The following is a 44,275-nucleotide window of genomic DNA, read 5'->3' on the forward strand; positions in this document are numbered from 1 at the left end:
TACTATTGAAAACTTGAAACGCTTTAGCTTTATGATGGCAAGTATATCCTGAACAAGAAATACCAATGAATTTTTGGATTTCATTTAACAAGAATTAACGTTATTCCATATATCAGCACGAATGCCTCTCTTTTATGAAACCCCTTAGCTACATTGTGGCAAGTACTATTGAAGACTTGAAACGCTTTAGCTTTATGATGGCAAGTATATTCTGAACAAGAAATACCAATGAATTTTTGGATTTCATTTAACAAGAATTAACGTTATTCTATATATCCGCACGAATACCTCTACTTTTATGAAACCCCTTAGCTACATTGTGGCAAGTACTATTAAAGACTTGAAACGCTTTAGCTTTATGATGGCAAGTATATTCTGAACAAGAAATACCAATGAATTTTTGGATTTCATTTAACAAGAATTAACGTTATTCCATATATCGGCACGAATACCTTTACTTTTATGAAACATCATAGCTACATTGTGGCAGTTACTATTAAAAACTTGAAACGTTATAGCTATATGGTGGCAACAACTCTTTAAATCTGAAACATAAACGCACTAAAATCTGTTCATATAAAAAAAAAAATTTTTTATTTAAATTAGTGCTAAACATTGATATAAAGCCATTCTTTAAAAAAACTAAAAAATCCCAATGAAATGCTATAGCTATATGATGGCAACAACATTTTTTTTAAAAAAACCTATGAATCCATATGTAACAAGGGTTTAGGTACATTTCAAGCGCAATGAAACATTGATTTCAAACATGAAACGCCATAGCTTTATGATGGCAACAATCTAAAAAAAACATGAAACGTATATAGCTATATGATGGCAATAGTCCCTTGACGTAAATTAACATGAAAACGCTATACCACAACATTTATGAATGAATTCTACACATTATTTAGTCATTTCAAAATATGAAACGTTATAGCTATATGATGGCAACAACTTTTAGACAAAAGTACTAAAAAACCTATCATATCAAGGTTTATGTGCTGTTTCATTCATTTCAGATACGTTTCATATTCAAAATACCTTATAGCTTTATGGTGGCCAAAAGATTTTTTTTGTGAAACGTTGAATCCCTTGTGCCTCTAAGGCTGAGGCTGCGTTTCACATTTTTGATTTTCCTCTTAAAGAGACACATTTCACCAAGATTCGATTTGATATAATCAAAATTGAATTTTTATATCCTATTTAGGTAAAAACTGAAACTCATAATAAGAGGAGGTGAAAAAGATGGCTAAACCTTTCGTTATAAAGAACAAACGTAGTTTAAATGGTGAAACAACAACTCCAGTATTAGTAACAATTAAAGCATGGCAAAAATTAGTGGAAGCTTTAGAAGGCAAATACTATAGCTTTAAAGATACATATCTAGAAGATATCGTAAATTCAATGTCTTACGAGGAACGAATTGCAGATGAAGAAGGGTTTGTTGAAAAAGCCAAACCATCTTTTTCACTTCAAATGAAAAATCTCTTCACTAAAGCAAATGGTAGAAAGCATAAGCTATATGGTATTACTAATGCAGATCTAGAAGTATTTCTATTTCTACATAAAAAATGTAATACCTATGGTGAACTTTCTCATGTTTCCATTCACATGCTTTGGGAGGACTACAAAAACTATAAAGAAGTATTTGCACATATTCATCATTCGCAATTCTATGTTGCGTTGAAAAAGCTTAGCTTACACAACATCATTGAAATTGAGAATGAATACAGTGGTAAATATAAAATTACATTAACTGATTTTATGAACAAGGAAACGAATAAAGCGAATCCTTACACGTTTATCAGCCCAATTGTATTTACAAAAGAGTTCTTCGATTTATCCATTGCTGCTAAAAAGCTATTTATTGATATCGCAATGCAGCAAAAACGAGAAACTACTTTGAAACGTTCACTATACAAATTTGATGAACAAGGACAACAGACTCATTTTGGCGGTATGTATCGCTTCTTACATAAGAAATACCCACATCAGATACGTTCTGTAATGGCTGAATTAACAACTAAATCAACTGCTACTGGATCTTCTTTGTTTAAAATTTGCAAATTAGAAAAAGGGAAAAAGAATAAAAAGCAGTATACAACACTGCATTTATCTGTACACCCTGATTTCCTGTGTAATAAGGAAATAGGGGAAGAGTATCGCGATCCATTTACACCAAGACTTACATATAAACGTAAAGCTAAGTTCATTGAAGAATCATTAGTTGAAATGAATATTGCAGAATTTACAAAAGATATAAACCAATTTGTAAATGTCTTAAAACATTCCTGTCATCGTCAAATCCGCCAAGTGATTCGTGGATTACGCGAAATGATTGATAGACAAGAGGGTTTCCCTAAAAATCTTGTTTATACACTAAGCAAATTATTAAAGCAGTCTTCTCAATATCGCGTATTAGATACAGCTGCTAAAACAGGTATTTATTCTCTGATTACACATAATGTGCCGAGAGAGAAACAAGAAGATGCGGTATTTAAATTTGGTACTCACTTCGCTATATATTCATTACAAAATGTTAAGAAGTTATTCTGTAAAGCGCATGACCTTCTTCATGCTACATATGCGGTTCCTGTGACTGAAGAAGCATACCATCGTAATTATATGCAGTATCAAGAAGAAACACTATTTAGGAAGTATGCTTTTGAGCAAGGCGTAAATGTTAACGCATATATTGCATTAGAAATTAAAATTCGTGAATTATTAAAATCTCATGGCCATAAAGAACATCATATTCCAAGTGATATTCGCGAACTGTTCATTGAAAAAATAGATAGATTGCCTAAGGAAAAAATCCGCGTAATTGAAGTTCCTAAAGACTTTAATTTAATCGATTTTCTTCATTCCTTAGAAGCTTATTACCGTAAAAATAGTGAAACACCATGCACGGTAGATCAGCTGCTTCCTGCAATGTAAAATTACATGCTCTCCTTTTTTGAAAAATCAAAGACGGAGGGCTATTCGTGTTGAAATTAGAAATTATATTCGTACTATCCAAACATAAAAGAGAGAGATTCTTAAATTTGAGTTAGAATACCTCTCTTTTTTTATACACTTCTATACAAAATTCCTAAAATATAATCAGTAATTCACAATTTCACTTTACTTTTTTCTGAACATTCGTTCTCTTTCTGGCATTTAATCTACTAAAAATCGTAAATATATATATTAATTCAGTGGATATCTTAATAATATTGTCCGAATGTGTACAATAAAATAGCTCAAAGCTTTATTTATAAACGTTTTATATATAAATCTACTTAAAATCAGAATGTTTTTTGTTAATAATGTTGATTTACTGAATTATATCTATAACTTACTTCTAAATGTTAATAAAATGTGGGTTATTTTATAGCGTATGTGGAAATCATGTTATTAACTTAAGCTAGACTACCATTAATCTTATATACACTTTTACGCATCAAAATGATGCTGATTATATGTAGGGTAAGTAATTCAACTTTATGATATTTTGTATATTTAGAGCGACGTAAAACGCAATAAATACATTTCCAATAAGTGTTTTTTTCGATTTTTTATGGTTCTATAACTTTGCAGACACTGTTATTACTGAGTTTGTAAGCCATTTTTCATAAGTATAATAGTTTTATCTTTATATTCTTTTTATATAAAAGATATATATTATATTAGGTTTTAACGTACTATCCGAAAAATGCGCATCTCTTGATTATCTAAAAGGTAATAGTCTTTCACTAAGTAAAAATAAATTTAAATACTTGAAGTTACTGATAGGATTATTTTATAAAAGATGTGTAATCAGTATGAAAAGGAAAATTAGTTCAAATAGAAGCATTATCAGTATGAACTAAAGGGAAGAGATGTATTAATTGCTCAGACAACAATTATACGCTGAGTTTATCCATATAGGTCTTAATTAGAAGAGACAATACAATATCATCTTAAATGAACAAACAACTCATGAGGAGTCGATAAAACCTATATTAGAGTAAAAAGAAAACTTATTTTGTCGAACAAGTCTGTCTAAGATCAAAAACACTTTATTTATACAGTGTTTGGTTTAGCTTCATAAGCTAGAAATGTAGAAAAAATTTCTACTCTATGTTTTTATAATTTAATTTTGTATCAGAAGCATCCAAAATTAAATTATAAAAATTATGGAAACCATTTGAAGTTTACAAGATTCCCTTTGTATATTGAAAATATGCCAATCTTTCTAAAGAAATGACAAAAAATATAGAATACTATATTTAATAAATCCTGTTTTAGAAATTAAAATAAGTAAAAACATTAGAATTAATTTTTGATCTTTCATACTTACTGCAGCAAGCTATTGAAGATTTAAGCTTAGTAAATTTCAAAGTTAATCCATTGGTAAATAAATGAATATTCAGTATCTATTAAGTGTAATTTCTATAGTAGAGTTACCTGGAAACTGATAACAGTTCACAGAAAACGAGTACGGCTATTGAAGATTTTTGTGTTGAAAAATACTAAGATTCTAGAAAACTATAAGAGGACATGACAAATAACCTTGCTGTATATGATTATTTTGAGCAAGGCTATTTGTCATTGGATTTTTTTAAAAATTTAGCTGTTCTCTTCTAAAAAGTTAAAGAAAATAAACTTACGATTATTATTTGCACCCAAAAGCGAGCTTGTCCTTTGGGTATTACGTTTTCTACGTTCTTGATTCTGTTTAGATTTTTGATTAAACATCTTTATGAAATGCGCAGGATTGCTGATTTCAGCTTTATTAAATTGAAACCATTGCACGCATTCTTCAATATCCCATCTTGTGTAGCGATCGATATCAGGTGGCAGTCTTAAAGCAATAATATACGCATCATTTTCGGAAAGATATGTTAGTTCTTGACTCAAAATGTAATAATATGCTTTTTTCTGATCATCACTTAAGTAATCGTTTAAGTCATGTAATCTGTTATTATCTTCTTTTGATTCAATACTTGAATTTGGTTTGACTTGCTTTTCTATGCTGAAAAGGTCTATAGAATAGGAAGTAACATTAAGTTTATAATATATTGAAAAGACAAATTTTCATTACTTTGGATATGTTGTTTTATCAAAGTGTTGATTGCCCAATAGCAAAAAATTACTTAGCCTCCAAGAATTTAACAAAATAGTGCACTATAAATTAGAATGTTTCTCTGAACTTATATTGGGTAATGTGTCTTGTGTTTGGAAGGAGGCATCACATGGAGAATTTAATGAAAAAGTTGTCGAAAATTAAAGAAGATAAAAAGATTAGCAGTAGACAACTTGCAAGGGATATTGGAACAAGTAAAACAACCATTGATAATGGACTTCAATGCAAAACTGAAGAGTTTAAATTTGAAGTATTTTTAAATTTAGTTCAGTACATTTGTAATAGTCCTGGAGAACAAAGGGAAATAATTAATGAATATATTCTTCTATGCAAAAGTCCATTAAATGTGAGAAAAGCATTATGCTATTGTCAGGCTATGGGAGAATACGATCTAATAAAGCAGATTATAGAAAAATATGCTGATACAAAAGGACTAAAGAAATATATAACGGTGTATAAGATTCAAAATAAAAGGAATCAAAACGTGGCAAGGGGGCAACAACTTCTTGATGAAATGTATGAAAAAGACTTTTCATCGGATGCTGAATGCCAAGCAGCACTAAATATTTTATATATGGAAGCTATGTATGATAAGCAAAATTACAATGCTGTTATCCCATATGCAGACAGAACAAAAGCAAACTTAAAGGAAGTCAAACAAGATTATATAAAACAGTGTTTACAAATGAAATATAAAGAAAGACTCGCATATATATATTTAATGAGAAACGATCTAGATAGATGCCGAAATACATGTTATGAAATTCTAGATTCTGAAATGGATATTTCTATAATTAAAGCAACAGCCTGGTGCTGTTTAGGTGAGAGTTTTATCTTTGAATGTCCTGATACAGCTGAAAAATATATAAAAAAAGCCATCTCTGTATGTGAGAAGGTTCAAGTTCCACAAAAGGCACAAAAGTATCTTGCATTCCATACCACTTTAGCACATTTGTATATAGAAAACGGGATTAATTTAGATAAAATAGAGTTTAATCTTATCCATAAATCTGAATTAGCATTTTATGAATGTATGTATGGAGATAGAGAAAAGGGTATTAAATTATACGAGGGATTGAGGAAAGACGGGAAAAAATTCACTTCTTTTCAGCGGTATTCATTTTCTAAAGTGAATAATGACATAATAGGATTAAAGAAATCTTTAGAATCTTTCGAATTGACAGGTAACATTTTTTACTCGCAATATGTCAAAAAGGAGCTATTAAAAGAAGAGGTGAAGTCAAGTGAATAAATTTTTTATCGTTACATTATATACTGTAATGATATTGACATCGTTTTTTCAACCAGAAATAACAGAGTCACAACAGACAAGTAAATATATTATGCATATGATGGTCGATCCCGGTGGGGGTTGAGCCAATAAAGTGAAAGAGACGCTACTTATTAGTAGCGTCTTTCGTACTTTTTAATAGTGGTTTATTATTTAATGACAAAAAAATTTCGTGCCATATTTACAAAAATACATATATATTCATATAAAATACGGGAGGGTTACCAAATGAGTCTTAATCAAGATTGGTTTAATGAAATGATTGATAAGGATAATCAAATTTTAGAAACTTACCGTGAATTATTGCTTTTAATTGGGAACTTTCAAGAAGAATAATACATTCTAGCTGTTTTTCAGTTTATTTTTAGTTTCAATTCTATGAGTTAAATATTTTGCATACTCAATTAACTCATTTTCTAATAATGGTTTATCTTTGTCTGGAATACCTTTATAGCTTTCGTATAAATCTTGGGCTAAACGTTCCACTACAATTTTTCGTTCTTCTGTTGTAAGCACTTCGCTATCACCAATTTTATGATTTAGGAGCCGGTCAGTACTTACATTAAAGTAAATGGAGATTTTTTGAAGTGTTTCGAAGTTGGGTTCTTTTCTATTGTTTTCCCAGTTAGAAATAGTACTACTTGCGACTCCTAATACTTCTCCAAGTTCCTTCATACTTAATCCTTTTAGTGTTCTTAGGATTCTGACGTTTTCTCCGAAATAATTCTGTATCATTTACTTCACTCCAATTTGTTTTTTTGTTTACTTAATGGATAACTTGAGACCTCTTTGATGGAAAAATTCACCATAGGGATAAAAAAGTTTCCTTAAGGGATTGACGTTCTCCTTTAAGGAGAATAGAATGTATGTAAGGGGGTGAAAAATTGTCTGTATTACGTAATGTCAGAGAAGCAAGAGGGCTCACAATTCAAGAAGTTTCGCAGGCTTCTAACATTCCAGTTAAAACGCTATATAACATTGAAACCGGAAAGAAAGGATTAATCGAAAAACGAGCCAGAGTTCTTGCTGATCTATTCAATGAACCAATCGAAAAATTCTTTTTTGCTACGTATTATCGAGCAAAATTAGAATGATACATCTTTTATGATAAACAATTATACTCTTATATTGTAAATGAACAATGAAGAAAAGCTATAATTTTATTGTTATTTTTAAGTTATTAAATCAGAAAATTCTGATTTAATTCGTTCTTTGAAAACTGCATATCATTTGAGGGAGCTGTTAGTATGTTGAAACGATCGTATCAAACGTTACTCATTGTCATGAGTATGCTTCTAATTGTCTTAAGTTTTGTATTTCCACTTACTAAGGCAAGTGCTGAAGTTATCAATCGTGAGAAGTACGAAATGGATTGGAGTTTTAGTCCCATGTATGGGAAAAACCTACGGACAGAGTTGCTGAAGAATACGAATGGGCAAATTGCGTATTGCTTAACGTATGGAAAATTAAGTCCTAACGGTAATGATCTTCCGGAAATGGGGCGTACAGTTGATGTTGTGTATCGGGTTCTTCTAAATGGATATCCACAAAAGAGTCCAGAAGAATTAGGTGTTTCTAACTGGAAAGAAGCGCATTATGCGACACAGCTTAGTGTTTGGGCAGCGTTGGGTCAAATTGACATTAATGAAGTTCAGCATCGTAATGGAAATGTTGCGAAAGCTGTAAAAGCTATTATTGGTGGTGCGAATGCAAGCCAGGAAACACAAGACCTGTACATGAATGTAACACCAACAGACAATCAAGAAGCAAAGTTAAACGGTGAGTACTTTGAAACGACAGTGTATCAAATTGAAAGTAACGCTAAGAACGGTGTATTTACAGTTCAACTAGCTAATGCACCGAATGGAACGAAAGTTGTTTCTACAAAAGGTGAAGCGAAACAACAATTCAATTTAGGAGAACAATTCCGTATTCTAATACCGAAATCCTCTCAAACAGGTAACTTTTCCTTAAAAGTAACATCTAATCTTTCTAATTTGCAGGCAGTCGCTTATCAAGGAACTGATAAAGTCCAAGATGCAACAGTCCTTTTAGAAAAAAATGAGGAAAAAGTGAGTGCCGATTTACAAGTAAACTGGAAATCTCTTGGTGGATTGAAAGCTGTAAAAGTGGGAGAACAAAAAGAATTGCTACAAGGTGCAGTATTTGAAGTCATGAACAGTGCTAATCAAAAAGTAGGCACAATGACTACAAATGAGCAAGGTTCAGCAAGCCTTTCTGGTTTAGAAATCGGAACTTATACTCTTAAAGAGGTAAAATCACCTACTGGCTATGTAATGAATGGGCAGCCACAACAGATTGAAGTGAAAACAGGTGAGGTTGCAACAATTACAGTACAAAATACGAAGGTAAAAGGAAACATGGAGATTAAGAAATTAAGTGACAGCGGAAAAATACTTCCAAAAGTAGAGTTCACAGTGTATACAGCAGAGGGAAAAGAAATCACAAAAGCAACTACAAACGAGCAAGGGATTGCACAAGTGAAGGATCTTCCGTATGGAAAGTATTATTTTGTTGAGACAAAAGGGGTAGAAGGATACTTTCTTAATCAAACAAAATATCCATTTGAGATTAAAGAACAAGGAAAAACGCTAGCTTTCACAGTCGAAAATAAAGAAGTAAAAGGAAATGTGCTACTTATAAAATTAGATGGAGAGAATCCAGGTGGAAAATTAGAAGGTGCGGTGTTCGTTCTTCAAGATAGTAAAGGGAAGAAAATTAGTGAACACAAAAGTGATAAAAACGGCTTAATTGAAGTGAAAGACTTACCATTTGGAGCATATTCATTTGTTGAGAAGCAAGCACCAATTGGCTATGTGTTAAGCAAAGAACTTATTCCTTTTAGTATCTCGGAACAAGGAAAGACAGTCATGCTAACAGCGCAAAATAAGCGAATCATAGGAGAGTTGGAGATTAGTAAGGTAGATATTGCGGATGGCAACAATAAACTTTCAAACGCTGAATTTACTATCTTTAACGAGCAAGGAAAAGAAGTTGCAAAAGGAAAAACGGATGAAAATGGTATTGCAAAATTCAAGCTTCCATATGGAAAGTACACGTATAAAGAAACATTCGCACCAGACGGCTATTTACTGAATGAAGAAATATTTTCTTTTGAAATTAAAGAGAATGGTCAAATTATTAAGCACACAGTGAAGGATCAGAAGAAACCGACACCACCTACACCAGAGACACCAAAACCAGAACAACCAGAACAACCACAAAAACCACAAAAACCAGAAATACCACAAAAGCCAGAGCAACCAGAAGCACCACAACCGCAGGTACCGGAACAACCAAAAGTAACCGAAAAACCTGTCATTCCACAACTAGAGAAACCACAACAGATTGTTATGAAACCACAACTAGAACAAACACAAAAGAAAATCGAAACGTATCTTCCGACAACAGGCGGTAAAGCCGAAAATCCATACATAAAATGGATCGGTCTTGCATGTGTCGTACTTGGCTCAATTGGAGCTGTATTTGCAGTAAGAAACCGTAAGAAAGCTCAATCATGATATGAAAGAATATGAAGCTCATTTTAGTTAAGTAGATGAAAATCCGTTAGGCTTTGCTATTGGATTTCGAAATGCATGTATACTCGTGATCCTCATTTGGACAGTTATTTTTTGGATAGGGAGCAAGATATAAGTAACCGAGAGGGAGATGGAATGAAATGTCAGGAATCTACATCGGTAATGTTAAACAAAGCCCTATTAATCCATTGGATATAAAGAATATATATGAAAAGGAAAAAAATCTATTGGTTTTAGGGAAACCTGGAAAAGGAACGAATCATCGTAAAGGTGATTGGCTTTCTAAAGAACTCATGCAAGCTATTTCTATCGCTCAAACTGTAATCAAGCCGAAAGAACGTTATGATTTCTGGATAGAATCCGCTACAAAATTATTGGCAGGAAGTATCTTGTACTTAAATCAACGGCATGGAGATTTGTACTATCTAGATTTAGAAAAGGTTAGGAAATTTGTACAACAAGCAAAAGAAAATGATAACTATCTTTTGGAGTTAAGTGAGTTATTGAAGAAAAATCATCCAGCCTATCAAATATTTAGCGTATTAGCCTTATCAGTAAAAGAAACAAGGCAATGCACAATCAATACACTTTTACGAATTTTAGATGAGCAGCAAGAACGACATGAGAAGTTAGAAAAACAGAGAGAGTATTTTTGGTTTCAGTACTAGTCATAAGCGGAAAATGAAATAGGAAGGAGTGCAACGCATGTTAGGCGTAGCTAAGGAGTATACAAAGGTGATTAGAGCGTTGAAAGAATTGAATGAAGGGGAAAAGGTTGCAGGGGTGATAAAAGCTCGTTTTGGAGCTTATAAAACGGTCATAGAAGGTGTGAAAGAAAACGCCAACGATTTTATTTTCATTTTTGATCCAAAAGGTATCTTTTATGAAGATACTCATCACGAAAAACGAAAACAGGGGTATCACATAATTAAACATGATTTATTAACTGGTTATGAAACGCTACAAATGGATGTAAAACAAAACTCTGTTGTGTACATTAGTGTAGAAACGGAAACAAGTACGTATCAAGAGAGAGGAGAAGCATTGTCAAATTTTCTTCAGTATCTAACAGAATGCAAGAATATAAGACCAATTCACCTGGTATTTCATCAATATGATTTGTACCCGATCCCTCATATGGAGCAGTTTTTGAAAGAAAGCGCAACATACCACATCCAGCATTCAATCGTAGTTGAATCTCAATCCGCATTACAACACATATACGGAAAAGAAGCAGCGCAACGCATCATAACCTCGTATAACACAACAATCCTAGCATGATATGAAGCACTCGTTCACTATTTCATCCTATCTAGATGGCTAGAAAACTATACAAGGGAGAAGCGCTTTTCTCCCTTCTTTATCAAAAATAGGAGGCGTTCATATGGGAAAAGAACAAAGGCTCACATTCTATGATATTGCCGCATCACAAGCTCATAGTGTCAAAACTTTTGATGGAAAAACATACGAACTGAAAGGAACCATTGCAATTGAAAATAGCACAGGAAGCATTGAAAATGTAGCTCAAATTTATTATCAAGTTCGTTCGGTGAGGGATGAACATCAAAATTTAATTGCCAAACGGAAACATAAACAAGCGGAACTAGTAGCTGTCAAACAAAAATGTAAATAAAAAAAGCGATTTTGAAGTGTGCTGAGAACATAGCACAAAGTAAGTTGTTCTTTGACAATTTAGATATATATTGTGTATCTCTTCCTTTCAGTAATGATGTAGAAAGGTGAAATATACAATATATATGCGTGCCTCCCCTCAAAAGGTCACTAGAGGGGTTAGGTATACGATTATCGTTGGGTGAGTAAGAACGTAAAACTCATCTGTGACCAATGGAAAATGCATTGTATCAAAAATCTGTTTGCGCTAGTGATCGTGAGGAATATCCCATTTTGACATTCTGAAGAAGCGATGAACCATACAAACAGTAGATACATAAGGTTCTACGTTCATGCCAAAATACGTAGTGCGGTATTGGGCATATAGAAGCTAGGTCGGGGTTAGTTTCTATACGCATGCCAATACAGGGTTCGTCATTCCAGCCATAAATGATATTTCCATTTTCTATCCCGATTTCCTATAAATGTTATAAAATAAAGACAGATGTTGAAGTTTAAACGTGTCTCATCACACTTCAAAATCGCTTATAAAAATATGACATAGGGAGGAACATGCATGAGTCGTAAAGGGTGGATCATTTCCGCTGTTGTTGGACTGTTAATTGCAATTGGTATTGGTTCAACATTTGTCTTTAGTTCGGGAAAAGGGGAAGTAATGGAACTTAGTCCGTTAGAAATGAAGAAGTTCATGAGTGAGGATGGTACTGGTTTTGTTATGTTGAATAATGATAAAAAAACAAGAGAAGATATCCTCTTTAATGTTGGAAAATTAGCAAAACAAAACAACGTCCAGGTGAAAGAATTATTTGGAGGTAGAGAAGATGTACCAAGAACAAGTAATCAGCACGACTTTGGTTTGTCACAAAAACGTGATACCCTTGCCTACTATGAAAAAGGAGAGTTGAAGAAAGCAATTAAGTTTGAAAAAATTAAACCATCTGAATTTGAAAAAGAAGTGGGGTTCTTTATTCAAAATTGCAAAGAACAATATTAGAAGTAATCACATAATCATTGAAAGGTGGTGATATAGTGGCGATTACACAGAGAGAATTAAAAAAAGAAAAAGATATGGTAGCAAACCTATTAAGAGCCAATGGTCAGGATTATAACCATTGGCTTCATTTACATCATCAGAAATACATTGAAGAAAATCAAGATTTAGTAATGAAAGCTTTACAGGCTTATAAAGCAACATCAACAGAAGTAAAGGAAGACAGCAAGGCGAATGAATCAAGTCAGCTTAGTAATGTATAAGCATTTAAAAATGAAAAGGGAGTGAATGTATATGTCAATGTTGGAAACAGTAGCTCAAATGTTAGTGTTAGGTGATGCGATGGATGGCCTAGTTAATACAGGGGTTTCATTTATTACATGGATGCAAAGAGGAGCACAGGTTAGTACAGCTATTGTATTTTGCTTGGGCGCTTATCTTTTAATTTGGGGTGGTGAACGAGGAAGACATAAATGTGTTTGGTGGTTTATTGGTGGGGCAGCCGGACTCGTTATCGTAATGGGATGCATGTACTTATCAGAGAGCGTAACGAGTAATATTAAATTTGGTCAAATCTTATTCCCGTTTCTCTGGATGAAATAGTGAAAAAATATAAATAAGGCAATGAGGAGGCTATGCAAAGGGTATGGCTTTTTTTGTTGCCTTTTTTCATTGGAATTTAAAGTAGATGTGAGAAAGGAGAAGCCATGTTTGTCATTTTTAAGAGTAGCAATGGAACAGAAATTGAGTCGGGTAAGCAATATTCGTTTCATGAAGCTTATATCTTAACTAAGCGATTAGAACGAGTTTATAGAGAGGCAGGGCGGCAAGAACATATTGATTTCGATTTGTTAGATGGTCATTCTAATGAAATTTATAACGGTACGTTATCGCTTGGTTCGAGATATGCAGATCACATTTTTGATCACATTTCTAAAAAAATGAATGTGATGCAATTAGATCCAGAACAAGAGGAACAAAAAAAGGAGCTGTTAGAAACGTTAGAAAGGGAAATCAATGATTCTCCTTTTCATGAAGAATATGAATATCAAGAAGAATTACCAGTAAGGAAGGAAGAACCCTCTTATAGTCCATCGAATGAAATAGAGCCACAAGTAAAGCCTGGAAAGGAAAATAGAAAAGGATTTAAGATCATTGCGAGTGTCATAGGAAGCGTGGTGTTAATTGGGGCTGGTGCCATATTTGCCTTTAAGTTATTCTCTTCCGAGCCAGTTTCGAGTGCAAATGCTGGTTCTGAACAATATGTAGTAAAAGGATTACAACAGGCAGCTATTCAACAGTATGGAGAAGCCGTTAAATACTTCGATAAGGTCAATTACACAGAATTAGATAAAGATAGTCAGAAGGCAGTTTTATTTACTTATTTATTAAATGGAAAGGCAAATAAGGCATTACAATATGAGCCGAAATTTGCAGAAAGTGTGGTTGCTTATTTTATTGGGATAGACAACATGAATAAAATCAATGAAATTGATGTCAAAAATGATGTAATCGACTTTGAAAAGGCAGCGCTTAATAAAAAATATGAGGAGGTAATTAAGCTTAAGGGGAAAGTCAATATGGACGGTAGACGAGAAAAACTCATTGTTGAAGCTTTTGTAAATCTAAAAAAATATGAAGATTGTTATTCTTTTGCCAAAACGCAAGGAAATAAAAACGTAATGAAAGAGGTCAAAGAATTAGAGAAACGAGATATTCAACAATCTACGATAAGTGAAGAGGAAAAGAAAGCTAAGATTGAAAAAATTGATAAAGATCTACAGAACATCTAAGGGGGAGAGAATAACATGCCTTTAAATTATGAGAATCTGTACAAAAAAATGGGAATTGTTTTTCTTGGTGGTTCATTGATATTAAGTACGACAGGTTGCAGTTGGTTTGGGAGTAAGGAATCATCAAAAAGTAAATCAGCTATTACAAAAAAAGTAGATAAGAATAAGCCGGATGAAAAGAAAGAAGATCTGAACAAACAAGATTTCGAAGCAATTACAGAGAATGCAATTCAAAGTAAGGATAATGAAGTTGCTTATGTTCTCGAAGAACTGGATAAATCGAAAATTAATTTTAAAGAGAAATCTATTGTAAGTAATCTTCAAAACGGAGATGAAACTACTTCCCGTGTTCTAGCACTCTTTGATAAAGCAACGAAAGATAAATCAATTCAGGATACAGCAAAGGATAATGTGATTGCAGCTATTACTGATAATAAGCCACAAGTCAGCGTGAATGGAGATCATTTTGCATTTGGCGATCAAAATATTGATTCTTCAGTAGCGAGTATAGGAGATATTCTTCCATCAGAGAAGAAACCAGATGCAAGTGTGAACCCACCAATTATAACGGAGGGTGAGAATGGTAATACGGAAAATACAGGGACAGAAAAACCAAAACCACCTATAGAGCCACCAATAGAGCCGGAAAAACCAATAGAGCCGGAAAAACCAACAGAGCCGGAAAAACCAACAAATCCAGAGAAACCAACAAATCCAGAGAAACCAACAAGAAACCAACAGATCCAGAGAAACCAACAGATCCAGAAAAGCCAACAAACCAAGAGAACCAAACAAACCAAGAGATCCAGAGAAACCGACAGATCCAGAGAAACCAACAGATCCAGAGAAACCAACAGATCCAGAGAAGCCAACAGAACCGGAAAAACCAACAGATCCAGAGAAGCCAACAGAACCAGAGAAAACAACGAATCAAGAAAAGCCAGTTCTGAAACAAAATGAAAAGATGGTAGCGAGTAAATAAAGAAAAAATCAACTGATATTATCAAAAAGGTACTCATAAAAAGAGTGCCTTTTTAATTTGAAAATACATGTAATCTAATCTTTTTACTGAAAGGAGTCATATCAATGTTTATTAATAGTACAAATTTCAAATCTAGATAAAAGTTTAATGGTGGTAGGTCGAGTAGGGACAGGGAAAACGAGGGAATTGAAGAAAATGGCTTTAAGTTTATCAAAAGTTTTAGTGTTAGATCCACTGAGGGAATACGAAGACGAAGAATTAGAGAAGCAAACAGAGGGTCATGTGACTTTACAACATTTAGATTGTGAATCGAATGAGGGGTATAGGAATTTTAAAATTACAGAAGATGTGATAAATATAGCTAAAAAATTTGAATATGTAATTGTAGATGAAACCAATTATTTATGTCAGGAAGATTCTATATACTTTCTTCAACAAATGAAGGATTCCGATATAAAAGTAATAGCAAGTTTTCAAAAAATGCCATCAGATGCCCAAATTACTAAGAAATTTGGATATATCATATCTTTAGATGTAACAAATGATTTCGATAAGATAACAGAGTATGAAAAATATAATTATGATTCGGGCTTTGGCTTAAAGAAGTAATATGTGTGGCTATATTGAACAGAGGTGATGCTTTGATATGTATAGTGAAAAGATACCAATCAAATATAAATTAGCTGAAAAAGAAGTACTCATTCCATTGAGTGCTTTTTTGTTTGTTGGAATGTTTTTAATCGCTAATTTTTTACTTAACTTATCTTTAGAGCTGATAGAAACAACATTGAGTGATTTATTACACCCCAAACCATTTCATATGGAGGTAGGATTTCTTTTTCGGATGCCAATTGTAGAGCATCCGATATACTACATGCTTGTTTTCCTTGTAGTGATTGGAACCATTGTGAGAACGGTATACAAACTAAACTCTTCTTTTAAAGATTTAAATAATCATCAGAAAGGGTCTAGTCGCTTTACAGAAGTTGAAGAGTTGAAAAAACAGTATCGAGCTGTACCAGATCGAGAGGAATCATTTAAAGGTGGCGGTGTTGTTATCTCCCGGCTAGGTGACAAGGTATTTATTGATGATAGTCCGGTAAACAATTTAATTATTGGTACAACACGCTCTGGTAAAGGAGAAACCTTTGTATTTCCTACAATTGATGTCTATTCCAGAGCGGAACATAAACCATCTTTAATTTTTAACGATCCAAAGGGTGAATTATTCAGTGCCTCAAAAGAAACGTTGGAAAAACGAGGGTATCACATTGAAGTTCTGAACTTGTTAAGCCCGCTCGATTCTATGAGTTATAACTTGTTGCAGCTCGTCAAAGATGCCTATAAAGATGGGGATTATTCAACGGCACAGTCATTATGTAAAACACTTTCACACACGTTGTATTATAAACCAGTTGTTAAAGATCCTTTTTGGCAAGATTGTGCTATGAGCTTATGTAATGCCATGGTCTTAGCTATAACAGATAAATGTATTACGGAGGGAACAGAAGAAAAGATAACGATGTATGCAGTAGCTAACATGTTATCGGAACTTGGTTCGAAAGAAATTATTATAGATCCAGATGAACCACCTAAAAATGCTTTAGATTTATATTTTGAGAGTTTGCCATCAGACAGTGTTGCGAAAATGCAATATGCAACTTCTAATTTCTCAAAAGGGCAAGCTAGAGGTGGTATTTTTACACAAACAATGAACGGTTTATCTATTTTTACATTTGATGAAATCGCTAAAATGACAGCAAAGAATAGTGTGGATTTAAAACGTGTCGGTTTTGGAAAAACGATAAAAGGAAAAGTAACACCTAGAAAACGAGTGGAAATTGTATTTCCAGATGGCTCAAAGGAGTCTATCAAGGCAGATATTACAGGACGCTTTGCATTAGATTTTAAACAAGTAATAAAAGTTGGAGATACCATTCAATGTATTGAAAAGGAAAATCCTCAAACGAAAACATCTATTTCTATTACAAAAATAGATGGGAAAACGGGTCATACAGAATTTAAATTAGTAGAAGAAAATGAAGATATGGAAGTAACAAAAGTGGATTATTTCGATAAACCAGTGGCTATTTTTATGATTACACCAGACTTTGATTCTTCGAATCATGTGATTGCTTCTATTTTTGTAAGGCAGCTTTATTTTATATTGGCTAAGGGTGCATCCCTCGCTCGTGGAGGGAAATGTCACCGTGAGGTGGTGTTTTGCCTAGATGAGTTTGGAAATATGCCGAGTATTGAAGGAATGGCGAATATTATCACGGTTTGTCTCGGTAGAAATGTTCGCTTTAATCTTGTGATCCAGGCATATGCACAATTAAAAAATAAGTATGGTGAGGATGCAGATACGATTGATGGAAACTGTGGGAATACAATTTACATTCTAACTAACGATCAAGAAACCGCCGAAAAAGTTTCCAAAAAACTAGGGAATCAGACAATTAACCTACCTTCCCGAAGTGGAAAAGGTCTTTCTACTGATAAAAATAAAACGGAAGGTCTAGATCAACGCCCACTGTTAACAGCAAATGAACTTATGAATTTTAAAGAAGGAGAAAGTGCCGTTATTCGTGTCATAAAACGTCAGGATAATAACAGAAAACGGATCAGACCTCGCCCGATTTATAATAGGGGGGAAACAGCCTTAAAATACAGATGGGAGTACTTAGGAGTAGAGTTCGATACAGATAAATCTATTTTAGATATAGATATTGATTCCTTACATGATGATGTAAATCCGAAAACACTCATTATAGATTTTCTAGGAGAAAGAAAAGCAAAACAAATGGAGAAACAACCATCAGAGCCAGAACAGGAAGATTTGTCACCAGTAGAGACACCGCAGCCAGTAGAACAACCAACAATGATGGGAATTGATGAAGATATTCCGGAAGAGGCGTTTCAACAGGAAGATAGCCCATTTGATACCCTCTCCATTGAAAATTGGAAGGGAAAAACGGTTAATGAATTTTTTGAATCTGATTTAGCGGTTTTAAAATTGGTTGATAAGTTCTTTTTAGCGCAGTTAGGTAAATCAATAGATGAAGTTGAAAATCAAGTAATGGGCGAGTTTTACAGTGAATTTCAAATGTTAGCTCACAATGACCACATCGACAAAAGTGTTTATCAAGCAGTCGAAAACAAGATTAATCGAATCTTGCGTGATTTAGAAGAAAAAGAACAGGTGACGAGTTAGAAAAGCACTCAAATGATTGAGTGCTTTTTTGAATCCAAACTAAAGGAGGAAGAGGGAATGTGTGTACCAACAATAACGGATAAAATGCAATTGATTTTAGATAGTTACTCGCCATTTGTAACAGAAGAAAATGAGGTCATTCTTGGTCTAGAAGATGCGGTTCTTTTCCTTTCAGTAGATCGGGAACAAAAAGGGAAATTGATTATTCGTATTGACAGACTGAATGAGAGAGTGAATTGGACAGCAAAAGAAGTATTAGGGCAATAGCAAGCATGAGAGGAGGGTAAATAGTGAAAGATGAAGAGATTTTAAAGGTTTTAGAAACGTTCTCGGATTATCTTCAAGTAGGAGACATCGTGAATTATGTATTGCGTTGGCTAGGATGGTTCCTAATTGTAGGATTATCTTTAGTTGTAGATGCTTTAGAAGGTGTTACAGATGCCATACTGGGGATTAAAGGTTTTTTTAATTCACCAGAAATACAAAATTTTGTTGATATGTTATATCCATTGTTTGTCGTTCTTTTAGCCATATCGTTTTTATATATTGGCTACATGTTCATTATGAACAAACAAATGAACCGTTCTCAAATTATCATCAATATTTTTGTAACACTGAGTGTACTTTGTTTATTAAGTACTGGTATGACAAAGGTCGATAAGTTCACCGATGATGCCATAGCAGTTGTAAAGTCAGAACAAAAAGGATCATTGAGTGATGAAATTATTAAGAAAAACATAACAGATATTGCAGTGATAGATCAAAATGGATGGAAAAAGAAAGAGGATATGAATCCGAAAAATCATATTCCAGAAAAAAATATTAGACAGATAGACATTACAGAAAAAATAGATTCGGATTTTGAGTTTGCAAAGGATAAGGAGTTATCTGAAGGTGGGCAAGATATCCTCAAAAATAAAAGGGTAATGGATGGGATGGGAGTCGCATCTTTAGCAGAATTAAAAGATGGATGGTTTGATTTCTTTCCCGAAAAGTATTATCGCTGGCATTGGAATTTCTGGAATATATTCTTTACTTTACTGATAACAGGATTAACGTTGTTATTAGTAAGTATTAAGTTAGCTAGATTATTTTATGAATTGGCATTTAACTACTTGTTAGCGAACATATTAGCACCAGCCGATGTTGCGAATGGTCAAAAGTTAAAAGCCGTGTTATCCAATATCCTCAATATATTTATAGCAACAATTATGATATTCCTATCTTTAAAGCTATATATAATGGGAACGGCGTTTCTCCATGACAAATTAAATGGTGTACCGTATCTGATTGCATTAGCCGCATTTAGTATGGCAGTTCTAGATGGCCCGGCAGTCGTAGAAAGGCTATTTGGAATAGATATTGGATTAAAGAGCAGTTGGGGCATGTTAGCAGGTGGTTTCGCACTTGGTAAAGGAATTGGCGCTCTTGCAAATTCAAAACCAATGAAGGGTCTCGGAAATATGATTGGAAAAGGGGCGAAAGGTGCAGCGGAAGGAACTGGTGTTGCAGCAGCAAAAACAGCAAGTGCGGCAGCGATGGCAACAGGTGGCATGGCTGGTCTTATAAGTGGCTTGAAAAAAGGGAATGAGTCTGAAAATAAAGAGTCCTTGCAAGATCAAATGAAAAAAGCGGATCAGAAGAAAGCAAATGGAAATGATTTAGCAAAAAATGAAAAAGAAAAAGGTAACTTAAATAAGGAAGAAGATAAAAAGAATGGTGGTACGCCATCTATTCAAGAAGATATGAAAAAAGGAGAGAACGAAAACCCTGGGGTAGCAAATGGGCAAGAATCGGGAACAACAAGCCTTCAAGATGAAATGAAAGAAGCTGGAAAAGCAAATGGAGCAAGTGAAGGAAATCCAACAGCCGGAGGAGTAAGACAAGGAACAAGTGTCAAACACCAGGAACAGTAAGACAAGGAACAAGAGAAGGAAGTGAAAGACCAACAACAGGAACAGTAAGACAAGGAGCAAGTGAAGGAAGTCCGGCACCAGTAGAAACATCAAGACCAGCACCAAGCGGAAGTAGCCCGGCACCAGTGGAAACATCAAGACCAGTACCAAGTGGAAGTAGCCCTACAGCAGTAGAAGCATCAAGACCAGTACCAAGTGGAGGAAGCCCGGCACCAGTGGAAACATCAAGACCAGTACCAAGTGGAAGTAGCCCGGCACCAGTAGAAGCATCAAGACCAGTACCAAGTGGAGGAAGCCTGGCACCAATGGAAACACCAAGATCAGTGCCAAGTGGAAGTAGCCCGGCACCAGTGGAAACACCAAGATCAGTGCCAAGTGGAGGAAGCCCGGCATCAGCCGACATCGTAACGGTGACACATAGTAGCCCAATTATTCCTTATGAAAGTGATAAAGAAGTTGCAGCAAGTAGTAGTCATGAAACACGGACATTAGGACAATATACAACGGATAAAGTTAAAAATACGACATCATCCATGAAACAAAAAGTAAAAGGAGTGCAAGAACGAATTAATAATACTGAAACGGTACAAAGTACAAAGCGTTTTTATCAGATGGGTCAAAATACAGGTAGAAGTTGGAGAGATATTGTGAGCAAAAATAAAAATAATACAGATAAAAAATAAGCGTAATCGTACGCTTATTTTTTATTGTCGAAAAGGAGGGAATTCCGATGAGAAGCTATCGGATTCCGAAGGAAATCAGTACAGAATTACGGATTAATAAAGTGCTTTATTTAATAGACTTCTTTTTATTAATTGGTTTATTAGTTGTAACGATGATTCTTAGGAATTTCGTACATGATTCCTTTCAGTTACCATTTGTTATTTTCATGGCAGCTATTGCAATAATTATGATTTGGCGACCAAGTACGAATCCTCAAAAACGAATGTATGAAGTGTTGATTATTACATTGTTAAGAAGAAAAGGTGCATATTGTGCCATTGATAACGATCAATAAGGGAGGGATCACATATGGCGTTATTCAGTGAAAAAGATGTGGAAAAAGAGAAACCAAAACAAATAGAAAGACCAATTAAAAAGGCATTTCATTTTAACGAAAAAAATGTAGAAAAAACACTTTCCGAACCCAAAGAAATTGTTAAAGTGTTACCTACAAAAAAGAAAGAGGAAGAAAAACCAAAGGCAGAAATCAAAGCAAAAAAACAGAAAAAAGAAAAACCAAAGAAAGATGTTTTTCTAAAGAAAAACCCGAAATTTCTAGGCTTTTTCTCTAGAAAAAAGAAAGAAGCACCACCAAAGGTGAAGAAAAGTATTGCGGAAATTATGCAAATCATAGATATGACGGAGGATGGCATATTTGAGCTGAAAAATGAGGAGTTTTTAGAAATTCTTCAAGTCGAAGGTGACGATATGTTCTCTAAGAATAGTGAAGAACAAGCATTTGTTATTTTTTCACATGCTTATTTTTATCAAGCCTATAAACAGTCAATTAAACTCGTCTTTTTAAACTTCCCATGTCAAACGACCGAACAACAAAGATATATAGAGAAAAAAATTAAAGAATGTACCAGTCCTTTGTATAAACGAATTTTAAACCAGAAGTTAAAAGAGCTTCAATTTTTAGAATGGGGAAGAACAAATCGTGAAGCTTTCTTATTTATTTACGGAGAAAGCGAATTAATCGTAAAAGAACGTGTGGATGCAGCCAAACGATATATTAAACGTTCTACAGAATTATTAGAGGTAGATGAAGAAAAGAAGTTAGAACTTATGTTTAAATTGTTTAATCAAAATGCAAAATTAGGAAAAAAAATATATGGTAGTGAGGGGGAAACAACATGTTTGCGTTCAAAAGCAAAAAATCCAAAAAGGAAAAACAAAAAGAACTAAAAAAGAAGAAAGGCTACAATCCTTATTTAGTAGCTAGAGTCCAACCACAAGGGGGGGTAAGTTTTAAAGAAAGTTATGTGCAAACAGGTGATGGATTGGGTACTTGTATTCATGTTTTTGACTATCCAACAGAGGTAAATGATTTTTGGCTAGAACAAATTATGAATATGCCAAACGTTATTACAACATTAGATGTGATGAGTGATGATCGTAGAGAGGTCGTTGAATCCATTAATAAATCTTTGAGTGAACAAAGTGTTCGGCATGATACAGCGAAGGATAACATAGATCGGATAGATGCGAAAAATGAATTCTTAGAGCTGGAAGCTCTCTATACGGATTTGAAGCAAGGTGAAGTCATGAAACGTATTCACATCCGTATCTATGTTTCCGCTAGAACAGTAGATGAGTTAGAAAAACAAGTGAAAGAAATCATGGAAACATTAGAATCCTATAACTTTCGAGGAGCTGTCTTTTTAAATGAACAAGAATATGAATGGGATGCACTCGTAACGAGCTTTGATACACAAAAAAACTATGTGAACCGAAGAAAAGGGAAAGAAATTCCGGCGGTCAGTCTGGCTGGTGGGTGTCCATTTCACTATTCCTATTTGCACGATCCATACGGTACGTATTATGGAACAACAAAAACGAAAGGAAATGTTATTTTTGATATTTTTCATAAAGATAAACAAAGGAAGAGTTATAACGGAGTAATGATTGGAAAGCCTGGTGCTGGAAAATCAACATTATTAAAAAAGAAAGCCGTAGATTATGCAAGTAAAGGTCATTTCATTCGCATTTTTGATGTTGTAGAAGAGTTTACGGATACGGTAGATGAGCTAGGTGGGAAGACAATTGCATTAGATGGATCGCAAGGTCAAATTAACCCACTTCAGGTATATAAGACGGCAGAAAGTGAAGAAGTTAGTTTTATTCAGCATTTATCTAAACTGACAACTTTTTATCGTTTTATTGCACCAGAAGCAAAAGATGATGAAATTAAAGAGTATGAAAATTTGCTTCGAAAATTATATATTCGTATGGGATTATGGAATGATACAAAAGGGGCAACAAATGAAATTACAACAAGAAAACCCAAAGAATATCCTATCTTCTCTGATTTTTTAACGTTTGTTCGTAAAGAATTATATCAAGATGTAGAAGGTAGAAAGCATCATGATAATTTAGGGGAAAGTAGAATCCATCGTTTAGAATTAATTGAATTAAATCTTATGAATTTAGTAGAAGCATATGCAGAATTATTCGATGGGCATTCTACAATTGAAGATTTCAAGAAAGAACAAGTTGTATCTTTTTCCTTACGGAATATATCCAGTTTTAAACCGGAAGTGTTTCAAGCGCAAATCTTTAATGTATTGAATCTCCTTTGGGATGAAATGATTTCAAATGGTGCGCCTCAACTAAGAGCCTTTAACAAAAAGCAACTTGATTTTGAAGATGTTGTTCGTTATTTCATTATTATTGACGAGGCACATCATATTATAAACACGAAAAAAGAAAGCGCTCATGCTCTACGATTTTTAATCAAATTTAGTCGAGAAGATCGAAAATATTTTGCAGGGCTTTTATACGCAAGTCATAGTATACGAGATTTTGTACCGGATGGATCGTCACAAGAAATGGTGGATGAAATTAAAGTGTTATTTGAGTTAACACAGTACAAATTTATTATGCAACAAGATAATAACAGTTTAGATATGTTACGAAAAGTATTTGCTGGACAGTTAAGTGAAAGTGAAATTGCAGCAATCCCACATTTACCTACAGGGGATGTCATTTTAAGTATTGGAGCTGTAAAAAATATTCACTTTCATGTAGAAGTAACAGACGAAGAATTGATGTTATTCGGAGGAGGTGCTTAATACCATGCATCTGGTTTTAAAGATAATACCAAGGAAATGGCTCATCACTTTAGCATTAATTGTGATGGGTCTTTTTTCTTTTCTTTTACTTGGATTCGTTAGTATTTTTATTGCAGCAATGGGGAGCGATAGTGGAACAGACACAGGTGATATTACGTATACAGGTGAAGGGCAGGTCATGAATGTTTCACCCGAAGTTTTAAAATGGGAACCTACGATTCGGAAGCATGCGAAAGAGTTTGGTGTGGAACCGTTTGTTGCTTTAATGCTTGCTCAAATGATGCAAGAGAGCGGTGGGCGTGGTAGTGATCCGATGCAAAGTTCTGAAGGGGCGTTTAATACGAAATATTGCAAATCACCAAACTGTATTACTGATCCAGATTATAGTATTTGGGCTGGTGTACAGGAGTTTAAACATGCGATAGAAAGAGCCGGAGTAACGAGTCCAGGAGACATGGATCATATCAAAACAGCCCTCCAAGCTTACAATTTTGGAACAGGTTTTTTTGATTTTGTTAATTCAAATGGTGGCAAGTATACGAAAGAATTAGCCATAAAATTCTCACAGGAGCAATACAAAAAAGTAGCCCACACTGGTATGTATCATTGCCTTAGACCAGAAGCTGTACCGTATCAAGCGTGTTATGGCGATATAGTGCGCCCGTAAAGGGAGTAAGAGAACATGGTGATTGCAAATCATTAGGTCTTCCCTAAATGACCTAGCATCACTTGACTAACCTTGGAGGGAAACTGAAGGGGGACAACAGCATGTCAAGAAAGCCGTAAGTTGATTAATCATCGAATCACGACTGAACGGCAAGATGTGAAGTATGGATAAGGATGAAAGCTATACTGCTTGAACGATAGCACAAGGAAGGCTACCGTAACTCATTTCGGAAGATGGTTATATACGGAATGTGGTAGATGACATAGCGATAAAGGTGTCGTCGCTATGTATAGGGACATTTACTATCCTCCACTATACGTGGAAACGTGTGAAAGTCGCATCCGAAACCATATGTGCAAATCTCTTATCTCCTAAACGGGGATTACCTAAGTTGGAATGCCAGAAGGCTATTGAGGATGACTTCAAGGCTCTGCCAAGAAGTGTGGCTCATGAATATCCAATACGGTAACGGAGCCTTCATAGTAGTCCGAGCTAGGGAAAGCCTAGTGCATGGCGAAGGAAGGCAGTCTGTCCGCTTAAAAATGAAATTGGGGAGGTGCGAAAGGCATCATGCAAAGTCCAAAAGTAGTATTAAGCAACCTGCAAAAACAGAGTCAGAAGGAAGACTATAAATTCCGACGACTCTATCGAAATTTGTACAATCCAGAGTTTTATTTCACGGCGTATGACAATCTTAGTAAAAATGATGGAGCACTCACAATGGGTGTAGATAAACGTTCTATTGATGGATTTTCAATAGAAATTATTGAAGAACTTATAGAAACTCTTAAGCAACGGACATATCAACCGTTTCCATCAAAAAGAGTATATATCCCTAAGAAAAACGGAAAGAAAAGACCATTGGGTATACCAAGTTTTGCGGATAAATTGGTGCAAGAAGTTGTGAGAATGGTATTGGAAGCGATATATGAACCAACGTTCTCCATATCATCACATGCTTATCAAAAAGGTAAAAGCTGTCACACGGCACTTCAAGAAATCCAAAGAACGTTTACTGGTAGCAAATGGTTTATTGAAGGGGATATTAAAGGGTTTTTCGATAACATAAATCATCATACTCTGATTGGCATCTTAAGAAAACGTATTGAAGATGAGGCATTTATTGAACTGATATGGAAATTTCTTCGTGCTGGATACATGGAAGAATGGAAATTTCATAATACCTTTAGCGGTGCACCGCAAGGTGGTATTATCAGTCCACTTCTTTCGAATATCTATTTAAACGAACTGGACCAATACATGATGGATTTTATACAAAAATTCAATCAAGGAAAGAAACGTAAGATAAATCCAGACTACGAACGAAAATATACTCAAATGAGAAAAGCGATTCGGAAGTATAAAATTGCATTAGAAAATGAACAAATGGGAGAAGCGGAGCAACAGCTAGAACAAGCTAAAGCATTAAAGAAGGAATTAAGCTCAATTCCATATAGCAATCCAATGGACTCAAATTATAAACGTCTTACTTATGTCAGATACGCTGATGATTTTCTAATTGGTGTGATTGGTTCAAAGTATGACGCTAGAAATATTAAGGAAACACTGACTGAGTATCTAATGGAGACACTTCAATTGGAATTGTCACAAGAGAAAACGCTTATAACCCATGCTTCCGAAAAACATGCAGGATTTCTCGGTTATAACATTCGTGTTTTTAGAGGAAGTGAACCTCGAAAAGATGCGATTGGCAGAGTATGTAGATACCTTAATGGAAAAGTTCAGTTAAAAATGCCTCACGAAGCTTGGGTTAACAAGTTGAAAAAATACCAAGCTATCAAAATGAGTGCCGATGGCACATGGATGCCAAAAGATAGAGGGTACTTCCTTCATAATGAAGATTTAGAGATTGTCGCTCAATATAACAGTGAAATAAGAGGGTTATACAACTATTATCGGCTAGCAGAAAACGTGAGTAATCATATGCATCGTTTTGCTTACTTTATGTATTACTCTATGCTGAAAACATTTGCATCTAAGTATAGAGTTAAAACAAAAGAGATTCGAAAACGATATGAGAAAAATAAGCGATTTACTGTCACATATAAAACATCTCAAGGAGAAAAACAAACATATTTCATTGAACGTAGTTTTCCAAGAGAGAAAAGGTCAAAAGAAGCGAATTTAGACCTAATTCCAGATACAAAATATGTGTTAAGTGAAACGAGACTTTCTGATCGAATCAAAGCAGAACGATGTGAATTGTGTGGGAAAACCAACACCATAATTCATATGCATCACGTAAAAAGGTTGAAAGACATTAAAAATAAGCCGAATAAATCCTTCCTAGAGCAACGTATGGTTTCAAGGAATCGTAAAACCATAGCGTTATGTAAGGAGTGCCACGTTAAAAGGCACAAAGGAGAAGTATAAGCAGGAGACAGATGGAGAGCCGGATACATTGAGAGATGTAAGTCCGGTTCGGGGAGGAGCATTTGGAAACCTATCACAGCAATGTGAAAAGGCGCTGGGTGCTTACTCTACCTGTACGTCGATGCGGTTTTGAAATATTATCAACCGGGGTCTGTCGTTTCTGGTGGTGGAGGAAATCCAGGAAGTGGAGGAAGTAGCGGTTCAAAAGTTGCCGATGTAGGTCGTCAATGGATAGGGCGTTCTACATATGTATTTGGTGGTGGACGTAACACAAATGACATTGCAAGAGGGATTTTTGATTGTAGTAGTTTTGTACGCTGGGCATTCGAACAAGTAGGGATGTATACCAGTCCAATAGGAGCTGTAAGTACGGAAACATTAAATAAAATCGGTACAAAAGTATCAGCAAATGATATGAAACCGGGTGATGTTATTTTCTTTGATACCTATAAACATGACGGGCATGTTGGCATTGTAATTGATAAAAACACATTCATTGGATGCCAAACAAATAAAGGTGTTTCCATTGAAGATTTAAATAATCCGTATTGGCAAAAAGTCTTTTCTGGTCATGTAAGAAGGTTCTAAAAATATGAAAAAGTAAAGGGGAAATTACAATGAAATTAATAGAAGCACCAGTTAAGGGATTTGAAAATGCAGTTATAAAACCATCGAATTATTTGATTGAAAAAGATGGTGATAATTTTCTATTACATCGGGAATTGAAAGCAAACGAGATAGCACACTTTATAGAGCACAATATATTTGACTATGAAGGGAAAACATATTTATTGGTGGTAGCAAATTTCCCTTCAGAAGAAGCGGCTAAAACAGGAATACAATCCTACTGGAATGCTACTAAACAACTAAACGATATTACGAAGTAAAGGAGGAATGGATATGAAAGATAAACGAAAATCTTTGTTTATTGTGTTTGTCATTTTAGTTGTAGGTGTGACAGCTTTTAATATCTATTTGAGCAAAAAATCAATGAGTGATGGAAAGGAAAAACAGTTAAAACTTTCAAATGAATTACTAACAAAACAAAATGAAGATTTAAAAAAACGACTGGATAAGGTGCTTCCATCCGCACAAGAACAACAGAGAAGAGCGTACTTATCGACAGCCGAAACGTTTATTCAATTATCATTTCATCGAGAAAAAGAAGGCTACAATGAGCGAAAAGAAAAAGCAAAAACCATTATGAGTGAAGAACTATTACAACAATTTTATCCAACTGATAAATACGAATTAGGAGATACGTATAAAACGAAACCAATAGAAATGAAGTTTTATTTACAAGAAAATGAACCCGATAAAGAGGAGATAAATGTGTTAGCTGAATTTATAAATGTCACGACAGATTCAACGCAAAATCGAGAAGAAAAAGTAAACAATGTGTTGCGAATCATCATAAAAAAAGAAAAGGAAACATGGCGAGTTACGAGTGTAGAAGAACTCAATATGAAAGTTTTATAACGAAAAAAGGTGGGGTGAGAGTGTGATAGGTGCAATTAGTAAGAAGAGTGAAAGAATTAATCTAAGAAAAAATAAGTCGTGGATCTACTTAGCAATTATCAGCTTTCTATTTTTGGGTTTTTTCGCTTTCTTGACATCTAAATTTTACATGCCAAACGATGAAAGATTGTTCCATACGGAAACAAATAAAGTAATTAAGTTGTCGGGAATGGGGAAATTGATTGTAGAACAAAGGGAATACAATCCACACAAAAACTTTATACAAATTCGCTTTCGGATAGAACGATATGAGGAAACAGGATTTATATTTAAGGCACAGCAAAAAGCAAATCCAGGTGTTCAGTTACCTGTCAAAGTATTGTATGAAGAGAACGGAAATTACGTAGTAGAAGTAAAGGAATTATCTCCGAATTGGGGAGCGCTAGCTTTTGATATTTATAATAAAAACAGTGAAAACGAACAAATGGATATTCGTAAATTCACACAAGATGTTAACGAATATGAAGAAGAAAATGCATCAACAAAAAGTCCGAATAAACTTGTTCAGTCGATTTTTACCGATCAAAGAAAAACAAAAGCAAATGATGAATTGTTAGCTGAAGACAAAAAAACATATGAGTTAGATTTTATAGAAAGAGACAAAAAAGATATTGAAACAAAGATCAAAAATTATGGAAAAGCAATCAAACTGGAAGAAGAAAATGCGAAGACAGTTTATGAAAAAGTAAAAGAACTAAAAGATGAAATGAAGTATCAAACCGATGAGGAAAAAACGGAAACGCAATCGAAAATAGCATCCTTAGAATCTAAAATAAAATCATCAGAAAAGAACGTGGAATTGTTTAAAGGGGAACAAAAAATTGCACGAGATAAGATCAAAAAATTAGAAGAAAAGGCACAAGAAATTAATAAAAAGTGAAAAAAGCAATGTCGTCAGTGAGTGCTCACCAGTGAAATTTGAGTACTCACTGAGTGCTCATCTGTTTGTTTTTGTATCGTCAGTGAGTACTCACCTTGGAGGTTTTCTTGTTCCCATCGTTTCGCTAGGCTCCGCCTAGCTTCACACCTTAGGTGGGAACAAAAACCCCTTATGCTCTTCTCACTATTTTTTGATCTCTACCCACAATTGCAGAAAGGAGAGGGGAAAGTGGAAATCAGAATTAGAGAAGTAGATCCAATTGCCGTAAAGAAAATAGATGAAATTGCAAAGAGGAAAGGATTATCCCGGCAGAAGTTTTTGAAAGACCAAATTGAAATGTTGGCATTTTTTCAGCAACAAAATAAAAGGGAAATGGAATTAGAAAATCTTATTGAAAAGAACATCCATATGATGAGTGATTGTTATAGCGCAATGGAAAAAATGAATGAGTTTATTCAAATGATGATGCAGGATGTTGAAAATGAATAATGCCGTTCCTGTTCAGTCTTCCGTCACACCAGGTGTTGTTTTAAAAACGAAATTTGTGTTGCCAAGTTCAGATGCATTTCAGAACTATATTGATTATGTAGATCGGGAGGAAGCGAAAAGTGAAGTGAAGCTGAATCCGAAAATGTTCGAAACGTATCAAGACTATATGGGGAATTCAGAAAAGACATCGGCACTATTTACGGAACACGCAAATCGTTTAACAGAAAGTGAAAAAAAGTCCTTAAAGGAAATGTTTAAAACCGCCCATGAGAATGGAAGTATCATGTGGCAAGATGTCATTTCTTTTCATAATCCCTGGCTAGAGAAACAAGGAATTTATGATGAGAAAACAAAAACATTGGATGAAAAAAAGTTAATGGATGTAACACGGCTTGCGATGAAGGAAATGCAAAAAAAAGAGGGGTTGGAAAAAAGCTCTATCTGGTCGGCAGCCATTCACTTTAATACGGATAATATTCATATTCATGTAGCAACTGTTGAACCTTTTCCAACGAGAGAACGTGGCAAAAGAAAACCAAAAACATTAGATGCGATGAAGGGGAAAGTCGTAAATAATCTCTTAGATCGTAAGCAGGAGCAAAAACAAATTAATGATCTGATTCGAAACAATATGGTGGGAAAGAAAAAAGAGGATTCCGTTTTTGATTGGCGCAATCAACATTTGAAACCGTTGTTTTTACGAATTTATAAACAGTTACCAAGTGATAAAAGACAGTGGCAATATAGCTACAATACAATTCAACCATTGAAGCCGGAAATTGATGAATTAAGCAGGCGATATATTCAACATCATCATAAAAAAGATTACGATCAGTTTCTCCAAAAATTAGATAAAGAAGTGCAAGTTTTTAAAGAAGCATATGGGGAAGGAAAGTATGATAAGAAGCAATATGAAAATTATAAAACGAATAAAATCAATGACCTATATAAAAGAATGGGGAACGCCTTTTTACAAGAAATGAAGGCATATGATAAAGAACAAAAGAGAATCCATCACATGAAAAAGTCAAAGCCGTTTCAAAAATTTCAACAGAATGTATCTATTCAGTATTCTATGAGGAAAGTGGAACGTGCTTTTAAAAGTGAATATGAAAGCTGGAAGAACCAAAAGTATTATGAGCGTTTGCAAAAAGAAAGTGCATACCAAAATGAGAGGGGTTATTAAATGAGTACAATTAGAAGACAGGTAACGATGGATCAAGAGACAGAGGATTATTTAAAGGATTACATGGAGGAACACGGAATTCGATATACAGGGGAAGCAATGGGAAGAATTTGCAAGGAACATGAAGCAGCCAAAAATACAGAATGGTCATTAAATTATATAACGGAAGTGGTATCGAATAACTTACACGATGTGTTAAAAAGTGAGCTAACAAAAATTCGTCTTGGTGCCAATAGTGCGGATAGAAATACGCAAATTTTAATTGAGTTATTAAATGGTTATTTCTTTTTAGAGGGCGTAGATAGCCTTATTACAACTGATAAACAAGAGATGGGAAGTGTGAAGATAGCAAAAGAAGTCGTAGCGGAACGAATTAGTCATGCGAGACAAAAACGCATAGATCATGAGGCATCAAAGAACAATGTAACGTAAGCTACATTGTTTCTTTTTATAAAAAAACAGGAGGTTATAAGGATGTTATTATTTCGTGAAGATATCGCATTAGGAGTCATTAAAGAAATTGGAGAAGATGAAATTGTTTTACTTGTAAAAGAGGAAGAACTAACAATTAAAATTACAAGAGAACAAGTGAGAGAACTGGCAATCCATGTCATGAATCAAGAAAATATGTTAGTTCCGGTTAATGTAAAAACTCATGAGCTTTTCTTTGATACAGCTGAGAGATGGAATGAAGAGGAAATGGAGGAATTGCAAAGAGCGAGTGAAAGAGTAGGAGAAGATCATGAGTAACAGTTATAAGAAAAAGTATCAAACGAAATCACCGGAAGAAAAGAAAGAAGCGGTGCAAGCTTTAACAAAAAAGATGGAAAAAAGCGTAGAAGGTTATTTTCGTACACCAGGAGATTTAAAAGATTATTTAACGTTTATGGCAAAGTTTTATCGCTATTCACCATCTAATATTTCATTAATACAGAGTCAATTCGAGGGAGCCAGGGCAGTGGGGTCCTTTTCTTTTTGGAAAGAAAAAGGATTTCCGGTTAAGAAGGGTGAGAAAGGAATTAAAATCCTTGTTCCAAACCGAACTGTAGCAAAATTTAAAGACAAAGAAGGCACTTGGAAAACAGTAACTAAAGCAAGTGAGGAAGAGAGAAATCAAATCGAATCTAAAAGTGTAGAAGTGATACCTGGTCGCTTATATTTTGCTGTCGGTCATGTGTTTGATGTGTCCCAAACAAACGCAAAAGCGGAAGATCTACCTCGTATTTTTCCGAATCGTTGGCTAGAAGGGAGCGTTACAGACTACCAGAGTTTGTATAAGGGAATGGAAGCCATTGCGGAAAAAAACGGTGTAAAAATTATTGAGCCGAAGCAAGAACTTGGGGTCGCAAAGGGAGTTAGTTACACCTTAACAAAAGAGGTTGCCTTGAATCCACGGAACAGTGAATTGCAAAATGTAAAAACGTTACTTCATGAATTGGCACATGCCAAACTTCATACAGCAGAGACACATATGAATTACACAGCACCAGAAAAAGAGTTTCAAGCAGAAATGACAGCTTACGCCGTTTCTTCTTATTTTGGGATTGATACAAGCGAATATTCGTTAGGATATTTAGCGAGCTGGACACAAGGAAAAGAAATGAAGGATAAAACGAAATTATTAAAAGAAGTACATGAAACTTCGATTGAATTTATTGAGACAATTGAAACCACATTAGAAAAGGAAAAAGAACAAATAAATGAAAAAGAGGTGGAAAGTATGGCAAATAAAAATGAAAAACAGGACGAAAAAAATATTTTATTGGTCGAATTTATGAGTTTAAGTAATACGACACAAGAGCTTGTTTCTGTTGCAGAGTTAAGGGAACAAGTGGATAGAAACCGAGCGTTTGAGCCCATAGAAGGCGCAGAAAAATTGAGTGATAAAGAATTTATTGATGCATTTAACGAAGCGAATCAAGAAAAGTATGCAGCACTAAATCAAGATGAAATAAATCGTCCAACTATGTTAGTTCAGTGGAGCGAAAACGAAAATTTTAAGGGTAGTCAGTTGATTCCATTTGGAGAGGCCAATGAAAAAATGGCTGAAGTCATTACAAATATTGAAAAAGCAAAAGAGGAAGCAAGAGAAAGGAATGAATACGTACCATATAATAAAACTCGTTATCATATTGCCATTCCAAAAGAAGTAGATAGAGATTTTGGGAGAATGGAGCTTGTGAGTATGGATCGTTTGGATATGGGGGATGGGGACTACAAGACACCGTATGAACAAGTATTAAACGAGAAAAGGTATTTATCGGATGAAGTAAAACAAGCGTTACGAGATGAAGTGATGAATTATAGAAATAACAAAGAAATACCGATGGAAAAAGCACAAGAAAATCCATTAGAAAAATCGAAAGAGACACCTAACCACTTAGTTACAATTGAAGTATTAGCAAACAGCTTGCAAGATGAAGAGCTTGCAAGAATCCACATGATGGATGCTGTTACGAAAGATATAAATTATTTGTCTGTATGGAATCAAGATAAAACAAATCGGGACGATTTATATGTTTCCCTAATGGAAAAGAACGGGAAACGAGAAAATGTCTATCTAGATAACATTTTGAAACCAGATTTATATGAAAAGGTTCAAAGTTCTATATTTGATGGAAGAGGAAATTTGTCATTTATTGTTTATGAAAAAGATGCAAATATGAGTCTAGATGAAATTGTAAAAGATGAACGATATGGACTCTTAGTTGATAAAGCGGAGGCGCAAAAAGATTACTCATTTAATGAAAAAGAAGTGGAATTATATAAAGAAATGAAGACGGAGGGATATGCACCTATTGCTTCTCTAGATCAACAAATTCAGCCTTTAAAAGAAAAGGAACCAACTACGTTAGATAAGGATTTAAGCCGGAAATTCGAGGCATACAGACGTTCACAATATGAAGAAACGCCAGATAATATTGATAGTATTGTCACTCGTGTAAAAGCTGAAGAACGGTATTATACAACGAAATATGTTTCGATTGATAATGAGCTGGTAAGCCAGGAACACATAGTGAAATTAGAAAACCAAGTGGATGAAAAGCTTGGGAAAGAAGGAATAACGGTGAATCAGTCTACAACTTCAAAGGAAATGGATGTAGATAAAAAATTTCAGCCATTAAACAGAAAACAAACGAATAATAAAGAAAAAGAAGAAGAAAAGGAACCAGAGCCTGATAATGTAGGGCAGTCGAAGGCTACAAAGAAATCGAGTAGAAAAAGAGAAACAATGGAAATGGAACGATGAAAAATTTTATAACAGGGAAACCAGATTAAATCATTTTTTGTTACTCATTTGAGATAACGGAGAGTGATTTTTTTATATCTAAAGATGAAAGAGGGTGAAAGGAAAAGCCCTCTTTCTTGTTTATAGAACGAAAGGAGTGAGTGTCATGAATGTATGGCTATTTGCGGGCTGTATGTTCCTTGTAGCAGTCTTTTTGAACATATTGCTATTATTTGGTCACAGAATGATAAAAGAGCGGAAAAACAAAAAATGGAAGTGTAAATCTGAAATTATAGAATAATAGGAGGTAATACGTATGGGGAAAACATTATTTATTGCTGAAAAGCCGAAGGTAGCTGTTGAATTATTAAAATCACCTAGATTTAGAAACTCACAAAAGCATCCAGGTAGTAAACCGTATTTTGGCTACTATGAAAATGAAAATTACATTATTAGTTGGTGCCGTGGGCATTTATTAGAGCTAAAACATCCAGAAGAGATGGATGAAAGATACAAAGAATTTAAATTTGATCACTTGCCCATTATTTTAGAGCCGGAATATAAAGAGAAATCGGATAGTCTCGAACAAATTCAAATATTAGTTAAGTTGTTAAATCGTCCCGATGTGGATCATGTGGTCAACTCCTGTGATGCAGATAGAGAGGGAGAGCTTATCTATCGTGAATTATATGAATATGCAGGTGTGAACAAGCGAGAATCACGCTTATTTATCTCTTCTTATGAAGCCGCAGAACTAGAGGGAGCCTTGAACCGATTAGAACCAGGAGCAGATTATGATGGACTTGCACAATCCGCTAAAGCAAGGCAATATCTGGATTATATTCTAGGAATTAATGTTACAAGGGGTTGTACATCAAAACTAGCAAAAAACCAATTTTTATTGGCTTCTGGTCGTGTTCAAATGTGCATCTTGAATGAAATCCGTCAAAGGGAAATCGCAATTCAAAACTATAAAGAACAAACTTACTACAATTTGAAGCTACTAACCGAAAATGGTTTATCACTGGTGATGAAAACAGAAGAGCAACTGATAGATCCATCGCCACTACAAAAGCTTGGAGATAGCTTGAAAGAAACGAATGTAATCGTAACGGAATTTAAAGAAAGTACGAGAAAAAAGAAACCAAAATTATTATATAACTTAACGGATATCTACAAAGATGCTCACGCTAAGATGAAGATAAATGCAGAAACAGCAAAAAAACATATTCAGAGTTTGTATGAAGAAGGCTTTATTACCTATCCTCGTTCTTCATCCAGGCATTTACCTACAGAGCAAGTGGAACGAGTGAAGGAAGTAATGGCAGCATTAGAAAAAAGCTCCTATGCAAATCTAGTACAACAAGTAATCCCATCTTCTATTACAAAAAAACACACTACATTTAATGATGAATTAGTCAGTAGTCACTTTGCCATCATCCCAACAACAAAATTATATGTCGGGACCAACCGAAATCCATTAGAAAAACAGTTATATGACTTAATTGTAAAACGATTTATCGGGAATTTTATGAAACCAGCAATCTACCTGGTAAGAGAAGTGCATTTTATAGATCAAGAGGGTAACACATACAGTACAAAAGAAAAGATCCTACAAGAGAAAGGGTTTCTAAGTGTGTTTCAAGAGGATATAGAAGAGGGATCAGTTGAAGCATTTCAGATACCTATTTTACGAGAAGGAGATTCTTTCAGAATCGTTCAGTATGACTTGATTGAGTCTCGAACAAAGAAACCAGCCTTTCATACGGAAAGTTCCATTTTAACCTTTATGGAGACGGCAGGACGTAAATTGGATGATGAACATTTGAAAGAACTTATGAAGGGAAAACGGATTGGGACAGTCGCAACGGAAGAAACGTTTATTCCGAAACTGTTAGAGCGAAGCTATATTGATGTTACCAACAGTCAGATTCGAACCACTCATATTGGTCGTGCGTTTATAGATGCTTTTCCGGTAGATGAAATCAAAAATCCAGCTTATACGGCTGAAATGGAAGGGATGATCTACATGATCGAAAAGAAAGAAATGAAATATGAGGAATTTGTAGAGAAAACAAATACGTTTGTAAAAGATACGGTGGAACAATTAGGCGCAATGGATGATAAGGTGTCCGATAGCATTATTAATACTTGGAATCAGCAAATTGAGGTGTGCAAATGCCCTTGTAGAAAAGGAAAAATTCTTCATAAAGGCAATTTTTACGGGTGCAGTAATTATCCAGAATGTGAAATTTCCTTACCAAAGAAAATTAAAGAAAAAGCGATTCCGGAGGCGCAAGCGAAAAAGCTGTTTGAGGATAAGAAAACAGATCTTTTAAAAGGGTTTAAGTCCAATGAGAAAGAGTTTTCCGCTTATCTCGTGTTACATGAAGGGAATATCAAATTCCAGTTCCCAACACAAGAGGAGCTGTCATTTGGTAAATGTCCAAAATGTAAAAAAGGAGAAATTCTTCATCGCAAAACGTTTTATGGATGCACGGAGCATAAAAACGGATGTGATTTTATGTTACCAGCCAAGATGAAAGGGAAAGCAATCCCTGGTAATCAAATGAAAAAACTGATTCAGTATAAAACAACAGATTTTATAAATGGTTTTGAAGGGGAAAAGGGAGAATTTACAGCAGCTATCTATATGGAAGCGGACGGAAGTTTGAAATTCCGTTTTCCAACGACTGAAGATCGTACCATTGGTAAATGTCCATTGTGTAAGAGTAGGGTTCTTGTAGGGAAAAGTAACTACTTATGTGAGAAATACAAAAAAGGTTGTGACTTCATTATTTTTGGTACATTCTCTGGTAAAAACCTAAGTAGTAATCATGTGAAAAAATTATTAGAAAAGAATGTGACAGATCAGATCAAGGGGTTTATCTCAAACAAAAACGGGAAGAAATTTGACGCTCGTTTATCATACAGCGTACAGGAGAAGCGATTAAAATTCTTATTCGGCAAATAAAAATGAAATGTATCAACTATAAGTAGCAAAAGAGGACTAGGAAACGGAATAGTCCTCTTTTTTATTTCATTTTATAGAGTAAAGGGGGGATTCCGTAATGGCACATGTCAGTACGGAGGATGCGATGAAAGCAAGAAAAGTTGACTTGGTTTCATATCTGGAAGCAAAAGGAGAAACGTTTAAGAAAGAAGGAAATTATTATCGTCATACGGAACATGACAGTCTCATCATTAAAGGGAATCAATACGCCTGGAATAGTCGAGGGGAAAAAGGATATGGAGCGATTAGCTTTGCGATGATGTACTATGATATGACATTTCCACAAGCCGTGATTGACATTCAGAAGGGAGACTATAAAGAGTTTGATCGTTCTAAAGCTGAAGAGGAACGCAAAAAAGAGCAGCAGCCTTTCATCTATCCAAAACACTTAGAGGTGCCAAAACAAACAGAGATCAAGCGATACTTAATTAATGAACGGAAAATAGATACTCGCTTGGTGAACTGGTTGATTAATAAGGATCTCATCGTCCAGGATAAGAAAAATAATGTGGTGTTCAAATGGAGGGAAGAAGGCGGCAAAGGGCAAGTAATTGGAATGAACCGTCAAGGTACGATCAAAATGGAGAATAAAAGGGGTAGTTTTAAGCAAATTGTCCCGAATTATGAAAAAATCAATGCCGGTTTTACGGTTGATGTAGGTAAACCGGATAAGATTTATTTTTATGAAGATCCAATCGACATGTTATCTCATTGGAGTATCAAGCAAAACAATATCCAAAACGCTCGCCTGGTTTCTATGCATGGATTGAAGTCAAAAACAGTAATTCAATCTTTAATGGATGCGAAAAAAGAAGGGCACGATATTAAAGAGGTCATAATGGCAGTTGATAATGATAAGGCTGGGAAAGACTTCATTCAGACAATGAAATGCTTTGTAGATCTTAAAGAGGATATTCCAACAAATGAAAAAGATTGGAACGATGTCCGGAAGAAACAAGTGAGTGAGCAACAGGCAAAAGAAACAGCCCAACCAAAGAAAATGAAACCAATTAAAGAGGTGGAGCGAAGTGTCTAATCTACCAGAAATGCCAAACATATTACAAATTTTGATGTATGGTTTTATCCTGTATGTTCTTTTTCGTATTTGTAAATTCATGTACCGGAAGATCCAGGAGCGAAGAATATTAAAGCGAATGGCTAAGTCTGGTATTCGTTATATAGACAAAATGGACGGACATCAATTCGAAGTATACCTAAAAGCTCTCTTTCGAGAGTTGGGTTATTCTCCAACAGTCACAAAGCAGTCAAATGATTTCGGAGCGGATCTGGTATTGAAGGGGAAGAATCGTATTGTAATCCAGGCAAAACGCTACGGGATGAAAAATAGAGTCGGCATTAGTGCCGTACAAGAGATATATGCAGCACAAGCCTATTACAAAGCAACTGAGGGCTGGGTTGTAACGAACAGTGTGTATACAAGACAGGCGAAAGAATTAGCGGAAGCTTGTCATGTAAAACTAATAGATCGTGTAGAACTTCAGAAATTGATTAATAAAATCAATCCCGAATATTCGGCTGAAGATGTGTATCAAGGGGTAATACCTGCAGAACGGAAATGTCCAACATGTAAACATCATTTAGTGGTTCGTAATTCAAATAAAACAGGAAATAAGTTTTTTGGCTGTTCTCAATATCCCACATGTACACATACAGAACCAATTCATACATGAGCTGTGATGAAAATCCGGCTCTTTTTCATTTGTTTAAAGAATACATGAGAAAAATCAGTTTAACACAAAAATGACTCTTCAGATTTGATTGTATGAGATTTTTAATTAGTTGTTAATATAATAAGTCGTATTTGTCATAAAAACGTATGTAAAGGGAGAAACGGACTTTATATGCGTTTTTAGGTTTTTTAGGGAAAATAAAAAGGGCAGTCATTATTTACGACTTAACCCTTTGTCTACGATCTGACGAATTGCTTCATTTCGATTCTTCAGCTTATGTTCATGCCAATAATTTTCTATTTGTTCTACTTGTTCTTTTGTAAAAGTAACTAAAATTTGAGTGTACTTGTCTTTATTAACAGCCATATTACAACCTCCTCTATAAAAATAATTATAAGTTATATAACTTATATTGACAACTGGAAAAATGAGTAATAGAATAGTTATATAAGTTATATAACTTCGTTGAGGAGGTTATTACATGGAACGGAAAGTTAAAAAGATGATGGCTGATCTTCAATTTATTATGAATCATGGTCAAATCAGTGTAGATTTTATGGATCTAGGATATAAAAGAATGCTTTTTAGTGCATTAGAAGCTACGGGAAAACAGTTCAATGTGCATACCAATGAACATAATGAAACAACCTTGTTCTTAGAGCTAGTTTAGTAAATTTACGCAATGAGGAGCTGTTAATAATGGAACAGTTAACCATTTTTGACGTAATGGATGAAACTAAAAATAAGCTTTATGAGGTATTAGAGAAAAATGGATTAGATTATAAGATTCATAAGTACTATTTATATTCGAATTATGAGGGAGCTGTTCAATAATTACTATATAAGAACAACTGACAATACAATTATTGATTTGTGTATCTCTGATTTTCCAGAAATCTTCGCTATTCATAAAGAATTTAGCGATAAACAAATTAGAAAAATATATAACTGGAACTTGTAAGTCTATATAAATAACAAATTTAATTAATGGAGGAATGAAAAATGAAAATTGGTGTATCTGAGTGGAAAGCATTGAAAAAAGAGACAAAGTTAAAGCTATTGCGCTATGCGATGTTAGAAAGCAAGTATAAGTATGCAAAATAAAAGCCCTTCATTTGCAAAAGCAAACAAAGAGCAAAGTCATGAGTGACCGTCTGGGAAAGAAATTGGCACATTTCTTTCCTCCTTATTTTAACATATAAAAAGATATCAAGAAAAGGGGCATGTAGAATGGAAGAAGGTCGTATTTCCTTTCAGCAAGGGTTTAAAGAATTTCTTATTATGATCGTCTGTTTTTGGTTCATTATGTTTCTCATGTATGGTGAAAGCCTGTTACAATAGTAAAGAATAAGTTGGGTACAAATTGATAATGAAATGGGGAAATATGCTAGATGAAAGCAACCGGAGTAACTAGAAAAGTGGATGAATTAGGGCGTATAGTAATTCCAAAGGAACTTAGAAATACGCTTGGGATTAAAGAAAAATCACCATTAGAGATTTTCGTTGAAGGGGAAGACATTGTTTTACAGAAGTATCAGCCTGGTCGTGTTTGTGCATTAACAGGAGAAGTGTCAAATCGTAACATAGCATTAGCAAATGATAAGATTACATTAAGCATAGAAGGTGCAGAACTATTAATAAAAGAAATAGAACAGTATCTTGTAAAATAAGTGCTCCTTTCAAGGGGCTTTTTCATTACTATACACTATAATTTCACGTACCGTATTAATTAATAAAAAATATAACACACCAATAATGGGGTAGCACCAACATTTCGCGAATTTCGTACGCTAAGGAATTATTCGGTGTCTTTTTTTAATATATCGATTAATAAAATAAGTTATATAAATAATTTGTTATACTTCCATGTACCCTAGCTGATATAATTTATAAGGCAATTATTGGTTAATTAATAACGCACATATATTAGGGAGGTATATAAGTCATGGAGTTAATAATTTCTTCATTTGTATTAGTGGTAATATTCTTTATTCTTTCGATAGTTTTAAGTGGTAAAGGTCAGCGAATAGCAAAAGAAGTTTTAAAAGAGCTTATTAATGGTCCTGAGGGGAAAATGTTGGTAGGTTTTTTTGGATCTGCAGCAGTTACAGGAGTAATTTTTGTCATTTGGCTTTTATTGAAATAAACATTCCAGTTACTCGGGCTGATATAATTTACAAGGTAATTATTGGTTAATTAATGGTTCACATATATTAGGGAGGCACATAAGCCATGTTAGAGGTAATTACGGCATTTTTCTTACTAATTTTCCATTCTATTGTTTATCTCTTTTCAAGTGGAGAAACTAAGCAAATAGCAAAAAATCATATAAAAGAAATTGTTAATAGTCCGGATGGAGTAATAATATTAATCGTTGCTGCGGCACTTTTAATCGGGGGGATATATTTATTATCAGTATGATTTCAGATATCTTAGCTTAAAACGTATAAGGAAATTAATAGTACATATATAGTAGGGAGGTACATAAGTAATGATAGATATAATATTCTCATTGTTCTTAGTGGTTACGTATTTCATTATTTATCTCTTTTCAAGTGGAGAAAAGAAACAACAAGCAAAAGAAAATCTAAAAGAAGTTATTACGGGTGCTGATGGTAAACTCCTATTAATCACTCTTATGGGAATTATAATCGTGGTAATCTATTTATATTTTTATGGTTTCGGTTTATGAATATAAACTAAAATCATATCCAAGTATAAGAGACAATGGTTCACCTGGGAAGTATGCGTATTATGGTGGAGAATGGGACACAGGTGGTCTTTTTGGAGAAGCTAAATGTGTTTATAATAAAACTGATGAATCGGTTAATAAGTAGTATATAAAAGTCTAATATATTTCTATAACAGTAGGTCTTTGAGTTGATAGCGAAGTGATTTTTTAAAGCCTTGAATATTAAGGCTTTTTTCATTATGTATAGCATCAATCACGGATTCTGTACGCTAAGGCTACAACTACTGATGTAACAATAATAAGAACCGAAAACGGTCGTTTAAGGAACTCCATTTAGTTCTAATATAACTGAAAGAAATACGGTCAAAACCAGTTCTAAAACTCATTATCAAAAACAAAGTACCATAACAAAAATTAAATGTCGTTTATGGTACTTTGTTAACGTACGATAAAACCAAGTTTTTCAACTTAGAAATTCCTTAGCGTACGAAATTCGCGTTTAGTTGGCGAGACCCCATAATAGTCTACATTTATTTTTTTGTTGAATTCATCCGCTAAAGGGAGACGGCAACGATTCAAGGAATAATCCGCCACATACTAGAATTTTTCTAATTATTTTTCTTGCTTCAACATTTGAATATCTAGAAGAACTCAAAGGACATCAATGAATTCTGTTGAATATTTTATATTAATCGATATAAGGGGGATAATTGATACTATGTTTGATAATACGTTTAAAAATGAGTTTGATAATAAGATATATAATGAATTGAAAAATGAGTCTGATAAGATAAAAACAAAAACCGCTTCAATTATTTTAACAAACGGTGTTACAGCAATTGAGAGAAGTTTTGCTACAAAAGACCCTAATACCCCAAAAGATTCTATCCCTGAACTCACTTTGGGGGAGGCAATTCAAATAGGCTTTAAAACAACAGAGAAAGAGGGACTTCTGTATTGGGTAGATGAGAATAATAATAAAGTGCCGATTTATGAAACAGCTGTTGAAATCTATTATGATAAAAAAACAGCTAAAGAAATCCAAACACAATTAAACATCTTGAATGATAATCGAGTTTACAACGTCACACTTATATCAGGTATGGCAATTACAATTAAAGCAACGAATAAATAATAAGAATAGAAATTGTATTAAACCTTTGTAATCCAGAGGAGTTACCGGGTGTTTATCTGTGAAGTTCTGGTCAAGAATCCTAATTTTTTTAAAGGATTCTTTTTTTGACCTTAAAAGGGGTATGGAAACGATTCAGGGAATGAGGGGACACTATGGGATTAAATTACAATTTGGGTGTTTTTGCCCAAATCCCCGAAATGGGGGAATTAGCTTAATTCATTAGAAATTTATACACTATGTCATAAATTGTATATATTTTGAAACATATATTTTTTAAAGTAACCCCAAATCCTTATTTATAAGGAATTTTCACGATATTTTTTTCTTATTCCCCCTTTTCGAGGGAAAGTTCAAAAACATGAAATTTGCAACATTTCACCTATAAACACTAAAAACAAACAAAGAGCGATTTTTTCACCCTTTGTTTGTTGTAGATTATTTATTTAATTCAGCTTTTGCTTGTTTCAAGAGATACTCCTTTTCTTGCTCTGGCGTAGCCTCTTTATATGCTTTACCGTCGTTCCCATCTTTCCACTTACTCAACATATTATGCTCTTTAACTATTTGAGAAAAATCCCCGTGTTCCCATCGATCGATGATCATACGATACTCTCCTAAATGCTTTACATACATTGGAGTGCTTTTAGTGATTGCCTCTTTTACTTCTTGAATATTCTCGGCACTCATTTTGATAAAGCCCTCTTTCTTATCGGATAACACCTTTTGATTAGTCATTTTGAGCATTGTATCATTTATGCGTTTTTCAGCTTCCACTGCCACTTCGACTTTTTCCCCTTTAACCGAGTTGATCATTTCCTCCTCTTTGTGATTCCCGAGGTAATCCCCAACTTTAAAACCTGTTAAAACACCGATCGCTATACAAAAAATTAAAATCAATGATACTTTCGTTATTTTTCTCATTTATTAATCCTCCTTTACTATGAAGAGCCATTTGCAATATAACTTTTATAGAGCAGCTCGACATTTGCGCTCTTTAATAATTTAAGCATAAATTCTATGTTCTTTTTAAAAACAGGTATAATTTATCAGTGCAGTACAACAATTCCTTATATGATCCTTTTTTCCTTTTCTAAT

At 34.3% G+C, this 44,275-nt stretch carries 39 protein-coding genes and 6 pseudogenes; 41 read left to right on the forward strand and 4 right to left on the reverse strand.

Annotation, left to right across the window (positions count from 1 at the left end; genetic code table 11):
- Positions 1 to 1,248 precede the first annotated feature (1,248 nt).
- Entirely contained in the window at positions 1,249 to 2,940 is a 1,692-nt protein-coding gene (locus tag DN408_RS21485; RefSeq protein WP_002191653.1) for a hypothetical protein, read from the forward strand.
- 1,653 nt (positions 2,941 to 4,593) lie between these two features.
- Here DN408_RS21485 and DN408_RS21490 read toward each other — a convergent pair.
- Positions 4,594 to 5,022: pseudogene (locus DN408_RS21490) on the reverse strand (Replicase RepFR55); the annotation flags it as partial.
- Between the two features lie 209 nt (positions 5,023 to 5,231).
- On the opposite strand from DN408_RS21490, the gene DN408_RS21495 reads away from it, so the two are divergent.
- On the forward strand, positions 5,232 to 6,362 hold the full coding sequence (locus DN408_RS21495; RefSeq protein ID WP_078178829.1) for an AimR family lysis-lysogeny pheromone receptor: 1,131 nt from the start codon (positions 5,232 to 5,234) through the stop codon (positions 6,360 to 6,362).
- Positions 6,363 to 6,743: 381 nt separating this feature from the next.
- On the opposite strand, the gene DN408_RS21500 is transcribed toward DN408_RS21495, so the two are convergent.
- The gene (locus tag DN408_RS21500) at positions 6,744 to 7,136 is read right to left on the reverse strand and encodes a helix-turn-helix domain-containing protein (protein WP_016105639.1); all 393 of its coding nucleotides are present in this window, start codon (positions 7,134 to 7,136) and stop codon (positions 6,744 to 6,746) included.
- Between the two features lie 149 nt (positions 7,137 to 7,285).
- Here DN408_RS21500 and DN408_RS21505 point away from each other — a divergent pair, with 149 nt between their 5' ends.
- The 32 genes and pseudogenes from DN408_RS21505 (at position 7,286) to DN408_RS21655 (ending at position 39,353) form a co-directional block, all read left to right on the forward strand.
- A complete protein-coding gene (locus DN408_RS21505) occupies positions 7,286 to 7,495 on the forward strand; it encodes a helix-turn-helix transcriptional regulator (RefSeq protein ID WP_016105640.1) in 210 nt (69 codons plus the stop codon).
- 153 nt (positions 7,496 to 7,648) lie between these two features.
- Positions 7,649 to 9,943: a SpaA isopeptide-forming pilin-related protein gene (locus tag DN408_RS21510; RefSeq protein WP_147740390.1), complete on the forward strand. Its 2,295-nt coding sequence runs from the start codon at positions 7,649 to 7,651 to the stop codon at positions 9,941 to 9,943.
- Positions 9,944 to 10,101: 158 nt separating this feature from the next.
- Positions 10,102 to 10,629: a type IV secretory system conjugative DNA transfer family protein gene (locus DN408_RS21515; protein WP_233154297.1), complete on the forward strand. Its 528-nt coding sequence runs from the start codon at positions 10,102 to 10,104 to the stop codon at positions 10,627 to 10,629.
- Positions 10,630 to 10,666: 37 nt separating this feature from the next.
- A complete protein-coding gene (locus DN408_RS21520) occupies positions 10,667 to 11,242 on the forward strand; it encodes a TraM recognition domain-containing protein (RefSeq protein ID WP_078178823.1) in 576 nt (191 codons plus the stop codon).
- A gap of 103 nt (positions 11,243 to 11,345) precedes the next feature.
- Entirely contained in the window at positions 11,346 to 11,594 is a 249-nt protein-coding gene (locus DN408_RS21525) for a hypothetical protein (RefSeq protein WP_033728777.1), read from the forward strand.
- Positions 11,595 to 12,149: 555 nt separating this feature from the next.
- A complete protein-coding gene (locus DN408_RS21530) occupies positions 12,150 to 12,587 on the forward strand; it encodes a hypothetical protein (protein ID WP_078178824.1) in 438 nt (145 codons plus the stop codon).
- 35 nt (positions 12,588 to 12,622) lie between these two features.
- Positions 12,623 to 12,847 carry a hypothetical protein gene (locus tag DN408_RS21535; RefSeq protein WP_001018798.1) on the forward strand — a complete coding sequence of 75 codons (225 nt, stop codon included), beginning with the start codon at positions 12,623 to 12,625 and terminating at the stop codon, positions 12,845 to 12,847.
- A 31-nt stretch (positions 12,848 to 12,878) separates the two neighbouring features.
- The gene (locus DN408_RS21540) at positions 12,879 to 13,187 is read left to right on the forward strand and encodes a hypothetical protein (protein WP_078178825.1); all 309 of its coding nucleotides are present in this window, start codon (positions 12,879 to 12,881) and stop codon (positions 13,185 to 13,187) included.
- A gap of 104 nt (positions 13,188 to 13,291) precedes the next feature.
- Positions 13,292 to 14,377 carry a hypothetical protein gene (locus DN408_RS21545; protein ID WP_078178826.1) on the forward strand — a complete coding sequence of 362 codons (1,086 nt, stop codon included), beginning with the start codon at positions 13,292 to 13,294 and terminating at the stop codon, positions 14,375 to 14,377.
- A 15-nt stretch (positions 14,378 to 14,392) separates the two neighbouring features.
- On the forward strand, positions 14,393 to 15,337 hold the full coding sequence (locus tag DN408_RS31760) for a hemagglutinin (RefSeq protein WP_255449133.1): 945 nt from the start codon (positions 14,393 to 14,395) through the stop codon (positions 15,335 to 15,337).
- Between the two features lie 169 nt (positions 15,338 to 15,506).
- Entirely contained in the window at positions 15,507 to 15,968 is a 462-nt protein-coding gene (locus DN408_RS21555; RefSeq protein WP_078178827.1) for a hypothetical protein, read from the forward strand.
- A 37-nt stretch (positions 15,969 to 16,005) separates the two neighbouring features.
- Complete coding sequence (locus tag DN408_RS21560) at positions 16,006 to 18,573, forward strand: VirD4-like conjugal transfer protein, CD1115 family (RefSeq protein WP_147740391.1); 2,568 nt, start codon at positions 16,006 to 16,008, stop codon at positions 18,571 to 18,573.
- Positions 18,574 to 18,630: 57 nt separating this feature from the next.
- Positions 18,631 to 18,840 carry a hypothetical protein gene (locus DN408_RS21565; protein ID WP_000338017.1) on the forward strand — a complete coding sequence of 70 codons (210 nt, stop codon included), beginning with the start codon at positions 18,631 to 18,633 and terminating at the stop codon, positions 18,838 to 18,840.
- Positions 18,841 to 18,863: 23 nt separating this feature from the next.
- Positions 18,864 to 21,172 (forward strand): annotated as a pseudogene (locus tag DN408_RS21570) (pLS20_p028 family conjugation system transmembrane protein).
- Positions 21,173 to 21,219: 47 nt separating this feature from the next.
- The gene (locus tag DN408_RS21575; protein ID WP_002130425.1) at positions 21,220 to 21,507 is read left to right on the forward strand and encodes a DUF5592 family protein; all 288 of its coding nucleotides are present in this window, start codon (positions 21,220 to 21,222) and stop codon (positions 21,505 to 21,507) included.
- Between the two features lie 14 nt (positions 21,508 to 21,521).
- Positions 21,522 to 22,333, forward strand: a pseudogene (locus DN408_RS21580) (hypothetical protein).
- Positions 22,334 to 22,348: 15 nt separating this feature from the next.
- Entirely contained in the window at positions 22,349 to 24,286 is a 1,938-nt protein-coding gene (locus DN408_RS21585; protein WP_078178735.1) for a VirB4 family type IV secretion system protein, read from the forward strand.
- Between the two features lie 4 nt (positions 24,287 to 24,290).
- Positions 24,291 to 24,944, forward strand: a pseudogene (locus tag DN408_RS21590) (lysozyme family protein); the annotation flags it as partial.
- A 579-nt stretch (positions 24,945 to 25,523) separates the two neighbouring features.
- Positions 25,524 to 27,347, forward strand: a complete 1,824-nt coding sequence (locus tag DN408_RS21595) for a reverse transcriptase domain-containing protein (protein WP_078178733.1) — start codon at positions 25,524 to 25,526, stop codon at positions 27,345 to 27,347.
- A 111-nt stretch (positions 27,348 to 27,458) separates the two neighbouring features.
- Positions 27,459 to 27,935 (forward strand): annotated as a pseudogene (locus DN408_RS21600) (C40 family peptidase); the annotation flags it as partial.
- Between the two features lie 29 nt (positions 27,936 to 27,964).
- Entirely contained in the window at positions 27,965 to 28,234 is a 270-nt protein-coding gene (locus tag DN408_RS21605; protein ID WP_078178731.1) for a hypothetical protein, read from the forward strand.
- A gap of 13 nt (positions 28,235 to 28,247) precedes the next feature.
- Positions 28,248 to 28,826 (forward strand): MerR family transcriptional regulator, encoded by a 579-nt coding sequence (locus tag DN408_RS21610; protein WP_078178730.1) that lies wholly within the window; start codon positions 28,248 to 28,250, stop codon positions 28,824 to 28,826.
- A gap of 22 nt (positions 28,827 to 28,848) precedes the next feature.
- A complete protein-coding gene (locus tag DN408_RS21615; protein ID WP_078178729.1) occupies positions 28,849 to 29,745 on the forward strand; it encodes a hypothetical protein in 897 nt (298 codons plus the stop codon).
- 228 nt (positions 29,746 to 29,973) lie between these two features.
- Complete coding sequence (locus tag DN408_RS21620) at positions 29,974 to 30,234, forward strand: hypothetical protein (protein ID WP_002090361.1); 261 nt, start codon at positions 29,974 to 29,976, stop codon at positions 30,232 to 30,234.
- On the forward strand, positions 30,227 to 31,420 hold the full coding sequence (gene mobP2 / locus DN408_RS21625) for a MobP2 family relaxase (RefSeq protein WP_147740392.1): 1,194 nt from the start codon (positions 30,227 to 30,229) through the stop codon (positions 31,418 to 31,420). Before DN408_RS21620 ends, mobP2 begins: the two co-directional genes overlap by 8 nt.
- The gene (locus DN408_RS21630) at positions 31,421 to 31,852 is read left to right on the forward strand and encodes a hypothetical protein (protein WP_078178727.1); all 432 of its coding nucleotides are present in this window, start codon (positions 31,421 to 31,423) and stop codon (positions 31,850 to 31,852) included. It begins immediately after the preceding gene.
- Positions 31,853 to 31,894: 42 nt separating this feature from the next.
- Positions 31,895 to 32,170 (forward strand): hypothetical protein, encoded by a 276-nt coding sequence (locus DN408_RS21635; protein WP_016093911.1) that lies wholly within the window; start codon positions 31,895 to 31,897, stop codon positions 32,168 to 32,170.
- Positions 32,163 to 34,670 (forward strand): LPD25 domain-containing protein, encoded by a 2,508-nt coding sequence (locus DN408_RS21640; RefSeq protein WP_078178726.1) that lies wholly within the window; start codon positions 32,163 to 32,165, stop codon positions 34,668 to 34,670. Before DN408_RS21635 ends, DN408_RS21640 begins: the two co-directional genes overlap by 8 nt.
- A gap of 145 nt (positions 34,671 to 34,815) precedes the next feature.
- A complete protein-coding gene (locus DN408_RS32185) occupies positions 34,816 to 34,950 on the forward strand; it encodes a hypothetical protein (RefSeq protein WP_255449132.1) in 135 nt (44 codons plus the stop codon).
- A gap of 15 nt (positions 34,951 to 34,965) precedes the next feature.
- The gene (locus tag DN408_RS21645; protein WP_078178725.1) at positions 34,966 to 37,623 is read left to right on the forward strand and encodes a type IA DNA topoisomerase; all 2,658 of its coding nucleotides are present in this window, start codon (positions 34,966 to 34,968) and stop codon (positions 37,621 to 37,623) included.
- Positions 37,624 to 37,720: 97 nt separating this feature from the next.
- Positions 37,721 to 38,698: a DUF3991 and TOPRIM domain-containing protein gene (locus tag DN408_RS21650; RefSeq protein ID WP_078178724.1), complete on the forward strand. Its 978-nt coding sequence runs from the start codon at positions 37,721 to 37,723 to the stop codon at positions 38,696 to 38,698.
- The gene (locus DN408_RS21655; RefSeq protein WP_078178723.1) at positions 38,691 to 39,353 is read left to right on the forward strand and encodes a restriction endonuclease; all 663 of its coding nucleotides are present in this window, start codon (positions 38,691 to 38,693) and stop codon (positions 39,351 to 39,353) included. Before DN408_RS21650 ends, DN408_RS21655 begins: the two co-directional genes overlap by 8 nt.
- Positions 39,354 to 39,566: 213 nt before the next feature.
- Here the strand turns inward: DN408_RS21655 and DN408_RS31585 are convergent, their stop codons facing one another.
- A complete protein-coding gene (locus DN408_RS31585; RefSeq protein WP_016119506.1) occupies positions 39,567 to 39,719 on the reverse strand; it encodes a ribbon-helix-helix domain-containing protein in 153 nt (50 codons plus the stop codon).
- Between the two features lie 115 nt (positions 39,720 to 39,834).
- Here DN408_RS31585 and DN408_RS21660 point away from each other — a divergent pair, with 115 nt between their 5' ends.
- The 7 genes and pseudogenes from DN408_RS21660 (at position 39,835) to DN408_RS21690 (ending at position 43,180) form a co-directional block, all read left to right on the forward strand.
- Positions 39,835 to 40,023, forward strand: a complete 189-nt coding sequence (locus DN408_RS21660; RefSeq protein ID WP_002090003.1) for a hypothetical protein — start codon at positions 39,835 to 39,837, stop codon at positions 40,021 to 40,023.
- A gap of 29 nt (positions 40,024 to 40,052) precedes the next feature.
- Positions 40,053 to 40,314: pseudogene (locus DN408_RS21665) on the forward strand (hypothetical protein).
- 430 nt (positions 40,315 to 40,744) lie between these two features.
- Positions 40,745 to 41,023, forward strand: coding sequence for an AbrB/MazE/SpoVT family DNA-binding domain-containing protein (locus tag DN408_RS21670; protein ID WP_078178722.1), 279 nt, complete (start codon positions 40,745 to 40,747; stop codon positions 41,021 to 41,023).
- 275 nt (positions 41,024 to 41,298) lie between these two features.
- Complete coding sequence (locus DN408_RS21675; RefSeq protein ID WP_078178892.1) at positions 41,299 to 41,499, forward strand: hypothetical protein; 201 nt, start codon at positions 41,299 to 41,301, stop codon at positions 41,497 to 41,499.
- 86 nt (positions 41,500 to 41,585) lie between these two features.
- Positions 41,586 to 41,774, forward strand: a complete 189-nt coding sequence (locus tag DN408_RS21680; protein ID WP_078178893.1) for a hypothetical protein — start codon at positions 41,586 to 41,588, stop codon at positions 41,772 to 41,774.
- 70 nt (positions 41,775 to 41,844) lie between these two features.
- Entirely contained in the window at positions 41,845 to 42,045 is a 201-nt protein-coding gene (locus tag DN408_RS21685; protein WP_078178894.1) for a hypothetical protein, read from the forward strand.
- 718 nt (positions 42,046 to 42,763) lie between these two features.
- Positions 42,764 to 43,180 (forward strand): hypothetical protein, encoded by a 417-nt coding sequence (locus DN408_RS21690; RefSeq protein ID WP_078178895.1) that lies wholly within the window; start codon positions 42,764 to 42,766, stop codon positions 43,178 to 43,180.
- Between the two features lie 435 nt (positions 43,181 to 43,615).
- Here the strand turns inward: DN408_RS21690 and DN408_RS21695 are convergent, their stop codons facing one another.
- Positions 43,616 to 44,101, reverse strand: coding sequence for a DUF6241 domain-containing protein (locus tag DN408_RS21695; RefSeq protein ID WP_002130387.1), 486 nt, complete (start codon positions 44,099 to 44,101; stop codon positions 43,616 to 43,618).
- Positions 44,102 to 44,275 lie beyond the last annotated feature (174 nt).

The organism is Bacillus sp. AR13-1, assembly GCF_008042285.1.
GTDB classification, from domain to species: Bacteria; Bacillota; Bacilli; order Bacillales; family Bacillaceae_G; genus Bacillus_A; species Bacillus_A mycoides.

Excerpts from the sequence above, each read along its gene's own strand:
- DN408_RS21485 (WP_002191653.1), top strand. The coding sequence starts at position 1,249 with ATGGCTAAACCTTTCGTTATAAAGAACAAACGTAGTTTAAATGGTGAA.
- DN408_RS21495 (WP_078178829.1), top strand. The coding sequence starts at position 5,232 with ATGAAAAAGTTGTCGAAAATTAAAGAAGATAAAAAGATTAGCAGTAGA.
- DN408_RS21500 (WP_016105639.1), bottom strand. The coding sequence starts at position 7,136 with ATGATACAGAATTATTTCGGAGAAAACGTCAGAATCCTAAGAACACTA.
- DN408_RS21510 (WP_147740390.1), top strand. The coding sequence starts at position 7,649 with ATGTTGAAACGATCGTATCAAACGTTACTCATTGTCATGAGTATGCTT.
- DN408_RS21515 (WP_233154297.1), top strand. The coding sequence starts at position 10,102 with ATGTCAGGAATCTACATCGGTAATGTTAAACAAAGCCCTATTAATCCA.
- DN408_RS21520 (WP_078178823.1), top strand. The coding sequence starts at position 10,667 with ATGTTAGGCGTAGCTAAGGAGTATACAAAGGTGATTAGAGCGTTGAAA.
- DN408_RS21525 (WP_033728777.1), top strand. The coding sequence starts at position 11,346 with ATGGGAAAAGAACAAAGGCTCACATTCTATGATATTGCCGCATCACAA.
- DN408_RS21530 (WP_078178824.1), top strand. The coding sequence starts at position 12,150 with ATGAGTCGTAAAGGGTGGATCATTTCCGCTGTTGTTGGACTGTTAATT.
- DN408_RS21540 (WP_078178825.1), top strand. The coding sequence starts at position 12,879 with ATGTCAATGTTGGAAACAGTAGCTCAAATGTTAGTGTTAGGTGATGCG.
- DN408_RS21545 (WP_078178826.1), top strand. The coding sequence starts at position 13,292 with ATGTTTGTCATTTTTAAGAGTAGCAATGGAACAGAAATTGAGTCGGGT.
- DN408_RS31760 (WP_255449133.1), top strand. The coding sequence starts at position 14,393 with ATGCCTTTAAATTATGAGAATCTGTACAAAAAAATGGGAATTGTTTTT.
- DN408_RS21555 (WP_078178827.1), top strand. The coding sequence starts at position 15,507 with ATGGTGGTAGGTCGAGTAGGGACAGGGAAAACGAGGGAATTGAAGAAA.
- DN408_RS21560 (WP_147740391.1), top strand. The coding sequence starts at position 16,006 with ATGTATAGTGAAAAGATACCAATCAAATATAAATTAGCTGAAAAAGAA.
- DN408_RS21565 (WP_000338017.1), top strand. The coding sequence starts at position 18,631 with ATGTGTGTACCAACAATAACGGATAAAATGCAATTGATTTTAGATAGT.
- DN408_RS21575 (WP_002130425.1), top strand. The coding sequence starts at position 21,220 with ATGAGAAGCTATCGGATTCCGAAGGAAATCAGTACAGAATTACGGATT.
- DN408_RS21585 (WP_078178735.1), top strand. The coding sequence starts at position 22,349 with ATGTTTGCGTTCAAAAGCAAAAAATCCAAAAAGGAAAAACAAAAAGAA.
- DN408_RS21595 (WP_078178733.1), top strand. The coding sequence starts at position 25,524 with ATGCAAAGTCCAAAAGTAGTATTAAGCAACCTGCAAAAACAGAGTCAG.
- DN408_RS21605 (WP_078178731.1), top strand. The coding sequence starts at position 27,965 with ATGAAATTAATAGAAGCACCAGTTAAGGGATTTGAAAATGCAGTTATA.
- DN408_RS21610 (WP_078178730.1), top strand. The coding sequence starts at position 28,248 with ATGAAAGATAAACGAAAATCTTTGTTTATTGTGTTTGTCATTTTAGTT.
- mobP2 (WP_147740392.1), top strand. The coding sequence starts at position 30,227 with ATGAATAATGCCGTTCCTGTTCAGTCTTCCGTCACACCAGGTGTTGTT.
- DN408_RS21630 (WP_078178727.1), top strand. The coding sequence starts at position 31,421 with ATGAGTACAATTAGAAGACAGGTAACGATGGATCAAGAGACAGAGGAT.
- DN408_RS21635 (WP_016093911.1), top strand. The coding sequence starts at position 31,895 with ATGTTATTATTTCGTGAAGATATCGCATTAGGAGTCATTAAAGAAATT.
- DN408_RS21640 (WP_078178726.1), top strand. The coding sequence starts at position 32,163 with ATGAGTAACAGTTATAAGAAAAAGTATCAAACGAAATCACCGGAAGAA.
- DN408_RS32185 (WP_255449132.1), top strand. The coding sequence starts at position 34,816 with ATGAATGTATGGCTATTTGCGGGCTGTATGTTCCTTGTAGCAGTCTTT.
- DN408_RS21645 (WP_078178725.1), top strand. The coding sequence starts at position 34,966 with ATGGGGAAAACATTATTTATTGCTGAAAAGCCGAAGGTAGCTGTTGAA.
- DN408_RS21650 (WP_078178724.1), top strand. The coding sequence starts at position 37,721 with ATGGCACATGTCAGTACGGAGGATGCGATGAAAGCAAGAAAAGTTGAC.
- DN408_RS31585 (WP_016119506.1), bottom strand. The coding sequence starts at position 39,719 with ATGGCTGTTAATAAAGACAAGTACACTCAAATTTTAGTTACTTTTACA.
- DN408_RS21660 (WP_002090003.1), top strand. The coding sequence starts at position 39,835 with ATGGAACGGAAAGTTAAAAAGATGATGGCTGATCTTCAATTTATTATG.
- DN408_RS21670 (WP_078178722.1), top strand. The coding sequence starts at position 40,745 with ATGAAAGCAACCGGAGTAACTAGAAAAGTGGATGAATTAGGGCGTATA.
- DN408_RS21675 (WP_078178892.1), top strand. The coding sequence starts at position 41,299 with ATGGAGTTAATAATTTCTTCATTTGTATTAGTGGTAATATTCTTTATT.
- DN408_RS21680 (WP_078178893.1), top strand. The coding sequence starts at position 41,586 with ATGTTAGAGGTAATTACGGCATTTTTCTTACTAATTTTCCATTCTATT.
- DN408_RS21685 (WP_078178894.1), top strand. The coding sequence starts at position 41,845 with ATGATAGATATAATATTCTCATTGTTCTTAGTGGTTACGTATTTCATT.
- DN408_RS21690 (WP_078178895.1), top strand. The coding sequence starts at position 42,764 with ATGTTTGATAATACGTTTAAAAATGAGTTTGATAATAAGATATATAAT.
- DN408_RS21695 (WP_002130387.1), bottom strand. The coding sequence starts at position 44,101 with ATGAGAAAAATAACGAAAGTATCATTGATTTTAATTTTTTGTATAGCG.